Genomic DNA, 57671 nt, shown 5'->3' on the forward strand with positions numbered 1-57671 from the left:
TCAAAGCGGTAGAGGATTTTAATCCTCTCCGCACTATAGATGCAGAATGGGGTTGTTGTATGGCTGCGGGTTTCAACCTGCAGCCACAGCTAGCAGGCGGCGAAGCCGCCGCAAAGGAGCGAAGCGACTTGGCCTAGGGGCCTGCAAGGGGGCCGCGCAGCGGCAGACCTAGCCAGCTTGCTGGCGCAGGGCCGAGCAGACCTGCGAGCCCTGAAAGGGCCCGGCCGCCGCAGGCGGCAGGCCCCAAAAAAGGAACTAATCTCGCCAAAGAAAGGGAAAGAGGAGTAAGACAATACTGCCCAAAATGAGATCAATGGCCAAAAGGATGAAAATGTCTTTATAATACATCGTGTCGGTCATTAGGCCCAGGGCAATTTTGCTAAGGCGCAGTAGGGTCATTAGGATCGGGATGACGATTGGAAAGCTGAGAATGGCCATCAGGGTGGCGGCCTGCTGGGCCTTGGCGGCAATAGCGGCCACAAAACTAAAGGCAATAGAAAAGCCGAGACTGCCTAAAAACATCAGGAGAAAAAAGAGGCCTTGAAAGCGGATGGGATTGTCCATAATGAGCGAAAAACTGCCATAGGACAAAAGGCAAACTACAAAAAGCAGGAGCGTATTGTAGAAAATTTTGGAGAGAATGAGGGCCGTGGGCTGTAACAAAGAATAATAATAAAGCTGTCGTTCTTGGTTTTCTTGCACGAAGCTTTTGGCCACCGCATTGACCGAGGCAAAAAGCACGATAATCCAATAGAGGGCTGCCCAAACCACCCCAGAGGTTTTTTCGCCCACAATGCTATAGACCACAAAAGTAGTGGATAAAACATAGAGCAGAATGCCACCAATAGCTTGTCGCTTTCTCCATTCGATGCGGGCATCTTTCTTAATCAGGGCCCAAGTTTGTTGCAAGATATTCATGGGGGCGAAATTAGTAAAAAGGGAGCGCAAGCCGCCAAAAAATTAGCAAAATTCTTCTTCATTTAGGCCTTTGACAAAAGCATAGCGGCAGTGGTCCTCCCATTTTCCATTGATGCAAATAAACTGTTTGGCGGTTCCTTCTAGCGCAAAGCCCAGTTTTTCGATTAGGCGTCTGGAGCCCTTGTTTTGGGGCATAATATGGGCCTCTATGCGTTGCAAATCAAAGCGCTGCAAAATATGGGGATTGCTTAGTTTTAGGGCCTCTGTGGCCACGCCCAAATTATTAAACTGCTGGTCTACCTTATAGCCCAAAAAGCAAGAGCGCATGGCCCCATAAATAAAGTGGCTATAAGAAATATCGCCAATGATGCGATTTTTTTGGCTGTCGCTCCGATGAAAGATATAATAGCGAATAAAGCGCCGCTGTTGATACAGCCATTTTTCTTCATTCAGGCGCTTCTGAATCTCTTCTATTTGACAAAAAGCTTGGGGCCAGCGCGGCATATAGCGCTGAAAAAAGTAACGATTTCGAACCAAGTACTCCTGTACCTGCTCGGCATATTCACTGCTCAGTTGGGTGAGGCCCAAACGCTGGCTTTCAAGCTCAAAAAGCATAAAATGACTTATTTAAATTTCATAGTATATTCGGCTACCGCCTTGATGGCCGCCTCAGAAAGTACACCCTCATAGGCTTGCATGGCGCCTTTCCCTTTTTTGATCTGCATAATGCGCTCCTCTAGTGTTAGGGTTGATTCGGGAAGAATTTTGGCGCCATTCAAGGCCATGCGACCATTGGCCCCATGACAAACTACACAGTTTTTCTTGTATACCATCGCTCCATTAACGGCTTTGGGTTTGGCGGGCGTTTTTGTGCTGCTGCTACTACTGCTACTGCTGCTACTGCCGTTGTTGCTGTTGTTGTTGGGGCCCCCACAGGCCATAAACATGCTGGCGAGGAACAAACTGCTGATAATTAGTCTTTTGCTCATAATTTACATTTTTGATAGCTGGAAAATATGTTTTTTAGCTCTAAAGCTGAACCCTTAATAAGACTTTTTACCTTATATTGTATGTGCAAGATAGCACAAAAGCAAGCCCCGATTTCTTTTTTAGAACCAATACAAACTAGAAGTATGGAATTTATCCCCTTAATCGCCTTAGGCCTTATTTTATATGTTCTCTTCTCTTCATTTAAAATGGTCCGAGAACGCTCTGCCCATATTGTAGAGCGTTTGGGAAGCTATAATCGAATTTTGCACCCCGGGCTCAACTTTGTGATCCCTTTCTTAGATAAGGTCAGTAAACAAATTAACCTCAAGATCCAGCAAATGGAGGTGCAAATTGAGACCAAAACCAAGGATAATGTATTTGTCAAGCTACAGGCTTCGGTGCACGTCCAAGTGATGGATACCAAAGTAAAGGAGGCCTATTATGAACTAGATAATCCCTATAACCAAATTTCTTCCTATATCTTTGATGTGGTCCGTGCCGAGGTGCCCAAAATGGACCTAGATGATGTTTTTGCTCGCAAAGATGATATCGCTACGGCAGTCCGTATGGAACTAGCCGAACATATGGAAAAATATGGCTACCGCATCGTCAAAACCCTAATCACAGATATTGACCCCGACCAATTGGTCAAAGATTCCATGAACCGCATCAATGCCGCCCGCCGAAATAAAGAAGCCATTGCAGAAGATGCCGAAGGCCGCAAAATCTCTAAGATTAAAGATGCCGAAGCCGAAAAAGAATCTAAACGCCTGCAAGGGGAAGGGGTAGCCGAACAACGTCTGGCCATCATTAAAGGTTTTGCCGATTCAGTAGAAGACTTTAGCAATACCCTTAGCGATGTCTCTCCCTCCGAAATTATGCAGTTTGTACTGCTCACCCAACATTATGATACCGTTAAGGAAATTGGAGAGAAAAATGCCTCTATTTTGGTGCCTTATAGCCCAGGTACGCTCTCTGGCCTCCAACAACAAATTATGGAAGGTACCCAATTGAGCGATAACCTCAATAAGCTGAAAATCTCTTCTCTAGAAGAAGAGGCCATCAAAAAAGCAGAGAAAAAACACTAGCCTAATACTAGGAAATACAAAAGCGGATCAAGGAGCTAACTCCCTGATCCGCTTTTCTTGTTTAGCCCTTCCAGAATGGAGGCCGCTGCAGCTTGGCCGCAAAACGCTTGCCTCTAATCTCTACCAAAACTTCAGTATCTTTTTTGGCCCAATGGGCTTGAATATAAGCCAAGGCAATAGATTTTCCTAAACTAGGAGAGGGGCCACCAGAAGTAATCCGCCCAATCTCTTCTCCCTCTACAGAATAAACCAAATAGCCTTGCCTGGCCGGACGTTTCCCCTCCATAACCAATCCATAAAGCTTTTCTGTAGGCTTGTTTTCCTTAACCGCCGCAATCTTTTCCTTGCCCACAAAATCGCCTTTTTGCAATTTGGTGATCCAACCCAAACCCGCCGCAATAGGAGAGGTGCTGTCGTCAATGTCATTGCCGTAAAGACAATAGCCCATCTCCAAACGGAGGCTGTCGCGAGCACCCAAACCCACGGGCTGAATATCATAAGCAGCTCCAGCCTCAAAAATAGCGGCCCAAAGGGCTTCCGCATCTTCATTGCGAATGTAAATCTCAAATCCACCAGCTCCCGTATAACCCGTTGCCGAAACCAATACGTTTTCTAAGCCAGCAAATTTTCCTTTCTGAAAACTATAGTATTTCATCTCACCCAAGGCAATTTCAGTCAATGACTGCAAGGCCTCCACCGCTTTGGGACCCTGCACGGCCAATAAAGTCGTTCTATCCGAAATATCAATGAGCTCACAGTCAAAGCGATTTTGAGATTGCAACCAATCCCAATCCTTTTTCATATTCGAGGCATTGACCACCAACATAAAGGCTTGCTCGCCAGCAGCGCATTGGTCCTCCCCCAAACGATAAACCAAAAAGTCGTCAATAATTCCCCCTTCTTCATTGGGCAGACAACTATATTGCACATCGCCCAGCTCCAAACGACTGGCATCATTAGAGCTCACCCATTGGACCAAATCTAGCGCCTCTTTTCCGCGCAGAATAAATTCGCCCATATGCGAAACGTCAAAAACACCAACAGAGGAACGTACGGCCAAATGCTCGGCTTTTATTCCCGCATAAGAAACGGGCATGTCATAACCTGCAAAAGGAACCATCTTGGCCCCAAGTTCTTCATGGATGTGGTGTAAGGCTGTTTTTTTCATGATCTATAGTTTTGTTGCGCAGCCCTAAAGCTGCCTGCTGTATAGGTTGTTTGTTTTTGCAGCACGAAACTACAAGTTTTTATGTTTTTGCCGAGCTTCTCTTCCCCTTTAATTTTTTCTTTTCTGCTGTTTTGGGGCCCGCGGCCAGCTAGCCGAAGGCTAGCTTGGCCGCCGCTATGCTGCGGGGCTCACAAGTCTGTTCGGCCCTTCAGGCTACACTTCGTTTCGCCTTCGGTCTGGCCTGACGGCCACCCCTCCGCAGCGCTGGGCCAAAGGCGTCCTTTTCGAAATTCTATCAATTATATATAATAACTATCATTTTTTGATGAGTTGTTTTTACTTTTCGTACTGATATTCAGTACTTTATGTTTTTGCATGCTTTTCGAAAGCCTTCAACTCATGCAATTATATTTAGACTCATACGGGGCCTTTTTAGGCGTAGAAAATGGCATGTTTTGGTTCAAACCCAAGCACTCAGAAGGCCGTGCAATCGCTTGTCAGCGAATCAATTGTATCTTTCTAACCAAAGGGGTGCGCATTAGTAGTGATGCCATTCTTCTGGCCCTCTCTCATAATATTCCTATGGTCTTTACCGATCAGATGGGCCGCTCGCAGGGCTATCTCTGGTCGGGCCAATATGGATCTATCTCTACAGTCAGAAAAAAGCAAGCCCGCTTTGCCGACCATCCGCTGGGTATGGATTGGGTGCGAGACCAATTGCGGCAAAGAGCCCAAAATCAACTCACTATCCTAGAGCTTTTGCAAGAGCAACCCTACGCCCGCAAAGACAAACAAGGCCAAAGCAATTTTGTCAAGGACCAAAAATCCCTAAGCAAACTGATCCAAAGATGGGAGAAACTCCCCATTTCTCCCCGAGCCAATTTGAAAGAATTAGCAGCCTCTTTTAGAGGCTGGGAGGGCGGCGCTAGCCGAACTTATTTTCAGGCCTTTGCCAGAGTCTTGCCCGAAAAATGGGGCTTTGCTGGCCGTATGCGCCGCCCCGCCTACGATCCCTTTAATGCCCTGCTCAATTATTTGTATGGAATGCTCTATCCCTTGGTCGAACTCAGCCTCATCAAAGCAGGCCTAGATCCCTATATGGGCGTCTTGCATACCGACCGTTATAATCGGCCTACCCTGGTCTTTGATTGTATCGAAATTTATCGGCACTGGGCCGAATGGACCGCCCTGCAATTGGTCTTCGAAAAAGGCTTAGATCCCCAACAGCATTTTGAAGAACGCTCTATCCGAGAGGGCATTCGCCTAGCCCCCTCTGGCAAGAAAAAGGTGATTGCCGCCATGTTGGGCCATCTTGAAGAACGCTCTGTTTATCAGGACCAAAAAAGAAAAAGAAAAACCCAGATAGACTTAGGCCTCCAAAGCTTAGCTAGCTATCTGAAAACCCTCGATTTTTAACCAAACTACATACAAATGTCAACATTTAAACTAGACTGGTGGAAGCTGCTGAGCTATTTTTTGGGCCTAAGTACCTTGGGCGGAACGCCTCTGCTCCTCTGGGAGGTCGGCGAATGGATGGAGGAACCCCAGACTTCTACTGCTCCATTGGCCCTAAATAAAGGCCCCGAAAAAGAGGCCTACCCCCGAATCGATTCTATAGAGGCCGATGCCTGGGAAGAAGAGCTGCGCTCTTCCGACTTGGAAAAAGAACGACCAGCCGCCCCAGCTGCCGATCAACCCAAAACAGCTCCAGCTACACCCAAATATGTGCAGTCCAATCGCCCCGAACCCGATAGAACAAAACGCCTAGGCTGTATTTGTATGGATGAAGAACAACAGGACCTCAAAGGAAGGGGCGCCTGTAGCGGACATGGCGGGGTGCGCTATTGGGTCTATGCTCAAGCCAATTCCGATGTCCTTTTGCGCTATCCTACTGAAAGGCACGAACTGCACCCTGAGGCCCTCTCCACCGATGAGCTAAGCCAGTTGGCCGCCCATCAGGAAGATTTGAGGCAGCCTAAGGCTTCTCCCGAAAAAATTAGTCCTAAAGATGCACAGGATTATTGGCAAAAAAAGAGAAAGCAAAAGGAAGAACAGGCTGCCGCAGCAGCTCCAAGATTAGAAAGGGTGCAGATAGAACCGCAACAACAACAACAACAACGCATGGACCAAGAACGCTGGAATTTTTATCAATTGGTCATTGTCTTTATGGTTTGCGTGACTATTGCTTTTGTTACCTACACCATGTTTAGAGCCCGATGAAGAAAAGTCACTACATTATGTCCTACGATATTTCTTCTAATCGGCTGCGGCTGGCCGTTTGCAAATTATTGCAGCGCCAAGGGGCCGAACGCCTACAAAAGTCGGTCTTTTTTGCCCCCAATATGCTGCTAGAGGAAATCCGCCAACTCAGGGCCGACCTCCAACAACTGATGTTGCATCACCCCGAGGCCCTGCCTCAAGATAGCCTCATTTGTTTTCCTATCCGCAAGCAAAGCATAGAGGAAATGGTCTGGGCCGGAGAATCGGAAGACCTCCGCCGTTTATTAGATGAACTGCTATTTATTTTATTGTAATTTATGGTTTTGGGGCCCGCGGCCGGCTAGCCTTCGGCTAGCTCGGCCGCCGCTATGCTGCGGGGCTCACAAGTCTGTTCGGCCCTTCAGGCTACACTTCGTTTCGCCTTCGGTCTGGCCTGACGGCCACCCCTCCGCAGCGCTGGGCCGCTCCACCTTCATTTCTTCTTGGGGCGCTCTTCTTTGGCCGCTAGTTGCTCCCTTAAAATGGCATTCGTCGCTTCGCTCCTCATCCGTGATGACGACCCCGCCCACCCGCCCCTCCTCGGGATTCCCTAAGGAATCCCTTCGGGGGACGTTTGGGGGGGCGTTTTATGGACCAAAAGCTAAAGGTCAAAACTTCAGTAGAATACAGAACCATTTCTTTTCACTAGAGCCAAGGCGGTACCGCCTTGGCTCTTTTTTACTTAGTTGATAGGAGTAAATTAGCTTAGAAAATGCCTAATTGAATCTGGGGCAGAGCAGGGGCATCCCCTTTAAAGGAAACTAAAAACTATTGTGGGTCCAATAAAAAAGCTGTACCTTAAAATGATCAATCATTTTTTCAGTTACTTAAATAAATTTATGCAGAGTATTAGATTATTCATGACTGTTTTTGCCCTTTTATGCTTTGGGCAAACTGCCGTAAAAGCGCAAATTGTAAAGGGGACCTATAAGCTGCGTATTGCCGCTATGAGTCAGGCGATAGACAGCAGTGTATTTGCGCCCTTAGCCAAATATGGGGTGCTTAGTTTTGAGCCAACGGATAAGGGCCTAACTCGGGTATACCTAGGCAAGTACATGGGCAAGGCCACAGCGGCCAAAGTACTGGCTTTGGTCAAAAAATCTGGTTTTAAGCAGGCCTATATTGTGCAAGAAGACGTCTTATTTGAGTCGGTAAATGGAGATGCGCTCACACATAGCCTACAGTTTTCGGCAGATCGCTTTTTGGATATCTCTAAGTTGCAGGCCAAGGCAGCTTGGCGTGAAGACATGGCCAAGCAGTTGCACATCAGTTATGCCAATGGGCATTATCGTTTATCCTTTGGCCTATTGAACCCTAGTTTTCAGGCCGTAGAGGTAGAGAAATTTCGGAACGCCTTATTGAGTTTGGGCTATAAAGAGAGTTTTCTGCGTCGGTTTTCTAATAAAAAGACCGCCAACAAATAATTAGATGACTAGTCTTTTAGATTATTGGGAAGAAGAGGAAGAGCGCAGCAACTTGATGACTGTCTTGTTGTTGGACCTGCTCTTTTTCTTTTTGATGGAAGCTAGTCGCCAGCTACATAGTTCTTGGGGGGTAGCTCATCCGGAGCTAGTATATTTATATTTGCTGGCCTTTTTGCTTTGGACCAGTTGGCGGGGCTTATCGGTTTTTATTAAGCGGCCTAGTTTTGACCGTTATTGGATTTGGACGGGGCCGCAACTGCTGGGGCATTTTATTTTGTTGCTAGCGGCCTTATTTTGGTATTGGGCTTGGCCGGCATTGGACCGGGCCATTTTGTGGGCCACGGCTAGTTTGTTGTTTTCGGCTTTATTTCTGCCTCTGAGCAATTTGGTTCGGCAACCGAGGCCGGCCCTCTTGATGTCTCCTTTATGGCTCTATTTTTTGGCCCATTGCTTTGGGCTAATTGGTTTGAGTTATACGCTTTTGGGTTGGGCAAAAGGAGGGGTATTTGTTGATTTGGGGTTTATCTTATCGGCTGCGGCGGGGGTATTGTTTTTTGGATTATATTATTTTAATAAAAAAGATTTTGGGTATCTGCTCTATTATTTGGGGCCTTTATGGGCATTGACGTATTATTGTTATTTGAGTGAAGAAAAAGCGATTGTCAATTATTTGGATTTGATTCCCTTGAGGGAGCTGATTCACTAAACATAAACCTATAATTTTGGGCAGGGAAGGGGGCCACTGGCCTAGCGATGTGCAGCAGTGGCCCGCAGGGCCAGACCAAGGCAGCGAAGCTGCCGAAGGGCCGAGCAGACCTGCGAGCTGCGAAACGTAGCGCCGCAAGGCGAAGCCGCAGCGGAGGCCCCAAAAAAAATAAAAAATAAAAAAGAGATGAAGCAATTAACGGTATTGATGGGGCTGCTATTTTTAGTGGGTAGTCTTTGGGCGCAGGGGGTAAACACCGACCCTTTTGAGTCGGCAGATCGGGATAAATTATATAAGGAAATTGAGGATGTATTGACTCAATTTAAGCGGGACGACTGTGAGCAGACGCTCAAGCGTTTTAAGAAAGCGATTAAAGAGCGGCGGGTAACGGAGCAGCATTATGAGGGATTTTTGAAGCTAACCAACCAGATGGTGGGCTTAAAAATGAAGCGATACAACTACATTCGGCCCTTATTAGAGACCATTGTATCTTTTGCGGAAGATGATGGTTTGACCCAAAAATACTTTGATCGTTGGATTGAGATTTCCTTGAAAGTATTGGAGGGCAAAGAGATTCGGGACAACTATCTATTTGAGAACTACCTCAAGTGGTCTTTAGGGTTTTGGATTGAAAACAACCTCTACAAAGTGAGTCGAGGTAGCCATACTTGGAAGGCTGAAAGCCGGAACTTTGTGATTAAATTTGAGGATAACGAGCTGGGGATACAGTATAAAAATACCACCTTATATTGTTTTAACAAGAATGATTCTTTGACCATAGAGGAGGCTTCTGGAGTTTATTATCCTTTGCGAAAAGATGCGGTATGGGAAGGCGAGTCAGGAGTTGTTCATTGGCGGCAGGAGGGGGCAGAAGATGCCCGTTGTGAGATTTCGGATTATGATATTTTGGCCAAGCAAACCTCTTATAAAGTAGATAGTTCTACCTTAATTTATCCTTCGGTATTTAAGGAGCCGATGGTGGGGATTTTCGAGGATCGGATTTCGAGACGCTCAGAAGTATATACCTATAAAGATGAGGAAACGGGCAAGAAAAAGGAGGGGACTCGGCAGCCGGCCAATCTATCTTACCCTCGTTTTTACTCTAGTTCTAAGCGGGTAGCCATTGATGACATTGGAGAGGGAGTTGATTATCGGGGAGGATTTAAGCTAGAGGGAAACTACGTGCGGGGGTATGGAGATAAGAACAACCGTTCGGTTATTGAGATTACGAATAGCAAAGGCGACTTAGTGGTACGGGCTTTTGCCGAGACTTTTGATATTGCCAAGGGGCAGAAAGTAGAGTCTTATTCTGCGGAGGTGAGTATTTATTTTGAGACAGAGAACGGGATAGACTCTATTTACCACCCAAATATTTCTATGCGTTATGACATCCAGAAGAAGTACCTCAGTTTGGATCGAGGAAGAGACAAGACCTCTAAGGTACCTTTTTACAACTCCTTGCAAGATGGAGAGATGCGGACCAACTCTATTCGTTGGCAGCTAGATAGTGATGAAATGGAATTGGGCGACAACAAAGAGAACATGGAAGTTACCTCTGATGAGTACTTTGATGATGATGTGATGCACAAATACCAATTGATTGGGACCATCAACCCGATTATTAAATTTGCCTTGATTTCGGAGGCCCTGGGCAGTAGTTTGGAGCAACGCGCCAACGGCGAATGTCCAGATGATGAATTGGCCAATTGGGATATGGAATTGACCCTACAGGTAGATGACAGCAAGCGATTGCCCCCAGAGTTTTTGTTGGGGATGTTGGATAAGCGGATGGAAAAACTGCACATTATGGATTGCAAAACTATCCAGAAAGCAAAGAAGAACCCTAAATTTAAGGTCATTAGAAGCTATAACGACTGGAAGCAGTTTGAGAAGGGGTATCCCTCTGTATTTTCTCAGGGAATGATAGATGCTTATTACTATTGGGACTTTATCAATGATGTTCGTTCGCCTTCACACAATCGAGACAATGGCTCTACCTTGATTCAGGAAATGATTGCCGATGGTTTTATTACCTATGACCCAGAGGATGATTTGATCGTTTTGCGTAAAAAGCTATTTCATTATAAGGAATCGGCCCGCAGAAGTGACTTTAATGTACACAACTACGACCAAATTAAGATTAAATCGGTCCCTTCAAAGGCCAAGAAACGCTCTTCTAATGCTACCTTTAACCTCAAAGATCAGAGCATGGAAACCATGGGGGTTATTTCTTTTACCCTTTCTGATAGTCAGCAGGTTTATGTATCTCCTTTAGAGCAAAAGGTAGAAATGTTGGCCAATAAAGATATGCTCTTTAATGGCGTCATGGAAGCGGGCTTGCTCAAGTTTACGGGGCAAAACTTCCGTTTCTTCTATGAAAGTTATGAGGTGGCTATGGATAGTATTGACTTCATTGACTTTTATGTATATGAGCGAGAAAAATACTCCTCGGGCTCTTATGCTGGCTTTAATAGTAATGCTAGAGCAACTACCGATGAGGGAGAACCCTCTAAGAAAACCCTACTCATCAATAATCAGTTGAGAAACACCAAGGGCGTATTATCTATTGATGCCCCTAGTAATAAGTCGGGTAAGCAAGAGAGCCCGCCCGATATGCCCTCTGTCTTTGTCAGCGATACGGCCTATGTCTATTTTGAGCGGCAAAGCCGCCTGAATGAAATTTATGGCGAGCAGGTTTATCCTCAAGAAGATTTCTATTATCAGGTTTATCCAAACTTTGAGATACACACCCTAAAGGATTATGACTCGGATAACTTGCGCTTGCGAGGTTGTTTGACTCCTGCCGATATCTTTCCGAAGATTTATGAACCGCTAAAGATTATGTATCTAGACCTTTCCTTGGGCTTTGAGTCAGAAACCCCCGGAGAGGAAGGTTACCCCATTTACCTAAGAGAAGATCCAGGAAAAGGAAAAGGCCAGTTTAAAGGCGCCTTCGGAATTAGTAACCAAGGCTTTTTGGCCAATGGTACCCTTGACTACTTGGGGGCCACCATCTCCTCTGAGTATATCGAGCTCTTGCCCGAGCGCTTTGTGGCCGATAGCGTAAAAGACTTTGCCCTAGAAGAAGAAGTGATTGATGGCGTAGAATTTCCCAAAGTAGATGGACAATCCGTATTTATTGATTGGGCCCCTTATAGCGACTCTATGTATATTGAGTCGGATATGGAAGAAGGCGTGCCTTTTCAGTTCTTTGAAAATGGAGAATATGTCCTAGATGGCTCGCTAAACTTAACCCCCAACGGCTTGTTGGGTAGAGGAATCTTTGAATGGGATGAAGCTACCCTAAAGTCCAACCCCGGCGGAGACTTTAAGTTTGGACGAAATAGCGTGACTTCGCCCTCCACAGCCGTTTCGATCAAGCAGCAAGGAGAGGTGGCCTTTGCCTTTGATAACAATAATGTAGAGGCAGTGGTCGATTTTGATAAACGAACAGGCGACTTTATTGCGCGAGAAAAAGACCTCAGTACCGACCTACCCTATAACTCCTACAAAACCTCCTTGGACCGTTTCCACTGGGATATGGATAAACGCAATATTCATATTGATGCCACCGAAGGTAAAGCAGGCTTTTTCTTGGCCACCGAGGAAAGCCAAGATTCTCTCTACTTTATGGGGAAATCAGCAGATTATGACCTCAATACCGGCCTGCTGCAGGTAGATGGCGTAGAGTATATCCGAGTAGCCGATGCCTTTGTTTATCCTATCAATGAACATATCGAAATTGAAGGACATGCCCATATGCGTACCCTAGATAGCTCTAGAATTGTAGCCGATACCTTTAACCAAAATCACCAAATTCTAGATGCTACCATTAACATTATTAGTAAGCGAGAGTATACCGCCGATGGCTTCTTAGAATTTAATGTAGACAATTTTAAGGACCAAAAAATTAAGTTTGATAACATCCGTGTAAAACAAAATGAGGCCCAGTTTATTACCTTTGGTAGCGGTGTCTTAGAGGAACAAGATAGCTTTTACCTCGACCGCCGTACCCGATTTAAAGGAGATGTGGAGATGAGCGCAGAATCTAAAAACCTCACCTTTAGAGGCTTTGCCAAACTGACCTCTTCGGTCATTCCCCGCCCGCAGTGGTTTGGTATTGATGCCCGAATTGATAAGAAGAATGTAGCCATTGACTATGATCTACCCATCAACCCAGAAGGAGAGGCCCTTTATGTTGGCCTTTACTTAGGTATGGACTCGCTCTATCTCTACCCCTCTATTTTAGCCCCCAAAAGAACCGTCAAAGACCGAGGAATCTTTGAAGCCCGAGGCCTAATTAAGTTCCATCAGTTCAAACAAATGTATATGTTTGGCGATTCACTCAAGGTAATGAACCCCGATACGCTCGGTAACCTCATGACGGTTTCAGAGAAAAACGCAAAAGTAGAAGCAGTCGGTAGCTTTAACCTAGATGGTGGCTTTAAAAATCCCGAAATGCCCCCCATTAGCATTCAGTCTTATGGCGACTTTAGCTTTTTCCTCAATAAAGAGTCGGAGTTCCGCTTCGATATGGCTTCCTTGATGGATTTCTACCTCCCCGATCAATTGGCCAACCTCATCATTGAAGATTTACAGTCTAATGAGGAAACTATCGAGGAAATCCTGTATACTAGTGTACGTAACCGTTCTTTTAAATCTAGACTCAAGGAGTTTGTCCCAGAAAACCAAGCCTTTGATAAGCTATGGAAAAAAGTGGCCAATGATAACCGCCTCGTCTTGCCCAAAGATTTAAAACATACGCTTTTCTTCTCTCAGATGATTATGAAGTGGAGCCCCAAAACACAGTCTTTTGTCTCTAATGGCCGATTGCAGCTGGCTTCTATGATGGGTACCCATATTGGCCAAATCGTCAAAGGAGCAATAGAAGTGCAAATGGACCCCGCTAGAGGCGATGTGCTCAATATTTACTTTGTTTCTCCCAACGGAGAATGGTACTATTTCCAATATACCAATGGCGTACTCACTACGGCTTCTTCTAAACCCGAGTATAACAATGCCGTGGCTGGCCTGAAACGAAAGTTTGCTAAGGTGAAAATCAATGGCAAAACTTATTCCGTTGAGGCCGGAAACTCTGGAATGTATTCTCAGTTCCGCCTACGTGCCAATTCGGCATTCTAATGTATAGGGGGGCTTTGGCCCCCTTTTTTTTGGCCCAAACACAGCCTAAAATGCTCCAACTTATATTTGCCTATTTTATTAGCCTTTTGGCCATTTCTGTCTTTAGCAATTTATTAGCACTACTGATTAAGGTTGTCTTTAGCTTTATGCTTTTGCTCTTGGCACTTCCTTTTGTTAAAACCGGAGACCGTAAGTTGTTTAGCGAAAATACTTTGCTGATCCAAGGCATAGAGTTTTTGGCGGCCTTGATTCAGGGCTCTATTATGCTGCCGATTACGGTCCAGATTTTTAATTATTGGGAGGTCGATTTAACGCAAAGCTTCCCCTTTGTCTTAGCCATTTATTTGGCTTGGTATAGCTGGCAGCAGTACGCACAAGCCCGCAAAAAAATTAGGGCCTTAATGGCCGCCAAACAGCCAACCAAAAATGGCCAAAGCTATGAAGAATTGCTCCAAGGAAAACTCAATAGTAGCCTCACAAGCCTTTTTGGCCAGCTAACGGGCCTTTTCCTGTATTATATTAACTATTATTAGGGGCTGCCCCGGCTTTCAGCCGGGTCGGGCTATGCGGCAGCTCGCTGCTCGCTCGGCCCTGCGTCGCTATGCTCCTTGGTCTGGCCCTGCGGGCCACTGCCTACTATCCCTCAGCCAGATTTTATCGCACTGCTTTGGCCGTAGTTTGCTATGAATTTTTGGCTAGGCCAGCTATTTTTTAAGGGCATAGCCTTCGCTATGGTCGAGAAAAATAGGGCCGACTAGCGGGAAATTGCTGCAAACTATAAAAGTGAGTGCGTTTAAATCTGGCTATTGCCTGCGGCCCTTCGGGCCTGTAGTACGAATAAGAGCGTATTCCTCCCTGAGCGCCTCATCCCCGCCCAGAAGATGCCCTGAGGAATCTCGCAGGCTGGCGGGCCGCATCTTTCTTCTGCGCAAAGCGAAACCTGCCCCCAAGGCAAGTTTCGCTTTTTTCTTGGCCCAGCGCTGCGCAGCGGTGGCCGAAGGCCAGACCAAGCAAAACGAGCGCTAGCGAAGTTTTGTGCAGGGCCGAGCAGCCCTGCGAGCCGCGAAGCATAGCGGCGGCCAGCAAAGCTGGCCGCGGGCCCCAAAACAAACAATTATGACAATCAGCAGATCAATAACTAGCAAAAAAAAAGCTACTGAGCAGTACTCAATAGCTTTTTTAGAAAAATCTTAATTCTTTAAGACATCCGGATATTTTTTAGCCTCTGCCGTTGGGCTCAACCAAGGCGGAATCGTATGCCCCTTGTCGCCCTTATAAGAGACCTCGCCGCCTTCATTTATGGAAAACTCCCAGCGATGAACCTTTTGACATTGGTTGACACAGTTGCCAAACTTTACACTATAAACCAAGTCCCAGCCCTCTTTAGTTCGCTCAATGCTAATGTCATTGCCATCTCCATAAGGTAGCGTCTCTTCAATAGAACCAATCCCTTCTTCCGTATAGAACTTCATGGCCAAAGCCGCCATATTGATAAACTCGCGAGACTGCAAAACAAGACCTGCGCGCTCCTCATCCAGATAAACCATATTGGTCATGACTAGATTGTACTTACGGATAATATTATTGATACTAGGGCTAGCCGTAGTATCTGCACGGCGCTTGAGCGGCTCCAACCACTCAGCATCATGCTCGGCAAGCAAAATGATATTCTCCACATTGGGCTGTGGGAAGCTGCGCACATAGTACTTCGCCGTAATATCTTCAATAGCCCCATAATCACTTAGGCGAACCGCCACCAGTGCATTATAAATAGCTTGGACCAATTCTTCAGGAACAATAATCGTTTGCTTAGACATCCGCTGCTCACGGTCAATCAAACGAAGGGCTAGGCGAGTCGCATCGCGGCGATATACCATTTTGAGGTAATCAGGTAGGCGGTTGTCGTTTACGAAAAACTCAGGGAGATTTTCCATGATTTCCAAACGGCCACTATTTTTGCCTTTTTTGCGTCTTCTTTGGGCATCTGCGCTATCGACAATCATGACGAGCAACAGAGCAATCAGCGCAAAAAGCTTTAACTCTTTAGGGAGGCGAAGATTTCTCATAGAATAGATTGGTGTTTTACTTTGCAATTGAATTTTTTTGGCGACCCGCAAACTGCATAAGCTTTGTCCGAAATAGTCGCTAGCACTCAATTAATGAGTTAAGGCCAAAAGCATTGTTTAACAGTAAAGATAAAAAAAAATCTACAGATCAACAATTTTAGTTAAGGACCTAAGCGACTTATTGGGCTTTTATCCGAGCCTTTAACGCTTTCGCCTGATCAATATAGTAACCTTCTTTTGCAGTACGTAGCAAATGCTCCAATTCTTTTTCGGCTGCGGTCCACTCTTCTGTTTTTACCAAAGTCAGTGCCAAGTACCAACTTGCAATCTGCTGTTTTTCTAAAGAAATAGATTGTTCTCGACTAAGTTCCCGAAAAATGGCTTTTGCCTCATTTTCTTTTTGGGTTTCTAGTAGAGCAACGCCTAGCATAATTTGGCAGTCTACCTTTAGACATTGGGCCAAAAGAGGTATCGCCTGAGCATATTTCTTTCCTTTATATAGCTTTTGGGCCTCCCAGATGAGCTGGCTGTCTAGGTCCGCTTTTCCCCCTCTATTATCAATGTTTAGAGGCTTGTAGGCCTCATAAAAGTGAGCATAGTTGGCAGGGCTGCTATTTTGTTGCTGAAAGAGGTAGGCTCCCACCGCTATAAAAAGCGAAACGCTGGCAGCTAACAGCAAATGCTTTAGCTGGAAAAATTTGGGCGCCGCCTGCTCTTGGTCCCAACGCTGCATATCGCGGCTTAGCTTGTCAATCTGAAAGCCTTGGTAAAGACGAAGGTAGGCCTTGGCCTCTTTTTTATAGACTGGGTCTTTCTTCATCTGCTGTTCAACGGCTTTGCGCTCGCTAGAGGAAAGGCGGTTGTACTGATAGTCTTCTAGTTGTTGGATGTCGTTTTCTGAAAGCATCTTAGGTTAAGCTTTTAAATGAACTTGTTTGTAAATGAAAGCACCTTGATTTTGGCAATAAGGGCTTTTTATATTTTGACAATTGGGCTGGCCGACAACAAGTTCATCAAGCTATTTTAAAGGCAGTCTGGGTTGATTCCCAGCACATACTTTTTAACAACTTCAATCTCTGCTGCCGCCTCGGCCCCTAAGAATCCATGGATGTCTTGATCCTTAATGTACTTTTTGTACTGATTTGTGAACTCTTTAGCCAAAGGAATATAAGACCAATGCCATTTTTCTTCCTGATAACCATACGGACGACCCGCAGAATAGACCTGACAAAAGCCAAATTCAGCAGCATGAGCCAGCAACCAAGCATACTCTTTTTCCCCCTGCCCCTTGAGCCAATAGGCTGGGTTAATGTTGTTTATGTCAATATCCGTCCCCCAATGATGCCTCGAAGTACTCGGCATAGAGTTCCACTCCAAAATTTGTTCGGCCTTGGCTTTTTTTGGCGCATCCTGAGGAACAAATTTTCCATTTACTCTTTGCTCCCCCCGCCATTTTCGCTCCCAAATGGCTTTTTGTACATTAAATGGACGGGTAGCCGACATGATTTTTAACACAATCCCATCTTCCTTGGCCCGAGCTCGCATCTCCTTAAATTTGGCCATGGCCTCCTTCCGAATAAAGATTTTTCGATCTGGATAGACCAAATACTGACGCTCTATCCGCTCAAAACGTTGGTCGGTGGCCGGATTAAATTGGCCCATCAGGTATTCCTTGCTAATGATTTCCATAATTTTGGCGCGTTCTTCCGCATTAGCCTTGGGCGATATCCGCAACCCACTGCTGTCCAATTGCTCCAAAAGGCTAAGGCTGTCTTGTTCTTCTTTTTCTGCACTGCTGTCTATGACAGACTGAATTAATTCTTGAGGCTGCTTGTCCTCTTCCGGACCAACCGGAGGACTACAGGCTACCAATAACCCAAACCCCCACAGTCCGCTAACTATTCTCTTTTTCAATCTCTCTTATTTAACGATGTTTGACCAGTTTTGGCTCACTGCCGACCAGTTAATGATATTGAAAAAAGAGTTAATATACGCTTTTCGTTGGTTCTGATAGTTGAGGTAGTAAGCATGCTCCCAAACATCTAAACCCAATATAGGCTGACCAGCCTGCTCTACAATTTTTCCCATCAAGGGGTTGTCTTGATTGGGCGTACTACAAATATATAGTTCTTTTTTGGCATTTACCGCCAACCAAGCCCAGCCCGATCCAAATCGACTAGCCGCCGCCGCCTTAAATTCTTTGGCAAAGTTCTCAAAAGAACCAAAGGCCTGAGCCAACGCTTGCCCAAATTCGCCCTCTGCAGTTCCTCCGCCTTCTGGGCTCATATTGGTCCAAAATAAACTGTGGTTGTAGTGCCCACCACCATTATTACGCAAAGCCGTATGCTCCTCCTTATCTTCCAAACGACCCAAAAGGTCCTCCAAATTATTGGCCTCTTTCTGCAAGGGATGCTCCGCCAATGCCGCATTCAATTTCTTTACATAACCCGCATGATGCTTGCCATGATGAATGTTCATGGTCTCCGTATCAATATGAGGCAAAAGGGCATCAGCCGCATAGGGCAAAGCCGGCAATACAAATTCAGCTAAACCCACAGCCGCCTCTTCTTTTTTGGGCTCGCCCTCTTTTTTTGGCCCCTCTTCCTGACAAGATTGCAAAAATAAGGGACTCAAACTAGCGCCCAAGGCCAAAGTGGCCGAACGCTTCAAAAATGTTCTTTTATTCATCATTAGATAGAGTTGTTTTGGTTATATACATAATGTCTTTGGTCTAGCTATGTTTATTTCTAGGCCTTAAGTTTCCGCTCTCATTATACAGGATATATCCGAAAAATTAAAGCCTTTAAGTTTTCTTTTTTTTGGGGCTGCCCCTCGCTTCGCTCGGGTCGGGCTGTGTCAGGGCTCGCAGGTCTGCTCGGCCCTTCGCAAAATTTCGCTACGCTCATTTTGCTCGGTCTGCGGCTTCGCCGCCCCCTTGTCCATCCCTCAGCCTGCGGCGGCTCCGCCGCCTGCTAGACCTAAAAAGCAACTAAAAAGCTAGCTCATGGCTATTAAATAATAAGCCCCGTTAGGGCTCTTAATTAACAATTGGGCCTAAAAAAAGGACCAAAACCAAAGTTTTGATCCTTTTGGACCAATGGCCTTAACCATCGGCCTATAGCTAATTGCCTTTAGCAGGAGCGAAGCGACTGGCCACAGCAAGGACTTTAGTCCGCAGCTCGACGACCAAAGGGAGTAACCGATGCGGCAGCAGAGGAGCGAAGCGACTGGCCTAGCGATGCGGCGGGGTGGCCGTCAGGCCAGACCAAGCAGGCGAAGCCTGCGCAGGGCCGAGCAGACCTGCGAGCCCCAAAGCGTAGCGCCCGCAGCTTGCTGCGGGAGGCCCCAAAACCCCTTTAAAAACAACTACTTATTGGCCAATTGGCCGCAGGCGGCATCAATATCTTTTCCTCTAGAACGGCGGACAGTGCAAGGCACCCCTCTGCGGTTGAGGTATTCTGAAAAACGATCAATTTTTTCGGCAGCGGCCTTGCTTAAAGTGACGCCCTCCACGGGATTATACTCAATAATATTGACCTTCACCTTGGGCAATTGTTGGCAGAGCGCCAGTAATTTTTGGGCATCCTCTATGCTATCATTAAAATCCTTGAAGGCAATATACTCAAAGGTCAGTTTGCTGTCTTTGGTCTGCTCATAAAAATATTGTAGGGCCTCGATGAGCGTCTCTAGGTTGTTTTGCTCATTAATGGGCATAATCTCATTTCGCTTACTATCGTCGGCAGCATGTAGCGAGAGGGCCAGATTGGAGCGGATGCCATCATCGGCTAGGCGCTTAATCATTTTGGAGATGCCCGCCGTGCTAATGGTCAGGCGGCGAGGGGCCATATCTAGGGCCCAGGGCGCCGTGAGCAGCTCTATACTTTTAAGCACGGGCCGGTAGGCGAGTAGGGGTTCGCCCATGCCCATATAGACCACATTGGTGATGGGGTGGCCGTAGGTTTGCTCGCACTGGCGGTTGACCAAAAGGACCTGATCGTAAATTTCGGGAGCATCTAGATTGCGCAGGCGTTTCATTTTGCCCGTGGCGCAGAAACTACAGCTCAGGCTACAACCCACCTGAGAAGAAATACAGACCGTAAAACGGTTTTGGCTAGGGACAGGAATCAAGACCGATTCGATGAGGTGGCCATCATGTAGACGAAAGCGATTTTTGATGGTGCCATCATTGGAGCGCTGCTCCATATCAAGGCTAATGGGGCGGATACAGAAATCTTCCTCTAGTTGTTCGCGCAATTTTTTAGAGAGGTTCGTCATTTCGGCAAAGCTGTGAGCGCCTTTTTTCCACAGCCATTCAAAAACTTGTTTAGCTCTAAATTTGGGAGCGCCTTTCGCTTTAAAGTAAGCGAGCAGGTCCTCCATTTCTAATAATCGAATATCTTGTTGTATGCCCATTATATTAAATTTGAGGGCCAAAGGTACGGATTATTCTTGGGGCAGACTAGCTTTTTAGTGATTAACTCTAGAGGAGAGATAAGAAGGCCGAAGCTTTTATTTGGCCTATTTGAAAAAAAAATGTTTTTCACAAATAGTTGATAAATAGATTTTTGTAATTTAGGACCTAGCTTGGCAGGAAAAACTTTCCCTAAGCTTGGAACTGAATCCCATCCGCCGCAGTTTGGCAATCGTAATTTATCGGGACCACCCCCAAAAAATTAATTATGCTTTATTTCTCCAACCTAATTCAGGATTGCGCCACAGCCTTAGCCGGACAAAGCCCACGCTTTGCCCACTATCCCGCTATGCGCCATCTTCACCTAAGTTGGAAAAAACAGCAACCGCTCTAAGAGTAAGCCCCGGCGCTTGCTTAGGCAATCGCCAAAATATACAATCTTCTATATATTTAGCTTTTGTCTACGCAAGCGCCAAATTGACAGCCAAACGAACTGGTTAAATGTCAATTTGGCGCTTTCTTTTTTTGAGTTTTCTTTAACTTTTTTCTAAACGCCTAATAATAAGGAGCTTGAGGTCCAGCTAAAAAAAAATGAAACAACTGGCCTAGCTTTTGACTTTAGCGAGTTAACAAAAGTTCTTTTAAGCCCTTATACTTCCATAGCATTTTATGTAAAAGAAGTTTTAGACAAAATATTATTTCACCCAAAAGCTGAAAATTATGAACAAGCAGCGTATTCTTCAAGCAGGAATCATTACCAAAACGAACAGCCTAGCACAGGCTGCTCCTGCTCTACAGCCTCATGCCGTAAGCCTTACCTTGGTCCTCGATCAGGGCAAGCAGCGGCAGCAGCCTTTTGGGCAAATGAATGCTCATTGGGCAAGCCAAGCCGTCAAAGGCCGTCAACGTTAAATTTATTCTGTTTCTTAAGTAAGTATATTTGCTCTTGGCTTTGCCAAGGGCTTTTTTTTGGCCCCAAACCAGTCTGAGCATCCGCCTTTTTCAAGGAGTTTATTATATTTAGTAGGTGTTTTGGGGCCCGCGGCCAGCCTTGCTGGCCGCCGCTATGCTGCGGGGCTCACAGGTTTGTTCGGCCCTGCGCGGGCTTTGCCCGCTGGGTCTGGCGCTATGCGCCACCCCTCCGCAGCGCTGGGCCAATGCCCCCTTTTCCACCCTTGTTCTTCTTAAAATGGCTTTGCATGAAACAGTTCTACCTATTTATATTTTTTTGGGGGCTTGGGCCTTGGCTCTATGGCCAAGATGTACATTTTAGTCAATTTGATCGAAGCTTTTGGACCGCCTCTCCAGCAGAAACGGGCGCCTTTGATGGCCGCTACCGAGCCAATTTACAGCTCCGAGAACAATGGTCGGCAGTGCCGGTGGCCTACCAAAGTTTGGGCCTGGGTTGGGAGCAAAAAGAGGCTTTTGCGGGCTTTCATTGGGGCCTCTATCTCCAAGCCGATCAGGCTGGAGATTTGGGTATGGGCCAATCGTTCTTGCGTCTGAGCTTGGCCCGAACAGAAACCCTAAGTCCCAATTGGTCCATACATATAGGAGGTTATTTGGGCGGCGGCCAGCGCTTTCTCAATTATAAGGGCGCTAGCTTTGATGAGCAGTTTCAGGGCGATCAGTTTGATCCCAGCTGGCCGCTGCAAGAACCTGCTTTAGCTACTGCCCAAAGCTTTTTATTTAGCGATCTAGGCGCTGGTTTGGCCCTAAATTATCGGGGCAAAAATTGGCAGCTGAAATGGGGGCTAGGATTGTTTCATCTCAATCAGCCTAAACAGAGCTTTTTGGGCGAAGACGACCGCTATTTGCCTATCCGACAATTGCATTATATCCAATTAGCCTATGGCTGGGGCCAAAAATGGAAGGCCCAGACGGCCCTTCAGTTCCAAGAACAAGGGCCTTATCGGGAGTGGAGCAGTAGCCAGCTCTTTTTTTATGCCCTAGACCAACGCCCAGGCCGAGAACTCAGTCTGTATACTGGCCTCTCTTGGCGCTACCAAGATAGCTGGCAGCCCCGCCTAGGTATTCAATATCAAAATAATTGGGAGCTGGGTCTGAGCTATGATGTCAATTATTCCGCTTTTCAGCCAGCGACTTTGGGCCAAGGGGGCTTTGAGCTCTTATTTGTCTATATTTGGCGGCCCCTGCCCAAATTTCCTAGCAAAAAGAATTGTCCTATCTTGTAGACGGCCAAGCGCCATTTTGGCCCAGCGCTGCGCAGCCGTGGCCCAAAGGGCCAGACCAAGGAGCAAAGCGACGCAGGGCCGAGCAGACCTGCGAGCGGCGAAGCATAGCGGCGGCCAGCAAAGCTGGCCGCGGGCCCCAAAAAAACAGCTGAATTATTACCTATAAAAAAGAATCAATTATGAAAACATTTTGGAGCCTGCTACTCCTACTTAGCCTAACGGTTGGGCAAACTATGGCCCAAGAAAAAGAAGCCTACCAACTTTATGATAGCAAAGGCAAAAAACTGAAGTACAAAAAAATGCTTAAGAAATTGAGCAATTTGGATATGGTATTTTTTGGCGAACTGCATAATAATACGATTAGCCATTGGTTGCAACTCGAGCTCAGCCGCGACCTTTACGCCCAAAGAGGAGAAGAGCTGGTGATGGGGGCCGAAATGTTTGAGGCCGATAATCAGGTGATTATAAATGAGTACTTTTTTGGCTACATTAGTAGCTCTAATTTTGAGAAAGAAATGCGCCTTTGGCCCAATTACCGCACCGATTATAAACCATTAGTTGAGTTTGCCCGAGAAAATGGCCTGCGCTTCGCTTGCACCAATGTCCCCCGCCGATATGCCTCTATGGTGAGCCGACAAGGCCTAGACCAACTGGATAATCTGCCCGAATATTCTAAGGTCTTTTTTGCGCCCCTGCCCATTGAAACCAATATAGAGCTGGGCTGCTACCAAAAAATGCTCGATATGGCTGGTGGAGACGAAAGTTTTCCGCATGCCCAAATGCTAAAAGATGCTACTATGGCCCATTTTACGCTCTCTAACTGGAACGAAGGCGAGCTGTTTTTACACTTCAACGGAAGCTTCCACTCCGATTTCCATGAGGGAATCGTCTACTATATTAAAGAGGAAAAACCCGAAATTAAACTGGCCGTAATTACTACCGTAGAACAAGAAGATATCTCGAAACTAGACCGAGAACACTACAAAAAAGCAGATTATATCCTTGTCGTGCCTAGCCGAATGACCAAAACTTATTAGAAAAGCAGGGAAATAGCTGTTATCAGAGATATAAAGTAGGTGAAAAACTAAAAAAAATTAGTAAATGCTTGTTTAGGCAATAAAGATGCCTTATCTTTAAGTCAAGATAATTACAGAACAGCAAAGTTTTGTATTTAGCCTGAGTGCCTAACTCAGACAACTTATTCTTTTACTTAAATTCTCTTTGTCTAATGGATGCAAGTCAAAAAGTGACCACACTTCCTGGTGAAGTTTGGCAAAAAGTAGATTTTGGTCGCGCAACTCTACACTTCGAATACTATATCTCTAATATGGGCCGCATTAAGAGCTATCATAAACGCACCACTGGTGAGCGTTTATTGAAAGGCTCTGTAGACCATCGTGGTTTCCGTCGTTTGCATATTCGCTTGGCGGATAAAACCTATGGTGAGTTAGCGCTACATATTTTTATTGCTACTCATTTCTGCGAAAAGCCCTCTGATGAGTTTAATCATGCGGTGCATGTAGATTATGACCGTTCAAATAATAAATGGACCAATATTAAGTGGCTCAACCATGACGAATGGAGAGAGTACATGCAAAATAGTCCTAATTATAAGGATACTCGTAGCCGCAAGGAGCGCCACTACCGCATGAGCCCTGCCAAGGTGCGTTTGCTCAAAAGTGCTTCTAAGCGCAGCAAACTCAAAAAGAGAGAGTTGGCCGAGGCTTTTGCTATTACGCCTATGCAAATCTATCGTATTGAGCGTGGCCTAAACTGGTCTCATGTTCATCCGACAGAAGAAGATTTGGCTGCGGCTAAGGATATTAGCCTAGAAGATTTGAAAGAGCGCGTGCTTCAGCTAGATACTGAAAAACAGCGCCGTCTAGCCGAGGAAGATTAGGTTTTAGCCTACTTTTTAGCAAAAGAGCCCCTGAGTTTTCAGGGGCTCTTTTTTTATGGTAGCCAAGCCAAGGCGGCTAAGCCTAAGGCCATATAAATTTTGAGTAATAGACTGAGTTGGCGCCAATCTTCCTTAGTTTTTGCATTGATTAAGACAAAAATAAGCAAAAATAAAAGGGCTGTTAGCAATAAAAAATGGCCCCAAAAATAGCCTGAAAATAGCCCGAAATAAGGCCAAACTAAAGCTACTCCTGTACCCAAACTGCCCAAAAGAAGAAAAAAGAGCAAACTTTTTAGGGCCCAAGCAGGCAAATAATAGGCTAAGGTAAAGGTCCCTTGGGCTTGGTCGCCTGCTAGATCTTCTCGGTCTTTGGCTATTTCTCGAACCAAATTGCTGCCAAAGGCAAAAACCAAATAGGCCTCAAAAAAGGTTTTGGCCCAGCGGTTTTCTCGCAAATAGGGCAGGGCTTCTATATAATAGAGGCCCAAACTTGCCAAGACTAAAGCCGCCACCAATAAATTACCGAGCAAAGGCCAAGCCTTAAGATGAGCAGAATAGGCCCAAAGCAAAAAACTAATGCCCAGCAAAATGGGCAAAAGAAAGCTTGGAGAATAAATAGCGGCCAAACTTAAGGGCAATAGTTGTAGCCAAGCATAATGAACAAAGCCCCAAAAAATAGAAATTTCTTTTCCCAATGGCCCTTTTCGCTCATTCAAGCGGTCTATCTCCAAATCATAATAATCGTTGATGAGGTAACCCGCAGCGGCCAAGCTAACCGTTGCCAAAGTATAAAGCAGATAAATGGACCAATTTTCTTCGCCTAAGGGGCGCAAAAGTAGGAGGTAAAACAAAGCTTGCCCAATCCACAACAAAAGTAGATTGGGCCAGCGAATAAGGCAAAAAAAAGCGCCAATTAGAGCTCCGTAATTTTTTCCTGCGGCCATTGGTCCTGCACTTTTAATACCCGCTCAATGACATCACGCACAGCACCTAGGCCCCCTTTTTTAGGCGAAACATATTGGCTAACGGCCTGAATTTCAGGCACGGCATCGGCTGGGCAGCAAGCCAAAGCCACCAAACGCATAGGCGCATAATCTGGCAAATCATCGCCCATATATAAACAATGGTCCAAATTGATGCGCTCGGTTTCAATCAGCTCCCGCATACAAGAAAGTTTGTCGTGCTGCCCCGCAAAATAATTGCCAGCAGGCAGGCCCAAACCCTCAAAACGGCGCCAAACGCCCTCAGAACGCCCCCCCGTAATGATAAAAATCTCATAGCCTTTTTCTAGGGCCAGCTTAAAGGCAAAACCATCTTTAACGTTCATGCTACGCAGCAAACGGCCATCTTCCTGCACCAGCAGTTCGCCATTCGTAAAAACGCCATCCACATCAAAAATGAAGGTCTTAATTTCAGATAAGTAGTTTAGAAAACTCATAAGTAGTAGTTTATTGATTTTTTGGGGCTGCCCCGGCCTTTGGCCGGGTCGGGCTCTGCGGGGCTCGCTGTTACTTGCTTCGCTGCGTCGGCTCCCGTTGGTCGGGTCGCTCGGCCCTGCGCAAAATTTCGCTTTGCTCATTTTGCTTGGTCTGCGGCTTCGCCGCCCCCCTACCATCCCTCAGCCGATAGCTGCCGGGCGGAAAAGGGGAAGGCTGGGCTGGCATTAACATGCAGCTATTTTTTGTCAAAGGCGGCCCAATCGGAGGGCGAGATATGGGGGTAGTTTTTGCCTGCTTCCAAATTTAGAATGACTGGCCGATGTGAGTTGCAATTTGGTCCTTCTCCGCAAAGCATATATTCTGAGTAATAGGCCTTTTGGCCGGGGCGGCTTTGGGTGAGCGTAAAAATTTCATATTGGCCGGGGGGCAATTTTAGCTCATACTCTAGGGTAGAGCGGTTAAATTCTCTGCTGGTCATCATGGCGCCGGTTCCAATATTGCGGGCCACAATGGTGAGGTCCTTGGGCAAATGCCCGGGGTAAGCCAATTTTCCAGAAACAGTAGCTTTTGGGGCTGCTGCTTGATTGTTAGTTTGTTCTTGCTTTTCTGTTTGGACCGATTGCTCTGCCGTTTCTGTTTGGCAGGTCCAAAAACTCATAGAAAGGAGAAGAAAGAAGATTGTTTTTTTCATCATGCTGATTTTGGTCGTGCAGGCGGCGAAGCCGCCGCAGGCTTAGGGATGGAAAGCAGTGGCCGTCAGGCCAGACCCAGCCGCCGAAGGCGGCGCAGGGCCGAGCGAACAGCGAGCTGCGACACAGCCCGGCCCGGCAGTAGGGCGGGCAAGCCCCAAAAAAAATAAATAAAATTAGGGATCCCCTTAAAAAAGGGCTTTTTTTGCAAAAAAAAGAAATGCAGTTACCAGAGGACTTTTGTCAGTTGATGTAGGAGCAATTGCCTGCGGCGGATTGGGCCAATTTGCAGGCGGGGCTAGAAGCCGAGGAAAAGCCACTTTCTCTGCGGCAAAATCCGTATAAAAGGACCAATTTGCCTTGGGCCGAGCAGTTGCAGCCCCTGCCTTGGTCTGCCGAGGCCTATTATTTGTTGGAGCGGCCAAATTTTGCCTTAGATCCGCTTTGGCATGCTGGCGCCTATTATGTGCAAGAGGCCTCTTCCATGTTGTTGGCGCAGATGATTCGGCAGCATTTGCCGCAAAAAGAAAATCTGGCGGCCCTAGATTTATCGGCAGCGCCGGGTGGAAAAACGACTTTATTGGCTGCTCAACTGCCGCCGGATGCTATCTTATTGGCCAATATGCGGCATTCTGCGAGTCGACAAAATGAGATTTTGGACCAAATTATTGGCTGTTTGGCGCCGGAAGGGGTTTTGGTGTATAGCATTTGTACTTTTAACCGCTATGAAAACGAGGCGCAAATCGAGCGGCTTTTGGCTGAGCGGGAAGATTTGGAGCTTTTGCGTTTGGCGTTAGATGAAAGTTGGGGTTTTATTGAAAGCAATTTGGGTTATCGGGCCTATCCGGGTCGGGTTTCTGGAGAAGGTTTCTTTTTGTCGGTAATTCGGAGAAAAGCGGGACGGGCCAAAAAGCTCAAAGCGCCTAAAAAGCCTAGTTTTAAGGCGGTAAAGGAGTTGGATAATTGGGCCAAAAAACTGGATACTGTTTGGGGCCTAGATTTTTGGTTGAGAGGAGAGGAAATTGTGGCTTTTCCCAAAGTGCATAAAAAGCTAGGTGAGCAATTGGCTCGATCATTATATCTTTTGCAGGCGGGGGCTAACTTACTGGAGCAAAAAGGTGCAAAATATCGGCCTATGGCGAGTAGTGGACAGAGTTTGGCTTGGGCCAAGTCTGCTTTTCCGAGCATTGAATTAGAAAAAGAGGCGGCCTTAAATTATTTGAGAGGAGAAGTTTTATCCTTAGAAAATATGCCCAAGGGGTGGTTTCAACTCCATTATCAGGGCTTGCCTTTAGGCTGGGCCAAAGGCTTGCTTGGGGGGAGAATGAATAATTATTACCCCAAACATTGGCGGCTCAGACAGCGTTAATCTCAATGTTTACGATTTCTTAATAGAAAATGTCTATAGACAAGCCCGAATAGTCGCCCTGCTTTTCTCTAAAAAAGCTTAACTTTGCGCAAAACAAAGCAGCCTGTTATGAAAGACCAAAAGGACTACAAAATTCTAATTGCAGATGATGAGCCCGATATTTTGGAGTTCGTTACCTACAACCTCATCAAAGAAGGCTATCAGGTGAGTACGGCCAGAAACGGCATGGAAGCCGTAGAGAAGGCCAAGGAAGTACAACCTCACCTTATTTTGCTCGATATTATGATGCCTGAGCTAGACGGGGTAGAGGTTTGCCGAGAATTGCGTAGCCAGCCCGAATTTGAACACACCATTATTGCTTTTCTCACGGCCCGAAGCGAGGATTACTCGCAGATTGTGGGTTTTGAAGTGGGAGGCGATGACTACATCACCAAACCGATTCGCCCTAGAGTGCTCATCAGCCGAATTGCGGCCCTTTTGCGACGCTATAATAATAGCCCGCAAGAAGAAGGGGACCAAATTCGGGTGGCGGACCTTGTTATTGACAAGGAACGAGTTTTGGTGATTCGAGGAGAAGAAGAAATTGCCTTGGCCAAAAAAGAGTTTGAACTGCTCTGTTTGTTGGCCTCTAAACCCGGAAAAGTCTTTGCTCGCGAAGAGATTTTTAAGAATGTTTGGGGCAATGATGTCATTGTTGGTAATCGAACCATTGATGTGCACATTCGCAAAATTCGAGAGAAGATTGGCGAGTATTATATCAAGACCATTAAGGGGATTGGTTATAAGTTTGAGTTTTAATTTTTGAAGAAATAATAAAGAGGAGAGTACTTGACTGACTCTCCTTTTTTTTTGCCTTTTGTTAAATTTTGACCCTATGTTATTTTTGGCGCCCAAAAATCCTACGCCTCAATTATTGGCTTTTCTTACGGCCCTACAGGCCAGTTTACCGGCCCTAATTGGCTTAATTGCTCTCAAGCTGTTGCTGCCTAGCTTGCTCAGTTGGTGGGCGCTTTTGCCCATTTTTCTGATCTTTTTGGGCACGGGATATTATGCTAGCCATCGGGCTTTGCGCAAGTTTATCTACAACAAAGTGAAGTTGATTTATAAGTCGATTCACAGCCTAAAGGCCCCTAAATCAAGCAAGCCGCTCAATATTGATATGCGCAATCATATTATTGATCGAGTAGAAAAAGAGGTGACCGAATGGGCCAAAGACTGGACCCAAGAGATTCGCTATCTCAAAAAAATGGAGCAGTACCGCCGAGAGTTTATTGACAACGTTTCGCATGAACTCAAAACGCCCATATTCAATATGCAGGGCTATTTGTATACCTTGGCCGATGGCGGTTTGGAGGATGAAATGATCCGAGATAAGTATCTGCAGCGGGCCATTGATAATGTAGAGCGCATTGCGGAGATTGTTCAAGAGCTCAATCATATTTCTAAATTTGAGTCTAGTGCGGTAGAGCTAGAAATGCAGCCTTTTGATATTCAGGAGTTGGCTCAAGAGGTGGTGGAAAGCATGGAGATCAGTGCCGAGAAAAAACAGATTGATTTGCGTTTTAAGGACACGGCCAAAAAACCTTATATTGTACAAGCCGACCGCGAGATGATTCGGCAGGTTTTGGTCAATTTGGTCTCCAATTCTATTAAATATGGCCGCCCAAAAGGCCATACCCTCATTGGTTTTTACGATTTGGACCAAAATGTCTTGATCGAGATTTCCGATACGGGCAAGGGCATTGCTCAGGAGCATCTGCCCCGTCTTTTTGAGCGCTTTTATCGGGTAGACAAGGGCCGCTCTCGACATGAGGGGGGCACTGGTCTGGGCCTTTCTATCGTTAAGCATATTGTGGAGGCGCATCAACAGACGATAAATGTGCGCAGCCGCCTAGGCGTGGGCTCTACTTTTGGCTTTACCTTGGCCAAATATAAGGGCTAGGATAATGAGGATTTGGGGCCCGCGGCCGGCTAGGCTTCGCCTAGGTCGGCCGCCGCTATGCTGCGCGGCTCACAGGTCTGTTCGGCCCTTCGCAAAAAAGCTCCGCTTTTTTTGCTCGGTCTGGCGCTTTGCGCCACCGCTGCGCAGCGCTGGGCCATTTGGATCATGCTTTAAACTAAATTACTAATGAACAAATTTCTCTTGTTATTTGCTGCTTTGCCCTTGCTTTGGGCCTGTAAAAAAGAAACGCCCGACCCTCAAACGGAAGAAGCCAAAGTCATTTTTCGCATTTCGGTAGATCCTAGCCAAGAGCGGCTAGATAATTTGGGGCAGCCAGCGGCCATGCCCGCAGGGCATGCGGGCCAAGATCCCGATTTTTACGAAATTACTGCTCATTATTTAGAGTTGGCCCCCTCGGCTTATACCCAATTGGGGGATGGGGCAGTTTTGTATCATGCTCCAGAAGTGACTACTGGCGGCGACCAAGCCATTGATTTCTCGCAGCGGAAAGCTACTGCTTCTGGTGATATTTTTTTGGAGGTCCCCATTTCTCAATTTCCTCTGGGAGATTATGAGTGGCTGCGCCTTTCTTTGGCCTACCAAAACTATGGGGTAGAATTCTATTATAACAACCAGGCGTTTACGGGCCGTTTGGCTAGTTTTGTGGGCTATAATAGCTATATAGATACGGTGATTGTGGACCAACAATCTTTGGCCGTTAATGCCAATAAGTTGCAGGGCTTTTGGGCCTTTGAAACGCCCTTTAATTTAGCGTCTGGTCAGGCTGCAGGGACCACCGTGCCCAATCCTTTGGCGGCCAGCTCGCCTATTCCGGCTGGTAGCTGCATCGTCACGGGCCAATTGGAGCAAATCCTGAGCATTACAGGCAATGAAACCGAAGATATTGAAATCAACATGAGCCTGTCGACCAACAAAAGCTTTGAGTGGGAAGACCTGAATGGCAATGGAAAATGGGACGTAGGGCCCAATAATCCAGAATCTGTAGTGGATATGGGTTTGCGGGGACTAAAAGCTTTTGTTGATTAAGCTTTCCTTGATGCCATGCAAAAAGCGCCTTCTGATCAGAAGGCGCTTTTTTGTTTGTAGGTCCAAGATTTCATTCCTAGAGTTATTCCATAAGAGTTTCAAGCATATATCCATCCTACAGGCCCGAAGGGCCGCAGGCCTAGCGATGTGCAGCAGTGCGGCGAAGCCGCAGACCAAGGCCGTTAGGCCGCAGGGCCGAGCGAACAGCGAGCTGCGAAACGTAGCGCCTGCCGAAGGCAGGAGGCCCCAAATACCTAAAAAACGAATGGCAAAAAGCTATAATTTTTGTGAAAAAATCACAAAACAGAAGTATATTGCTAAATTGAATAAAGCGAAATCCTTTAGGAGCTATGTTGATACAATTTGCAGTAGAGAACTTTTTCTCTTTTAAAGAAGAAGCTATTCTGAGTTTTTTGGGAAATAAGACGACCAAAGAGCATGAGGAAGAGAATATATTTTACTTGGAGGGGCAGAAAATATTGAAGTCTTTGGCTATTTATGGGGCCAATGCTAGCGGGAAAACCAACCTTTTTTTGGCCTTAAGGTTTATGCTAGACTGTATGAAACATGGTTTGGACACTATTTTTAAGGAAGATGCGGGGAAAAGTACGGCCTTTTTGTTTTCTCCCACCACAGCTAAAGAAAGCTCTTTTTTTGAGCTCGTTTTTGCTGTAGAGGGGCAGTTCTATCATTATGGTTTTGAGATTTTTGAGGGCAAACTGCAGGCGGAATGGCTGTATCGAGGTTGGAACAAAGAAGAGGAGCTTTTTCAGCGGGAGAAGCAGCAAATTGATTATGATAAGGACTTGTTTTCAGAAGGCGATCGCTTGGCCGAAAAGACGAGGCCCGATGTATTGTTTTTGCTTGTTTGTGCGCAGTTTAATGGAACAATTGCTAAGTCTATTTTGGATTATGTTGCTAAGGTGAATGTATTAACGGGCCTAAAGGGAGAGTCAATCTTAGGATTTGGGCTAAAAAAGTTTGAGGAAGATGAGCGATTTAGACTTTGGTTACAGCAGTTTATGCAGCCTTTGGGCATTGAGCGAATTTCTTTAAGTGGGGAGTCTGGAAAAAGAGAATATCGCTTTTGGCATCAGGTATTTGATGAAAGCGGGCAGGGGATAGAGAGTCAAGGTTTGCCTTTAGCGCGGATGTCTACAGGAACTCGAAAATTGCTTTGCTTTTTGGCCCCTATTTATGAAGCGCTAGAAGAGCAAGAGGTTTTGTTTATAGATGAGCTAGATGCGAGCTTTCATCCTTTGCTCTTAGAGCTTTTGTTGAAGCTATTTCATCGGCACAATAAAAAAGGGGCGCAGTTTGCCTTTAGTTTACACAATCCTCGTTTGCTAGAGCAAAAGCTTTTGCGTAGGGATCAAATTTACTTTGTCGAGAAAACGCCCAGAGGGGCTTCTCAACTTTATTCGCTACTAGATTATAAGGTCCGAAATGATGAGAAACTAGATAAGAACTATTTGAAGGGGAAATATGGGGCTTTGCCAGAGCTTCAGCTGTTAGAAGAAAAATTATTGGAGTATGGGCAAGAAGAATAGACGAGAAAGAAAAGGCCCTAAGCGAGAGTCTAAACATCTTGATGCAAGGGAAACAGGCGATGGGCAGCTGCTCCAATTTGCTTTTGCTTATTTTTCCAGAACGCAATTATATCCCTTTAAATATTGGGAAGAAAATGACCTATTAGCAGATGCTTTGGATAGCTTGGTTAACTTAGCCAACTCTAGTGTACATGAGTTGAAAAGGGATCAGCGACTCAAAATTTATGGTCCAAATATTCCCAATGGCTCTGCTTTTAAGCAGCCCCGCAATATTCCTGGAACTGCTTGTTGGGCCTCTTTACGCCTGACTGGAAAGCGTCGGCTAATCGGATTCATGGAACAACAATGCTTTCAATTAGTCTTTTTGGACCCTGAGCATAAATTCTATCCAAGTCCAAAGAAGCATACCTAAGCCCCAAAAACTAACAAAGCCCACTACTTAATTGTAGCGGGCTTTGTCTATTCTGCGCAAAAGCTTAAGCATTCATCAAGCTTTCGATTTCTTCCACCTCAATCGGAATTTGCCCCATGAGGTTGTCTACACCATTTGCCGTGATGAGCAAATCATCCTCAATGCGTACGCCCAAGCCCTCTTCAGGGATATAAATACCAGGCTCGCAAGTAAAGACCATCCCCTCCTTAAATTCGACATAGCGGTTGGCCAAATCATGCACATCCAACCCAATATGATGCGAGGTGCCATGCATGAAATATTTCTTATAGGCAGGCATAGCGGGGTTTTGCTGGGCCACTTCCTCCTTGCTAAGCAAACCCAAACCAATGAGCTCTAGCTCCATAATATGCCCCACTTCTTGGTGGTAATCGGTCAAGTTGTTGCCCGGACGAAGCAATTGCTGGGCCTCATTTTTTACCCGAAAAACCGCCTCGTAAACCGCCTTTTGGCGCTCCGTAAAACGACCATTTACCGGAATCGTACGCGATAAATCTGCCGCATAATTGCCATATTCGGCCCCAAAATCCATCAACATCAAATCGCCATCCTGCAAAATGGCATTGTTGTCATTATAATGCAAAATACAAGCCGCTGGCCCAGAAGCAATAATTGGCGAGTAAGCATGCCCAGAAGCCCCAGACCGAATAAATTCATGCATGATTTCCGCCTCTACTTCATACTCTTTTAGGCCCGGACGAGTCGTTTGCAATACTCTGCGAAAGGCCCGATTCGTAATTTCACAAGCCGCCCGCATCAATTTAACCTCTTCCTCCGTTTTCTGCATACGCAGTTCCTTCAAAATAGGCTGAGCACGCATAAACTCATGCCCCACATACTGATGCTTCAATTCCAAGGCCTTGCGCTGGTTGCGGTTAGGCACCTCAGAAGCCGCCCGATCATTCTCATTGCCATTAACATAAATCGTATCGGCCAACAAAATCATCTCATTGAGCAGGGCCGGCATACTCTCTGTCCAAGCCACCGTAGATACCCCAGCCGTCTGGGCCACATCCTCTTTGGTGTACTTATAACCCTCCCAAATTTTAATATATTCACTGGTCTTTTTCGTAAAAATTACCTCCTCAAAGGCCTTCCCTTTAGGGCAATTGGGGTAAAGTACCAAGACAACCTCCTCCTGGTCCAAACCAGAAAGATAAAAAAGGTCGCTATCTTGCCGAAAAGGAAAAAAACAATCCCCATTTCGAGGCAATAGATCTGCCGCATGAAAAATGGCTATACTGTTGGGCTTCATTTTTTGCATAAATCGCTGTCGATTCAATTGAAAAAGCGCAGCAGGAATATCTTGGTATCGTTTCATCATGATGTGTTTTAAAAATCCAATTCCGAAAGCTAATTTTTTTCTCTTAAAGGACCAAATCAAGCCGCCTTTTAGGTTTTTTTTAGATTTTTTTGGGGCTGCCCCAGCCTGCGGCTGGGTCGGGCTGTGTCAGGGCTCGCAGGTCTGCTCGGCCCTGCAGGCTTTTTCGCTTCGCTTCAAAAGCCTTTGGTCTGCGGCTTCGCCGCCCCCTTATCCATCCCTCAGCCTGCGGGCCTGACGGCCCTCTAGGACCAAATTATATTAAAAAAAGCTTAACAAATTCCTCTCCCGCCTTTAGGTTTCCTTAAAAACTATTGGTCTTCTTCTTGCCTTTTCCTAAAAAAAGGCTTTCTTTTAAGTGCTCCATGTACCTATCTTCCCCTTTTTAGTACCTACACCTTTAGGAAGTCACTTCCATTAAAAAATGCTAATCAGGATTTTATGAATCAAATTATTGGTCTTTGTTTTGGCCTGCTATTTTTGGCCCTTCCCAGCTTTGCACAACAGTATTTATTATCCGATAAAGAGCTAGAGCAAACACAAATTTATCGCAATCTAGATGAGGCCCTGGCCAATCCCGAGTTTGTCTATATCTTAGATCTTCGCTCTCAGGGAATTACCAAATTGCCAAAAGAAATTAGTAAACTCTATAAACTCCAACGCTTATATCTGCAAAATAATAACCTATATAAGTTGCCCGCCTCGGTGGCCAAACTCGAAAATTTGCAGCTCTTGCAGTTAGAGAAAAACCAACTGACCGATATTCCCAAAATTGTAGGCAAACTCGCCAACCTAGAAGAGTTGCGCCTGCGCTATAATAGCATCAAAGATATTTCTAAGTATTTGGGCAAATTGACTAAACTTAGAGTGTTGGACCTTAGAGATAATCAAATTAAGCGCTTGCCCGAAACCCTGGGCCAACTAGAAAAATTAGAAGAGCTGCAGCTGGGCTATAATAGCATCCAACGCCTGCCCAAAAGTATGGGCGAACTACAGTCACTCTATTTTCTAGATTTGTCTGGCAATCCGCTTTACCAAATCCCAATGGACCTCTACCGAAATGAAAAGATTACGCATCTGAATTTGGGCTATTGCCAAGCTTTACACCCCGTTTTTGTGGCCGAATGGGCCTGCTATCTGCCCGCTCTAGAAGAATTACACTGGGAGGGCTGCAATTTTGAAAAACTCTCAGAAAAAGAACGCTTCGAGGTGCCTAAACTCAAACGCTTGTATCTCAGCCAGTCTAGAGGAGCCAAATTGCCTTCTTTCTTTTTGCGCCTGGGCCAATTAGAAGAACTAGAGCTAGATGAGGGCCAATTTAAAACCCTCGATTTTTCTCAGGCCAAACTCCCCAGCCTTCAAAGGCTCTCTCTCAAAAAGGGCCTGCTCGAAGAGCTGCCCCAAAATATTGAAGTGCTGAAAAGCTTGAAAAATCTTAATCTAGAGGAAAATGCCATTCTGGCCTTTTCTGCAGATTTTGCCCAATTAAGCGCCCTGCAAACGCTCTCTCTGCAAAAGAATAAAATTGAAAGGATTCCCAATAATCTCGACCAATTGGTCAATTTGCGCCTACTCGAGTTACAGGGCAACCCCATTAAAGAGTTGCCGAGCTGCCTAGGCAATATGCCGCAGCTCTCTGGCCTCTACCTCAATAATACCGAAATTCCCCTAGAGGATATTCAAGCCCTAAAAGAGCTCTTGCCTTATACGGTTATTCAGTATTAGAAAAAAAGCGCCCGTTCTTTAATGAACGGGCGCTTTTGCGTTCTGCAAGGCGGCAAAGCCGCCGCAAAGGCGCGCAGCGCCTCGGCTGAGGGATGGATAAGGGTGGCCGAAGGCCAGACCGAGCAAAAATGCGCAGCATTTTTTGCGAAGGGCCGAGCAGACCTGCGAGCCCTGACACAGCCCGACCCGCCCGCAGGGCGGGGCAGCCCCAAAAAAAGATCCTAATATTCAGGCGTATCTAGACTTTTGGGATCGGGCAAGAGTTGCCATTCCTGGGTACTAATGGCTCGGCCAACGCCAATTTCAGTTTCTGTGCGCAAATCTAGCTCAAAAACGGGATAGGCCCGCAGATAGGCCGGATGCCCCTCGGGAATTTCGGGCAGTGGCAAGGGCATAAATTCTTGTTCATTAAATAGGCGGATGCGGTCTAGCCAAAGGCGATTATTGGGCCCTAAATTGGGCCCCGACCAAGTCTGAAGCTCCGGGTAGTAGTCGATCTTTGTAACGATATATTCTCGGCCAGCCCAGTTCTTAGGGTTGAGCTGATTTTTTTTGTATGCTTCTTCTTCATTATAGCCCCGCAAACAGTAGTTATCCTTGGCCAAATGCAGGCGCAACTCGATATGGATGCACTTGCGTTTTGGACCAATGTTTTGCTCAATAAAACGATCTAGACTATCCGATAAAAAGCCCTCTAAAAAAGGGAGCGCCCGCCGATATTCTGAAGGCACCAACTGCGAAAAACGTTGTAGCAAGGCATCTCGAACCCCATTGAGCAAGGGCGGATCAAATTGTTCTAAAGAGAAGGCCGCTGGCCGCTGCATCAAATTGGCTGGGGCGCTGCTATAGCCCAGTTCTCTCAAAATTCTAAAGCTGCAGTAGGCCGCATAACGGGCCTCATAGCGACTAGCCGCCTCGGAGGCAAAGCCCGCAAAACCCGAAAGGCCCAAACCGGGCAGCTGAAGCAGGCCGTAGGGCTCTGTTTCTGAGCGGTAAAAGTCAAAGGGGGCAATGCCGACAATTTTGGCCTTTTGTTCTTTGGCCAGCAAGCCCAGCCCTAAATCTAGGGCCAAAAAGCTCAGCGCAAGGTCCCAAGCGGCCTGTTCTTCGGCCTTGATTTCTTGCTCCTCTACATAGGCATAAAGGCTGTCCCAAAGGGCCTGCGCATCCTCCCAAGGCAATTTATCGGCAAAAAAGGCTTGCTCCTCACTTAGGATTCGGCTGAGCTCTTGGCTCAGCTGCAAATAGGCCGGTGGCAGGTAGAGCCCCTGCCGCAATTGGGCCAATTCTTCTTCGATAAACTGCCGCAGGGCCTGCCGTTCTTGAGGCGGAAGCTGTTTGCCCGAATACTGCAGTTTTTGATACTGTCGGAGCTTTTTGCGCTCCTCAAAACGATCCACCACCGCCTTGATTTTGCGCCATTCTCCCTGCTGAGATTCATGCAAAAGGGCCGAGACCAACTTCGGCAATTTATCGCCAATTCGAGCCAAAGGCGAACGGGCTCCCCATTTTGCTCGACCAGTCAACCAAGAACGCTGAAGCCCCAGCAGCTGAGCAGAGCCCTCTTGAAAATCCTCCTTAATTTCGCCTACAATAGGATCGACAAAAAGCATCAAGCGGTCGTAATCTGGCCCGCCCTTATGCAGCTGGTCCAAATAACTGCCCAAGCGCATGGCCTCCCGAATGGGCTCATTATTAAACATTCCGCCATCTACATAGGTAAAAATATGGCTGTCTTCTGCCGCCAAGGCTTCTGGCCAACGGTCCTGCAATTCATGCCGATACCGACGAAGGCGAACGGGCTCAAAAGCTAGGGGAAAAGCCGCGGAGGCAATACAGCTAGCCGAGAGCTCTTGCCAATAGGCCATATTGAGCAAACTGCCCATTTCTTTTTGTTGTCCCTTATTGTCATAACAATAGGCTGGCCCCAAATGAAATTGCCGCCATGGAATAGGGTAGTGCTGGAAAAACTCCTCTCTAACCTCCCCAAAGTTGAGGTCAAAACAACGCAGTTCCGCATGAGATTTATAGACTTCGGCATCATTGAGGGCCGAGCCAAAGGGCGATCCTTTTGGGCTGCCTTGCAAGTTGAGGGCCTGCAAATTACTTAGGGTACAGGCAAAAAGGACCCTTGGGGCCAAGAGCCGCCGCTGGCTGACTACAGGCTGCTGCTGCGGAAAACCAAAGTAGCGATGCCCCATCTCATCAATATAACTACGGTCCAATAAACCCGCCTGCGCCTTTACTTTTTCTTTGTTTTGAGCCAGCAGTTCGTCTAAATTGACCTCCTTGGCCCAGATGTGCTCTTGTAGCTTCTGAACGCCCTGAATAGCCAGTAAATCCTCAAATTTTTCAGGCTGTTCGCCCATCATTTTATAGGCGGCTTCCCCAAATTGACCCAGCAGTTCTTGCTGCAATTCTTGCCGAAAATGAGAGTAGGAGTTATAGCCCAAAAGCTGATATTGATCTCTAGGACTGGCCAGCCCCCTAAGCATAATGCCCAAACTAATAGCCCCAGCACTAGAGCCCGTGAGTACATCAATTTCAATACGTGCATAAGGCCGCTTTTGCCCAGCTGTATCCTCATATTCCGCATAAACTAATAGCTGCTTAATCGATTCGCAGAGCGCAGCCGAAGAAAAACTGCCCAGAGAGACGCCACCTCCCATAATAAAACCTAGGCGCAGAGTTTTAGACATCATCAAGATTGTTTTAAGGGGATCATTTGTTTGCTATTCAATGTAGGCATTTCAGGCAGAAAAAAGGAATTTTATTTTTTTCTAAACTATGCTAGTTGCTTTTTTGGGGCTGCCCCGCCCTGTGGTCGGGTCGGGCTGTGCGGGGGCTCGCTGCTCGCTCGGCCGTTATTCCCTTCGGTCATCGAACTGCGGCTTTCAGCCTTGTTGTCAGCGCTTGCAGCGCCTCGGTCTGGCCTTCGGCCACCCCCTACCATCCCTCAGCCAGATTTAATCGCGCTGCTTTGGTCGTAGTTTGCTATGAATTTTTGGCTAGGCCAGCTATTTTTTAAGGGCATAGCCTTCGCTATGGCCGAGAAAAATAGGGCCGACTAGCGGGAAATTGCTGCAAACTATAAAAGTGAGTGCGTTTAAATTTGGCTATTGCCTGCGGGCCTTCGGCCCTGTAGAACGCAAATGAAAAGCGGGCTGGCTTCAATACTGAAGCCAGCCCGCTAATTACTTAAAGCGCTCTATAATAATAGCATTCACTCAAAACTTCTCGCTCAAAGTTGGTCCCCTTATACTGTTTAAGCGCCTTGAGGTAGTCTTTGTGTTTGCTTTTCTTGACATTATCTTCCCAGTCCCAATAATGCCCCAAAATATGCGGACGACTAAGCTCTATCTGCGCTCCCAAATAATTCAATTGGGCCGCAAGTTCGTCATTGATGTCTGCCGCCTTTAATCCAATTTCTACATACTTAATGGCTAGGTCGGGATTATAATAACGCTGCCGTTCCCAATTTGCTCCCGCAAAGCTTTTGGCCAACTTCTCCTCTTTGCCGAAGTCGTACCAGGCCGAATGTCCCCCATTGTCACTGCTGTAATAAATGGCCGGACGATGCCAGCCCGCTGGACCAATATTGTAAAGGGCTTGGGCCAAGATATAGGCATACTCTCCCTGCTGAGGAATATTGCTCTCGGCTTTTTCCTTCAGCTTTTTGAGCGTCTTTGCAAAGCTGAGCAAATTGTAGTCCTGCGCCAAAAAAGCATGATCCTCATACATCCGATAGATATTCTGCTGCTCAATATCAAAGTAGTAGGCGGCAGGATTTACCTTGCTGCTAAAAATAGATTTGTCTAAGTAGCTAGAGTTAAAGCTAGGGCTGTTGGCCTGAAAGGCTTTACTGCAACTACTCAGGGCCGAAATGGCCTTGTCCAACTCAAAGCGCTGCAAATGATAAACGCCACGCATTTCCTTAATCTGGTCTACATGATTTTCTCCAATGCGCTTTTCTAGCAAGTAGTTGTCAAAGTAGTTGGACCAGCGGGCCTTGTTCACAAACTGCTCAAAGCTGCTGAGCAAAGGCTCACTGAGCTGGTCCTTGGCCGCTCGCAAAGGGTTTTGCACCAAAAAGGCCCGAGCATAATCGCCTTGTTTGTAAAATTTTCCAGCAAAGACCTCTTGGGTAAATTGCTTCAACTGATATTGGTCCTTAAAGAAGGGGGTGCGCTCTAGTTCTTTCCAGAGCTGCGCAGCAGCCCCCATGTCTAAGGTTTTCAAACTAGCCAATTGGGCCACAAAATGAATGCGAGCGGCTTCGGCTTGCATTTGGTCGCTATAGTTTTCTTTGCCGCTCATGTGCATGGCTTCATCAAAGTTGCCCCCAAAGAGCTGTATATAGGCCATGGCCAATTGCCAAAGCTGTGGACGGGCTAAGTTGGGTTGGGCCAATTGCTGCTCTAACTGCTTTTCTAGGCTAGCCAGCTCTTGGCGGTGCTGGGCCTGCATTTCAGGGTAGTTCTTATACTCATTGTAGCCATATTTAAAGGCTGTGCCCTCCAGGTGCTCAAATAGACGGGCCAAAAGCAGCTCGGCTAAGGGGCTGTTGGGGTTGATCTTGAGTACCCGCTCTAGCTCTTTATGGATATTGCCTCCATGAACCAAAGCCCGCATGCTATAAAAGGCCGCTTTTTCTTCTTCAGTTTCGCAAAGGGCCAAGCCCTCTTCCCAATTGGCCGCAAGCTTTTGCGCAAAGCTGTTGAGACTAGAGGCCCTGCGGTCGGCACAATGCGTAAAAACAGCCGCAAAGCCATGGCTGGCCTTGGCCCCCTCTTCGCCCCCGGCCTTATACTCTAGGGCGCGGTAGTAAATATAGTTTTTGGGCCCTTGGGCAAAATAACGATCAAAGTATTCGGCGCAGCTTTTTGGCCCTAAGGTATAAAAGGCCAAACGAACAAGCTGAAAGCCATAGCGCTGTCGAATAAAGTCTAAACGAGCATCATCTGCCGCCTCTTCGCCAGTAGTTAATAGGCGAGTTTGCTTTTTGCGCTCTTTCTCATTAAGGTCCCAGCTATAGGTTTTTTGTCCTGTATGCAGGGCGGCCTCTTTTGCAAAACAAAGGTAGTCGGCCATCTCTTTTTTGAGCTGTCGGTCCTTTTGCCAAGCTTGCAAAACAGAGTTGCCCGGAGCGGCTAGCTCCAAACTCTTGCGGTCTCGGCCATACTTATAAATGCGCTCTACTGGGGTTTGATAGATCAGCTGCTCTAAATCGGTAATTGTAACTTCTTGGCCAATTTGCTGCTGCCAATCGCTTAGGTTATGATTGAAGTTTTCATTGCGGCCCTGCCAAAGCCTGGGCTCATAGTCTAGTAAATAACGAACGCCCAAATCGGTAGAGACTCGGGGCTCAAAGAAGCTAAAATGATAGTCTCCATCATCAAAATAACAGAGCTGGGGCCGTTGATAGAGGCAAAATAAACACAATAGGGTTAGAAAATAACGCATGGGATAGTTTTATGTATATAATGAGTAGTAATTGCCTTGGCGGCGGGCTTGGCCCAGCGCTGCGGAGTGGGTGGCCGAAGGCCAGACCAAAGGCAGGCGAAGCCTGCCTGCAGGGCCGAACAGGCCTGTGAGCCCCGCAGCATAGCGGCGGCCAAGCTAGGCAAAGCCTAGCTGGCCGCGGGCCCCAAAATATTATTCAAAACAACGAAGATATAAGGGTTCTGACTCGATCTCATTGCTCCAATTACCCGCTCGGTCTCGGATCATAATGGTGTAGCTTAGAGAGTCGTAGACATTGGGGATGCTGCTGCAAAGAACCGGAAAGCCGGGGACCATACAGCAAACTGTGCTGATATCCACCTCTACCTCTCCAGAAATGCCATTGGCTGCCCCTTGCTGTGGAACATAGGGCATAACGTAGTAGATGCTGTCTTGGGTCCGATTATCAATGATAATCATGTTGTAAGTGGTGTCATTGCCCGATTTTCCAATGTCGCCATCGCCATCGGTAAAGTTGACGATGAGTTTCATCTGCCCAGTAAATTGCTGTAGGGTGTCTACTGTAAAACGGTTCCAGCTAATCTGAGGTTCTTCTGGAAAAATGGGGGCGGGCTCACAGGCCCAAAATAGACTGAGCAAAAGCCCAAGGCTAAAGAGGCCAAAATTAAATTTATTCATAATGCTAGTTTATTGGCAAAGCAAACGAATGGGGGGACAAAGCAGGCGATTACTCGCTTGGCCCGCCTGATCGATCAATTGCAGTTCATAAGAAAAGTCTTCATTAAAGACGCTAGGATGTGGCCCGCAGTTGGGGACCGTATCTTGGTAGATACAACAAGCCGAGTAGACAATCAGTTGCAGCTCGCCCTCCTGCGTTTGGGGCGAGTTGGGGTCTAGCGGAAACTGATAGCTGGCCAGCCGTTGGCCCGTTCTGGGGTCGTAGATAAAAATATTATCGCCTGTTTCATAGCCCAAATCTCCTTCCAAATCTTGGTAGGCAAAACGAACTAGCATAGAATCTTGACCATTTTGAACTAAACTCTCTTTAGAAAAGCCTAGAAATTCTATTTTTGGCACCGAAGGCAGGTTGTCGTTCTTTTGGCAGGCCGTAAAGAGGGTCAGTAAGGCGATAAGCAATAGAAATCCTTTCATAAAAAATAGGAAATAGTTATGAGTTCAGCCGATGCTTGGCGAGAGGAGTTATGGACCGCAATTGGGCAGATGCAGGCCTCTGATTTGCCAGAAATAGCCCTGGCGGTTTTTCGCTATCAATATACACATAATTTGATCTATCAACAATGGGTAGATCTTTTGGGCCGAAAGCCCGAAAACGTAAATCAGCTAGAAGATATCCCCTTTTTGCCCATCTCTTTGTTTAAAACGCAGCAAATTGTGGCGGGGGATTGGGCCGAAGAAGAAGTATTTAGTAGCAGCGGGACCACAGGGCAGCAGCGCAGCCAGCATTTTGTTCGAGAGCTAAGCCGTTACGAACAGCAGTCGGTCCGCTGCTTTGAAGAACAATATGGCCCCCTCTCGGATTACCGCATTTTGGCCCTTTTGCCCTCTTACCTAGAGCGGCAGGGCTCTTCCCTGATCTATATGATCGAACATTTTCTCAAGCAGGCCAAGAGGGGCAGCGGCTTTTACCTCTATAATATAGAGGAGCTGCGCAGCCAAATGCAAGCGGCCAAGGCTGCTGGCGAAAAGGTTTTGCTCTGGGGCGTGAGCTTTGCCTTGCTCGATTTTGCCGAGGCTGGGGGCTTTCCTTTAGGCCCTCAGGATATTGTGCTAGAAACTGGGGGCATGAAGGGCCGCCGCAAGGAAATTTTGCGAGAGGAGCTGCACCATATTTTGGGCCAAGCCTTTAGCGTCGAGAAGATTCACTCGGAATATGGCATGACCGAACTTTTATCGCAGGCCTATTCTCTGGGGCAGGGCATTTTTAGTCCCCCCGCCCAAATGGGCATTTATATCCGTGAGCATAGCGACCCCCTACATATATATAGGGAGCCGCAGCGCAATGGGGCCATCAATATTGTGGACCTAGCCAATTTGGATAGCTGTGCCTTCATTGCTACCGACGACCTAGGCCGAAAATATGCCGATGGGCGCTTTGAGGTCTTGGGCCGCCTCGATCAGTCGGACCTTAGAGGCTGTAATCTGTTGGTAGAATTGTAGGAGGATGTTTTGGGGCCTCCGCTGCGGCTTCGCCTTGCGGCGCTACGTTCCGCAGCTCGCTGTTCGCTCGGCCCTGCGTCGCCTTCGGCTCCTGGGTCTGGCGCTGTGCGCCACTGCTGCACATCGCTAGGCCGTTTGGCCTTCGGCCATAGCTGCGGCTTAAAAGCCGCAGCCAGATTAGGATCCCAGCTCGCTCTTTATCGCCCCTTGGCCTGCAGCTTAAAAGCCGCAGGTCCTGAAGAACCAAAGCCCTGCCTTCTATCTTGGAAGCAGGGTCTTTTAAGCTCCTGCGGCGAGCAAGATGATGGCCCCAAAAGCGAACAAGGGCTTTCTCCGTCAGTTCGATCAGTCAATAACCCTGGGCTTCAGCCCAGGGCGGGTAAGGATAGCAATTATTTTTACCCCTGATTTTTTTGTGTGGAGTTGTTCTGCGGCCATGGGCTGAAGCCCATGGTTGCGGGTCTATGCAAACTGGCGGGCTAAAGCCCTTGTTTGCTATAAATGATATGGGCCGATGGTTTTAACCATCGGCTCATTTTTATTGTGCTTAGTATGGCCGCTTTTGTTGCTGTAGGTTTCAACCTACAGGTATATATATCGATCCTACAGGCCCCCTTATACCTTACAACATGTTCCATTTGGGCTAAGCTATTCGGGATTTGTGAAACGGCATTTGTAAAGCAGGGTATGCTATTCGGGATTTGTGAAACGGCATTTGTAAAGCGAGGTATGCTATTCGGGATTTGTGAAACGGCATTTGTAAAGCAGGGTATGCTATTCGGGATTTGTGAAACGGCATTTGTAAAGCAGGGGAAGCTATTCGGGATTTGTGAAACGGCATTTGTAAAGCAGGGGAAGCTATTTGCAATTTGTGAAACGGCGAGTGTAAAGTAGGGGATGCTATTCGCAATTTGTGAAACGGCATTTGTAAAGCGGGGGATGCTATTCGCAATTTGTGAAACGGCATTTGTAAAGCAGGGGATGCTATTCGCAATTTGTGAAACGGCATTTGTAAAGTAGGGGATGCTATTCGCAATTTGTGAAACGGCATTTGTAAAGCAGGATATGCTATTTGCAATTTGTGAAACGGCATTTGTAAAGCAGGGGATGCTATTTGCAATTTGTGAAGTGGCATTTGTAAAGTAGGGGATGCTATTCGCAATTTGTGAAACGGCATTTGTAAAGTAGGCTATGCTATTCGGGATTTGGCCAATAGTCGCCTAGGGACAAGCCCCTAGGCTAATCCAATGGAGTCAGCCCTAAAGGGCCTCAAAGGTTGATATATGGGGCCTTGCTAAGTAGTTGTTGCAGAGAAGGTCCTTATCCAAAGGCCCTCTTTAGAGGGCTGTCTAAAAAAGCTAGCCTAGGGGCTTGTCCCTAGGCGCAGGAATAAAATTTTAAACAGCGCCCAATAGTTGCTATTGGGGCATTATTTAGATATATTTAGGATATAATATTTTTGTACCCCATAATTATACTCCTATGTATCAAAACCCAAACTGGATAGCGCTTAGAAATTTCTTTTATACGGATACAAGAGGGTCCTTCAAAAAAATGTATCAGTTGTCTACAGATCATTTGAGCAAGCTTCGAATCAAAGCGGCTACAGATCCTGCTATTCAAGATATCTTGATCTTCTTTGAGCCTTTCTATCTTACTTTTTTGGAGCAGTACGAGCGTTCTATTGATGGGCGTACGGCTTATCATGCAAAAACAGCTGAATTTATGGCCTTGCTAGGAGAAGTGACGGGGCCTATGCTTCGTCGTTGGGCTGCTGAGATTCAGATGACCTATGATAGCAAGAGTCGTCAGTACAAAAGTTTTTTTCCGCAAGGGCGCACTATTTTTAGCAGAGCTAAGCTTGACGATCGGATTCAGTTGGTTAAAACCTTGGGGCGTAGCTTAGTCCGTGATTCTCAATTGGTCCATCTTGGCAGGACCGTACTGCTTTATGGCCAGCAACTAGAAGATCTCCGGGATGAGCAGCAGGGGCTAGAATACAGCTATAGCAACAACTCTACTTTACTAGAGCAGCATCGGGAAGAGCTGTCTTTGGGGCTTTTTGCAAGTTTTGCTCGTTTAGAGTTTCATTACTATCGAGACATTAAGCAAGTGGCTGACTTTTATGAGCTCAAGTATTTTCGTACTGCTTCTGTGGTAAAATCATCGGTTGAGTAAATGCAGTCTAAGAGTTGTGGGTTCTGAAAACCTAAGCCCCTGTTTTCTATTCTGGAAGCGGGGGCTTTTCAGCTATATTCATTCTACAGGCCCGAAGGGCCGCAGGCCTAGCGATGCGGCGGGGTGGCCGTAGGCCAGACCCAGGCGGCGCAGCCGCCGCAGGGCCGAGCGAACAGCGAGCCCCAAAGCGTAGCGCCGCTGAGCGAAGCGAGGCGGAGGCCCCAAAAAAAGAACAGTAAGTTCTTATTGCAGAGGGGGTTAATTAGTTTTAAAGAGAGCTTGGTGGATATAATTTTGTTCTTTGGGGGAGAGGTTTTGGAGGCAGGGCCAATCTTTTTTGGCTAATTGTATAGCTTGGTAGGGCAGGAGTTGGTGTTGGCTGAGGCTATCTTTGAGGGCGAGGAGGAGGGGATCTTGTTGGCGCCATTTATAGAGTTGTTTAGGGCCATATTGGGAGACTATAAAAGCGAGGGTATGGGGCCAGAGCGAGTCATTTAATTCGCTTTTTTGCCAAAGATGTTTAAATTGAAGGAGGCGTCGGTCTGCTTGATGATTGGGACCATTTTTTTCGGCTTCAAAAAGCTGAAGGAGGGCTTCATTCGTATTAGTCGTATTGGGGGCTTGGCAGGCCGAGAGCAGAGTGAAAAAGAAAAGGAAAAAAAGGGGAAGAGGCGGCAAACTCATAAGAAGATACGTTGAATAAGTATAAATGAAACAAGCGAAAGAGATTGGGCGGATTCTACAAATTTATTGTAAATTTGTCGGCAAAGTGGTAAGAAAAGAAGCCATTTCAAAAAAGCAACCTAAGTAATATATGAGTAACAGACCTTTACAACAGTTAATAATTCTTGCGGTCTTTTGTCTGTCTGCTGTAAGCATACCGCTTACGGTTTGGGGGCAAACGGTACAGCGATGTGTAACAGGAAATACGGTAACAGCTTCTGGAACGGCTAGTTCTGGGGCGGTTATTTTTAGTTCGCCGGGAGATTTTGCGCCGGGTCAGCAGATAGCTGATGTGGAAGTGGAGTTGACCTGGTCTGTAGTGCCCAATGCCTGCGGAAGTGGGGTAGGGGGTACAGTTGATTTGTCGGATATAGGTTTTGAGTTAGTTTCTCCTACGGGGACCGTGGTACGTTTGGTACAGACGGCGGCGCAGGGGGGAGCTACTTATAGTGGAGCTACGGCGGTAAATAGCTTAGTGACTACCTTTGCCTTTGGCGGGGCGGTACAGGGGGCTAGTCCTGCTGCGGGAACCTATGCAGCGGCTCAGTCTTTATCGGCTTATTGGGGGGAGAATCCTGCGGGGAGTTGGACCTTGAACGTCATTCATGATGGTGGGGGGAGTTCTCCGGTTTGTGTAGAGAACCTTTGTATTCAGCTTTCGGCTTGTACGCCGGGTAGTTTGGCTGCTCTTTGTCAGGCTACGGCTTCGGTTGCTTTGGATGCTAGTGGAAACCACAGCTATGAATTTATAGATGTAGATAATGGATCGGATACGACTTGTTATTTGCAGTCGGCGGTATTTTCTCCGGCTACGGCTAGTTGTACTGATGTAGGGGCTGGGCTGGTAACGGTACAGATGACTTTAACGGATCGATTGGGTAATAGTGATTTTTGTTTTACGGATGTAACGGTACAGGATGTAACGGCACCGGAGATTGATGCCTGTACGGCTTACCCTTCCGTGTGGGACACTATTTATTTGGACAATACGGGAGTGGGGGCCTATGATGCGGCTGCGGCCATTGTGGCTACGGATGCTTGTGGAGTGAGCAATGAATTGGTTTCTCAGCAGGTGAACTTTCCTTTTACCTTTGGGCCGGTTCGCAACTTTGATTGTTCGAACAAAGGGACCAACAACATTTTCTTTCAGGCGGCAGATCCTTCTGGAAACGTACAGACCTTTGGGCCGATTAATGGTTGCCGGGCCAGAGTTGTTGTTTTTGATACGATTGCGCCTACGGCTCTTTGTCAAGATACTACTGTATACTTAGACAATACGGGTAATGCAACCATTGATGGTAGTTTTATTGATGATGGCAGTAATGATATTTGCACCCCTTCTAATCTGTTGCAATATCAGGTGAATGGGGCAACAACCGTAACCTATAATGCGAGTAATATTGTAGCTTCGCCTAATAATGTGACCTTAACGGTTGTAGAGGCGCAATCTGCTGCGCAGGGGGGGAGTAATACTGCTACTTGCTCGGCTTTGGTGACTGTTTTGGATACTACAGTACCTACGGCTATTTGTAGAAACCTTACTATAGATTTGGATCCTGCGGGTAATGCGACCTTATTGGCCGATAGCGTAGGAATTTTGAGTACGGATAACAGTGGTTCTCCTTTGAGCTTTAGTTATTCTGGGGGGGCGACGACAGTAAGTTATGATTGTAGTAATTTGGGGATAAATACGGTAACTATTATTGTGGCGGACCCTTCTGGCAACCTAGACTCTTGTACGGCTACGATTACGGTAAGAGATACTACGGCTCCTACAGTGATTTGTCAGCCGGCTACCATTTACTTAGATAACAACGGACAGGCTAGTTTGGCTGCGACAGATGTAGACAATGGCAGTTCGGATGTTTGTGATCCTTCGCCTACTCTTTTGATTGATGGGCAGGCGACTTTAAATTATGGTTGTGGGCAATTGGGTGCTGGGAATACAGTAACTTTAACGGTAGAAGATGCTTCGGCTAATATTGACTCTTGTCAATCTGTGGTGACTGTTTTGGATACGGTAGCTCCTGTAGCCAACTGTCAGAACATCACGGTATATCTAGATGCTTCGGGGCAGGTCCTTGTCAATGCGGCAGATGTAAACAATACGGGAACGCCTTCATCGGATAACTGCGGTATTGTCAATGAATATATAAACAACCAGGCCAGCCTTAGTTTTGATTGTTCGGCGGTAGGGGCGGTACAAACAGTATCTTATTTGGTAGAGGATGCCTCGGGGAACTTAGATTCTTGTCAGGCAGACATTACCGTTTTGGATACGCTAGCGCCTGCGGCAATTTGTCAGAACATTAGTGTAAGTTTGGACCCAGTAAGTGGCCAAGTTGTAGTGAATGCAGCAGATATAGACAATGGAAGCAGTGACAACTGTCCTGCCTTTGTTTTGCGTATTAATGGGCAGACTGCGGTAACTTATGACTGTAGTCAATTGGGGAACAATACAGCCACTTTAGTGATAGAGGATGCATCGGGCAACCTAGACTCTTGTCAGGCCATTGTAGAAGTATTGGACCAAACGGCTCCGGATATGCAATGTCAGGCGAGCATTAGTTTACCTTTGGATGCTAGTGGTCAGGCCACGGTAGTGCCAGCAGACATTGATAATGGTAGCACTGACAACTGTACGGTATTAAACTTAACCGTCAATGGTCAGCCTTCTTTGAGCTTTGATTGTACACAATTGAACAACAATACGGTTTGGTTGATTGGAACAGACGGTTCTTCTAATGTAGACTCTTGTTCTACGATTGTGAATGTACAGGATACGACTTCTCCTGTTGCGCAATGTTTGAACATTGATGCCTATCTGGATGCTGTGGGTTTGGCTACAGTTGTACCTGCTGATGTAGATGACAACAGTACGGACAACTGTGCAATCATTAACTATACAGTAAATAATGGCGGGCAGGTGAACTTTAGCTGTACGGATATTGGTGCGCAGACCGTCACTTTAGAGGTAACGGATGCCAATGCCAATGCGAATAGCTGTGCGGCTACGGTGACCGTAAGAGATACTTTTGCTCCTGATGCGCTTTGTCGGACTCGTCCATTGAACGTTAGTCTCAATCCATCTGGTCAGGTTGCTGTATTGGCGACCAGCATAGATAGTGCAAGTACCGACAACTGTGGAACCACCAACTTACAGCTCAATGGAGCAGGGCAAGTTAATTTTGATTGTGATGATTTAGGATCAAATACGGTTAATCTAGTGGTATCGGATAATGCTGGCAATGCAGACTCTTGTACGGCAACGGTAGTCGTTAATGATAATCAGTTTCCCCTAGCGCTTTGTCAGGCCGACACCGCTATTTTGGATCAGAATGGGGAGGCCACCTTATACCCTATAGACATTATTGACCCTGCTAGTGGAGACAACTGTGCAATTGTAGATAGTACGATTAACAATGCGGCTAGTCAGTTGTATGACTGTAGCAGCCTGACTATTTTGACGGGAACGCCAGTTTTGGCTACTTTAGAAATTACGGATGCTGCGGGTAATCCTTCTAGCTGTCAGTCTCAGATTACGGTATTGGATACTATTGCGCCCAATGCGATATGTAGAAACATTACGGTGGTCTTGAACTCTACGGGGCAGGCGGTAGTGAGTGGGACTGATATTGATGGTGGTTCTACCGACAACTGTGCGATTACGACTTACTTTATTGATGGGGCCAACTCAGTAACTTATGGTTGTGCTGATATTGGGACCAACAGTGCTCAATTGATTGTAGAAGATGCCTCTGGAAATAGAGATACTTGTACGGCTACAGTAACGGTAACAGACAATCAGTTGCCTAGGGCGCTTTGTCAGAACATCACGGTATATTTGGATATCAATGGTCAGGCTGTAGTGAATGCCGTAGATATTGATGGGGGATCTTCTGACAACTGTAGTCCGATTACGCTACTTATCAATAACCAGCCAAGCTTTACTTATACATGTGCTCAGGCGGGTTTGACGGTTAATGCTCAATTATCGGTAGAAGATCCTTCAGGCAATGTAAGCTTTTGTACGGCCCAGGTGACGGTAAGAGATACTATAGCACCTCAGGCCAACTGTAACAGTCCGATTGATATTTTCTTGAACAGTAGTGGGACGGCTACGGTAACGGCGGCCCAGGTGAATGGTGGATCTACCGATAACTGTGGAGTAACGGCGGTGAGTTTATCGGGAAGCAACACGCAGACTTTTGACTGTAGTCAGATTGGGGTAAATACAGTGACCTTGATTGTTCGGGATGCGGCGGCTAATGTAGACAGCTGTGTAGCGACAATTAACGTTTCGGACCAATTGGCTCCTACTGCAGATTGTAGAAACATTTTGGCTTATTTGGATAACAATGGCCAGGTGGTGGTGAGCACTTCTGATGTAGACAATGGTAGTGATGACAACTGTGGTACGCCAGCTTTGAGCTTCTTGAATGGTTTGGATACTGTTATTTATAGTTGTGCCAACTTGGGTAGTCCTAATCTCTTGTCTTTGGTGGCCACGGATTCTACTGGAAATGCGGATACTTGTCAGTCTTTGGTGACGGTATTGGATACTCTAGCGCCTGTTGCTCGATGCCAGAACATTAGTGTTCAGCTAGATGCGGTAACTGGACAAGTTACTGTTCAGGCCATTGATGTGGATGCAGGATCTACGGACAATTGTGGAACATTGAGTTATTTAATCAATGGACAGAATAGCTTGAGCTATGACTGTAGTAGTTTGGGCCAAGATACGGTAACCCTTAGTGTAACAGATGGACAGGGCTTGATCAGCAGCTGTCAGGCTATTATTACGGTAGAGGATCTTACTCCTCCAACAATGCAGTGTCAAAATATCAATGCTTATTTGGATGCTAGTGGTAGTGTAACCATTTTGCCTTCAGATATTGATAATGGAACAAGCGACAACTGTGGACTGCTCAGTTTGACCATTAACCGTCAAGCTTCGGTTAGTGTGAGCTGTGCAGTAGCTGGCCCCAATGTATTTACGCTTTATGCTACAGATGTAAATGGCAATGAAGATTCTTGTCAGGCTATAGTAACCATTATTGATACGATTGCCCCAACTGCTATTTGCCAAAACATAGATGTTTATCTGGACATCAATGGTGATGCTCGGGTATTGCCTTCAGATATTGATAATGGATCTAATGACAACTGTACGATTGTTAACTATCTCATTAACGGCAGTTCCTTTGTGGACTACACTTGTTTAGAGATTGGTAGCAATACAGTGAGTTTAGTGGTAGAAGATGCTGCTGGTCTACAGGATAGTTGTCAGGCTACGGTAACTGTACATGATACTCTTCCGCCTACAATGGTGTGTCGTACGCCGCTCTTCCGCAACTTGGATAACAACGGACAGTTGGTTATTCAGTACTTTACATTAGATAATGGTTCTAATGATGCCTGTGGTATTCAGAACTATGCGCTTTCTCAGGATACTTTTGACTGTAGTCATATTGGGGCCAATACGGTTATGCTTTATGCTACAGACTTTAATGGAAATACAGATTCTTGTAGCAGTACCTTGAATATTCAGGATGCTACGGCTCCTATGGCTTCTTGTCAGAACGTACAGCTATTGTTGGATAGCAGTGGTACGGTGGTGCTTTATCCTCAGCAATTGGATGATGGTTCTACCGATAACTGTGCAGTAGCCTATTTTGAGGTGAACAACCAAGATAGTTTGATTTTAGACTGTACGAATATAGGGAGTCAGTTTCTTACTTTGACCGTTTATGACTCTTCTAATATTCAGGCAAGTTGTTTCTCCAATGTTACCGTTTTTGACTCAATGCCTCCGGTAGCTGTTTGTCAGTCTATTACCGTGCAGCTAGATGCAGCGGGTAATGTTACTGTAGGCGCTACCGATTTGGATGGCGGTTCTACAGATAACTGCGCTATCAACTCTATTCTTTTTGATGATGGTACGGCTAGCCGCAGCTTTGATTGTAGTCAGTTGGGGGCCAATACGGCTAATATTGTCGTGACGGATGCCAATGGTAATCGCGATACTTGTTCTGCCATTATTACGGTAGAGGATGTCACTGATCCTATTGCAAGCTGTCAGGCGGCTACAGTATATGTAGATGCCAATGGTTTGGCCCAGATTGATCCAGCTGTTATTGATAATAACAGTAGTGATGCCTGTGGTATTGATAGTATGGTAGTGTCTCCTGCTCAACTTAACTGTAGTAATATTGCTGCTCCAGTATCAGTTACATTGACTGTTTTTGATCCTAGTGGCAACAGCAATAGCTGTACGACCAACCTAGTGGTTCAGGATACTTTGCCGCCCACTATGATTTGCCAAAATGCTACTGTTTATGTAGACCAAAACGGCTTTGTCAATGTGCCCGCCTCTGTAATTGATGGGGGATCTATTGACGCCTGTGGCCCTGTTAGCTTGGCCATCAATGGCGCAAGTAACCAAATTTATACTTGTGATAGTTTGGGCCTACGCACGGCCATCCTAACCGCTACCGATATTTATGGTAATAGCGATACTTGCCAGGCGCAATTGACGGTTTTGGATACGGTGGCTCCCGACGCTATTTGTCGTGCTCCATTTGAGGCCTTCCTAGATGGAAACACTGGCTTGGCTACAGTCCAAGCTCCTCAGGCAGATAGCGCAAGTAGCGATAACTGTAGCTTAGATCCCTCTAGCTATTTGCTAAACGGTCAAACGGCGCTAACTTTTGATTGTACCGATGCCGGGACAAACCAAAACGTAGTCCTTACCGTAACTGATAGCTCTGGAACCTCTAGCACTTGTTCTACCGAAATTATTGTTCGAGATACAACGGCTCCTGTGGCCAACTGTAGAGCAACACTTTCAGTTAACTTAGACGCCATTAACGGTTTGGCTACGGTAAATGCGAGCACACTCAATAACAACAGTACAGATGTCTGTGCACCACCACTTAGCTACCTCATCAATGGGCAGCCTTCTTATCAGTATAGCTGTTCTGAAATTGGAAACAACACGGCTACCTTGACGGTCACTGATCCTACGGGTAACTTTAGTACTTGTACCACCCAAGTAACCGTAAATGATGTGACTAGCCCCAATGCACAATGTAACTTCAATGTGCAAGTACAGCTAGATACAAGCGGACAGCTAGTGGTTCAAGGAATTGACCTAGATAATGGCTCCTCCGACAACTGTGGAGTAACTACTTACCTCATCAACGGACAAGCTTCGCAAACTTTTGATTGCTCTAATATTGGAAATACCTTGGTGACCCTAACGGTACAGGATTCTAGTGGTAACCCCAGTAGCTGTTCTTCTGTGGTGAATGTTCAAGATACCATTGCTCCCGTAGCAGTTTGTCCTACTACTCCCGTAGATGTCTACCTAGATTCTTCTGGAATTGTACAGGTGGCCGCCGCAACAATTGATAGCGCTAGCTATGATAACTGTGGCATCCAAACCTATTTGATTAACAACACTAGCGCACAAAGCTATACTTGCCAAAATATTGGCCTAAATGGCGCTACCCTAATTGTTAGAGACCCCTCTAACCAACAGGCAAGCTGTGCTGTAGACGTTAATGTACTCGATACTATTGCTCCTCTGGCAATTTGCCAAGACGTAACGGTCACGCTAAATGCAACAACAGGCCAAGGCACTGTAGATGCTACTAGCCTCGATAATGGTTCTACCGATAACTGCGGAATCAATAGCTATCAAATCAATGGACAGGCACAAGCTAGCTTTGATTGTAGTAATGCAGGCGTAAATGTAGTGACGCTTACGGTAACAGATAATCAAGGGACCACTAGCCAATGTCTATCTAATGTGACGGTGGTGGATAATAGCCAACCCACCATTAGCTGTACAAACGGCAATGTTTATCTGGACCTCAACGGAGATGTTTCTGTTTTGCCTACCGATTTTGCTACTGGAAACGATGCTTGTGGTATCCTTTCTTGGACCATTGATAGCTTGCCACAACGACTATATGATTGTTCCGCTATTGGCCAAACTTTCCAAGATACTATTCGAGCTAGCGACCCTTCTGGAAATACCGCCAGCTGCTTGACCCAAATTACGGTGCTCGATACTATCGCTCCTCAAGCCAATTGCAGAAATATTACGGTCCAATTGGATAGCTTCGGTAATGTGAATATTGCTGCAGTACAGATGGACAATAACAGCAATGATAATTGCTCGATTACTACTTACTTGATCAATAACCAACCCTCTATTAGCTTCAACTGCGCCGATACTGGCCAAAATATAGCTACCCTGACGGTGGTAGACCCCGCCGGAAACCGCGACTCTTGCCAAGCTACTATTACCGTAGAAGACAATATCGCTCCTGTAGTTATCTGCCAAAATATTACGGTCCAATTAAATGCAAACGGTACGGTAACAGTTCCCGCTACTAGCGTGGATAACGGCTCTTCCGATGCTTGCGGCCCCTTGAGCTATACGATTAACGGCCAAACGGCTATTACTTACAACTGTACCAATATTGGAAGCAATCAGGTGCAGCTAGAAGTCATTGATGCAAACGGCAATGCCTCAACTTGTCAGGCTACTATTACGGTAGAAGATAATCTGGCCCCCGCTGTTAGCTGCCAAGCCTTTACGCTTTATCTAGATAATGGCGGAAACGGAACGGTTCGCCCTGTCGATGTAGTCGATATGAGCAATAGCAGCGATAACTGTAGCATTTTTGCTTATACAGTAAATGGTTCTACAACTGGTGTGAACTATAGCTGCGCAGATATCGGACAAGATACCGTCATGGTGATCGCTACCGACTTTAGCAATAATGCAGATACTTGTTATGCTGCTGTGACTATTGTCGATACGACTGCTCCTGTAGTAAACTGTAACAACATTCTAGTGAACCTCACGGCCTCGGGGGTAGATACGCTAAGCGCTCAGCAACTAGGCGTAAATACCAATGATGCCTGTGGTATTGATACCGTACTCATTAGCCCGCAAGTGATTACTTGTGCCGATATTGGCGTGGTGCCTGTTACCGTAACAGCCATTGATGTGAATGGGGTATCTAGTACTTGTATCTCTGATGTGACGGTGGTCCTCGATGGCCCACAACCCACAAGCAATGACCCACTTTGTGAGGGCCAAACGCTAACGCTTTTTGCCAACCCACCAGCTACTGGCTTTAACTACAATTACCAATGGACCGGCCCCAACGGCTTTAGCTCTACCCTAGCCAACCCGACTAGAAGTAATATGCAAGCCGCCGATGAAGGCTTCTATATCGTAACGATTAGCCCGCAAGGTGCTCCTGGTTGCTCTTCTACCGATAGTGTGTTTGTAGATATGAATGTAGTACCGCCTCCCGTTGTTGCCGTAAATGCTCCGCTTTGTGCCACCGGCCAAGCTGTATTTACCCTAGATAACCCCGGCGATTATAGCGGGACGAACTTTGACTATCAATGGTTCTTTAACGGAACTTCTATTGGTCCAAATAACGATACCCTGATCATCAATAATATCGATACCGCCAATTCTGGCGATTATACGATGATTATTACTGTAGATGGTTGCCGCGATACTTCTGCCGCCCCCTTGGCCGTAGTCGTTAATCCGCTTCCGCTAGCCTTTACGCCTTTGGCAAGCACGCCTTGCCAAGATAGTACCCTAGATCTAGATGCTAATCCAGATCCCGCTTCTACTTATACTTACCAATGGACCGGCCCCAACGGCTTTAGCTCTACTTTAGGTACGCCCAGTATTAGCCCCGCTGGCCTAACCGCCGCAGGTAGCTATACCGTTACGGTTACCGACCAAAATAGCTGTACCGCTACTGGCTCAGTTACCGCTAGCATTATTCCTACTCCACAAACGCCTAGCTTGTCTTTCAATGAGCCGCTTTGTTTGGATGATGTCCTAGAATTGACCGATAGCACCATCTATAACCCCTCTGCGGTTTATAATTGGTTCTTGGCCGATAGCAGTACGCAACAAAACTTTATGGGCCAGTTGGTGGTGGTCGATGCTCTTGAAGGATTCTATAGCTTGTCGGTAACGGAAAATGGTTGCCCCTCTCGCCTAGATAGTATTGAGGTGCTCTATGAACCCGCCCCCGATGCCCTAGATGATGCCTTTACACTCAATTTCCGCGACTCCATCACGGGAATGGATGTGACAATCAATGATGCCGTTCGACCAAATGCTAGCGTTCAATTGGTCAATCCACCACTACACGGAATTACTCAGCTCAACAGCAATAATACCTTTGATTATGTGCCCGATCGCCTCTATTTTGGTATCGACTCTTTCACTTATGAGGTTTGTGACGCTACTTGTCCCACCATCTGTGATACGGCCCTAGTGGTCCTCGATATCCAATATGAAGAGCGCTGCCTCATGCCGAATGGTCTTTCTCCAAACGGCGATGGAATCAATGACGAGATCTTTATTGTCTGCGATGAAGAGTATCCCAATATGCAAATCCGCATTTACTCTCGCTGGGGCAATATGGTCTATGAAGGCGAACCTACCGGCTTTAATGGCCAGTTCAAGGGCTCCGACCTACCCGATGGTACCTATTTCTATATCCTAGATTATGGAGACGGCACTGACCCCTCTACCGGATATATTATTATTCATCGATAGGCCTGCTGCCAATAGAAAAAAGACCACTACGCTTTAGTAGTGGTCTTTTTTTATGCCCAAAAACAGACAAATGATAGGGCTTTGGGGCCTCCCGCAGCAAGCTGCGGGCGCTACGTTCGGCAGCTCGCTATTCGCTCGGCCCTGCGGCGCTTGCAGCGCCTGGGTCTGCGGCTGCGCCGCACTGCCTACCATCGCTAGGCCGCCTAGGGGCGCCTAGGGCCAAGGCCCTAGGCTTCTCAGTTTTATGGACCTAAAACAGCTTTTTGCTCCTAAAGAAGAGGACCAAAATAATAGAAATAAGCACCGCAATGCCCATTAAGGCCCAAAAGGCATTGGGATGCTGCATCATGGGCAAACTGACGTTCATCCCATAAAAACTGGCCACCAAGGTAGGCACCATCAACACAATGGTAATGACGGTGAGCCGCTTCATGACTTCATTCAAATTATTAGAAATCATAGAGGCTAGGGCCTCCATGGTGCCCCCCAAAATATTGGAGTAAATATGGGCCATCTCCAAGGCTTGGCGGTTATCAATGAGGATGTCCTCAAAGAGGTCTTCTTTTTCCTCATCGCCCCGAATACCCAAAAAATTGGTCCGCTGGATCTTACTCATCAACTGATTGATGGTGGTGAGCTCGGTAACAAAATAAACCAACGACTTTTCTAAATTGAGCAACTTCTTGAGGTCCCGATTTTTAGAAGATTCATAAA

At 46.5% G+C, this 57671-nt stretch carries 42 protein-coding genes (1 of these 42 running past the window's edge); 23 read left to right on the forward strand and 19 right to left on the reverse strand.

Annotated features, from left to right (window positions below; translation table 11 throughout):
• Nucleotides 1-255 precede the first annotated feature (255 nt).
• The 3 genes from SAPGRDRAFT_RS16530 to SAPGRDRAFT_RS16540 are packed head-to-tail and all read right to left on the reverse strand — an operon-like array spanning nucleotide 256 to nucleotide 1907.
• Nucleotides 256-918: a heme exporter protein CcmB gene (locus tag SAPGRDRAFT_RS16530; protein WP_002660408.1), complete on the reverse strand. Its 663-nt coding sequence runs from the start codon at nucleotides 916-918 to the stop codon at nucleotides 256-258.
• 42 nt (nucleotides 919-960) lie between these two features.
• Nucleotides 961-1533, reverse strand: coding sequence for a GNAT family N-acetyltransferase (locus tag SAPGRDRAFT_RS16535; RefSeq protein ID WP_002660410.1), 573 nt, complete (start codon nucleotides 1531-1533; stop codon nucleotides 961-963).
• Between the two features lie 8 nt (nucleotides 1534-1541).
• Nucleotides 1542-1907 carry a c-type cytochrome gene (locus SAPGRDRAFT_RS16540; RefSeq protein ID WP_002660412.1) on the reverse strand — a complete coding sequence of 122 codons (366 nt, stop codon included), beginning with the start codon at nucleotides 1905-1907 and terminating at the stop codon, nucleotides 1542-1544.
• Between the two features lie 144 nt (nucleotides 1908-2051).
• On the opposite strand from SAPGRDRAFT_RS16540, the gene SAPGRDRAFT_RS16545 reads away from it, so the two are divergent.
• Nucleotides 2052-2996, forward strand: coding sequence for an SPFH domain-containing protein (locus tag SAPGRDRAFT_RS16545; protein ID WP_002660414.1), 945 nt, complete (start codon nucleotides 2052-2054; stop codon nucleotides 2994-2996).
• A gap of 61 nt (nucleotides 2997-3057) precedes the next feature.
• Here SAPGRDRAFT_RS16545 and gcvT read toward each other — a convergent pair whose 3' ends face one another.
• Nucleotides 3058-4164, reverse strand: coding sequence for a glycine cleavage system aminomethyltransferase GcvT (gene gcvT, locus SAPGRDRAFT_RS16550; protein ID WP_002660416.1), 1107 nt, complete (start codon nucleotides 4162-4164; stop codon nucleotides 3058-3060).
• Nucleotides 4165-4563: 399 nt separating this feature from the next.
• Here gcvT and cas1 point away from each other — a divergent pair, with 399 nt between their 5' ends.
• The 7 genes from cas1 to SAPGRDRAFT_RS16585 all read left to right on the forward strand — a co-directional run bounded on the left by cas1 (nucleotide 4564) and on the right by SAPGRDRAFT_RS16585 (nucleotide 14228).
• A complete protein-coding gene (cas1, locus tag SAPGRDRAFT_RS16555) occupies nucleotides 4564-5580 on the forward strand; it encodes a CRISPR-associated endonuclease Cas1 (protein ID WP_002660417.1) in 1017 nt (338 codons plus the stop codon).
• Between the two features lie 15 nt (nucleotides 5581-5595).
• Nucleotides 5596-6384: a hypothetical protein gene (locus SAPGRDRAFT_RS16560; RefSeq protein ID WP_002660419.1), complete on the forward strand. Its 789-nt coding sequence runs from the start codon at nucleotides 5596-5598 to the stop codon at nucleotides 6382-6384.
• 17 nt (nucleotides 6385-6401) lie between these two features.
• The gene (cas2, locus tag SAPGRDRAFT_RS16565) at nucleotides 6402-6698 is read left to right on the forward strand and encodes a CRISPR-associated endonuclease Cas2 (RefSeq protein ID WP_002660421.1); all 297 of its coding nucleotides are present in this window, start codon (nucleotides 6402-6404) and stop codon (nucleotides 6696-6698) included.
• Between the two features lie 528 nt (nucleotides 6699-7226).
• A complete protein-coding gene (locus SAPGRDRAFT_RS16570; RefSeq protein WP_037350424.1) occupies nucleotides 7227-7847 on the forward strand; it encodes a hypothetical protein in 621 nt (206 codons plus the stop codon).
• Between the two features lie 4 nt (nucleotides 7848-7851).
• A complete protein-coding gene (locus SAPGRDRAFT_RS16575; RefSeq protein WP_002660426.1) occupies nucleotides 7852-8553 on the forward strand; it encodes a hypothetical protein in 702 nt (233 codons plus the stop codon).
• A gap of 186 nt (nucleotides 8554-8739) precedes the next feature.
• Nucleotides 8740-13695 (forward strand): hypothetical protein, encoded by a 4956-nt coding sequence (locus SAPGRDRAFT_RS16580; protein ID WP_002660428.1) that lies wholly within the window; start codon nucleotides 8740-8742, stop codon nucleotides 13693-13695.
• 50 nt (nucleotides 13696-13745) lie between these two features.
• Nucleotides 13746-14228, forward strand: a complete 483-nt coding sequence (locus SAPGRDRAFT_RS16585) for a hypothetical protein (RefSeq protein WP_253271353.1) — start codon at nucleotides 13746-13748, stop codon at nucleotides 14226-14228.
• Nucleotides 14229-14885: 657 nt separating this feature from the next.
• Here SAPGRDRAFT_RS16585 and SAPGRDRAFT_RS16595 read toward each other — a convergent pair.
• From SAPGRDRAFT_RS16595 to rlmN, 5 genes are all read right to left on the reverse strand, one after another.
• On the reverse strand, nucleotides 14886-15761 hold the full coding sequence (locus tag SAPGRDRAFT_RS16595) for a hypothetical protein (protein WP_002660432.1): 876 nt from the start codon (nucleotides 15759-15761) through the stop codon (nucleotides 14886-14888).
• Between the two features lie 178 nt (nucleotides 15762-15939).
• Nucleotides 15940-16668, reverse strand: coding sequence for a hypothetical protein (locus tag SAPGRDRAFT_RS16600; protein ID WP_002660433.1), 729 nt, complete (start codon nucleotides 16666-16668; stop codon nucleotides 15940-15942).
• A gap of 116 nt (nucleotides 16669-16784) precedes the next feature.
• Nucleotides 16785-17675 carry a M15 family metallopeptidase gene (locus SAPGRDRAFT_RS16605; protein WP_002660435.1) on the reverse strand — a complete coding sequence of 297 codons (891 nt, stop codon included), beginning with the start codon at nucleotides 17673-17675 and terminating at the stop codon, nucleotides 16785-16787.
• 6 nt (nucleotides 17676-17681) lie between these two features.
• Nucleotides 17682-18452 (reverse strand): superoxide dismutase, encoded by a 771-nt coding sequence (locus tag SAPGRDRAFT_RS16610; protein ID WP_253271354.1) that lies wholly within the window; start codon nucleotides 18450-18452, stop codon nucleotides 17682-17684.
• 675 nt (nucleotides 18453-19127) lie between these two features.
• A complete protein-coding gene (rlmN, locus tag SAPGRDRAFT_RS16615; RefSeq protein ID WP_037350430.1) occupies nucleotides 19128-20174 on the reverse strand; it encodes a 23S rRNA (adenine(2503)-C(2))-methyltransferase RlmN in 1047 nt (348 codons plus the stop codon).
• Between the two features lie 266 nt (nucleotides 20175-20440).
• On the opposite strand from rlmN, the gene SAPGRDRAFT_RS23775 reads away from it, so the two are divergent.
• From SAPGRDRAFT_RS23775 to SAPGRDRAFT_RS16635, 5 genes are all read left to right on the forward strand, one after another.
• Complete coding sequence (locus SAPGRDRAFT_RS23775; RefSeq protein ID WP_002660440.1) at nucleotides 20441-20566, forward strand: hypothetical protein; 126 nt, start codon at nucleotides 20441-20443, stop codon at nucleotides 20564-20566.
• Between the two features lie 326 nt (nucleotides 20567-20892).
• On the forward strand, nucleotides 20893-21084 hold the full coding sequence (locus tag SAPGRDRAFT_RS16620) for a hypothetical protein (RefSeq protein WP_002660441.1): 192 nt from the start codon (nucleotides 20893-20895) through the stop codon (nucleotides 21082-21084).
• 287 nt (nucleotides 21085-21371) lie between these two features.
• Nucleotides 21372-22367, forward strand: coding sequence for a PorP/SprF family type IX secretion system membrane protein (locus SAPGRDRAFT_RS16625; RefSeq protein WP_002660443.1), 996 nt, complete (start codon nucleotides 21372-21374; stop codon nucleotides 22365-22367).
• 179 nt (nucleotides 22368-22546) lie between these two features.
• Nucleotides 22547-23404: a ChaN family lipoprotein gene (locus SAPGRDRAFT_RS16630; protein WP_002660445.1), complete on the forward strand. Its 858-nt coding sequence runs from the start codon at nucleotides 22547-22549 to the stop codon at nucleotides 23402-23404.
• Nucleotides 23405-23595: 191 nt separating this feature from the next.
• Nucleotides 23596-24267 carry an NUMOD4 domain-containing protein gene (locus SAPGRDRAFT_RS16635; protein WP_002660446.1) on the forward strand — a complete coding sequence of 224 codons (672 nt, stop codon included), beginning with the start codon at nucleotides 23596-23598 and terminating at the stop codon, nucleotides 24265-24267.
• Nucleotides 24268-24320: 53 nt separating this feature from the next.
• Here SAPGRDRAFT_RS16635 and SAPGRDRAFT_RS16640 read toward each other — a convergent pair whose 3' ends face one another.
• From SAPGRDRAFT_RS16640 to SAPGRDRAFT_RS16650, 3 genes are all read right to left on the reverse strand, one after another.
• The gene (locus SAPGRDRAFT_RS16640; RefSeq protein ID WP_002660447.1) at nucleotides 24321-25211 is read right to left on the reverse strand and encodes a UbiA family prenyltransferase; all 891 of its coding nucleotides are present in this window, start codon (nucleotides 25209-25211) and stop codon (nucleotides 24321-24323) included.
• Nucleotides 25181-25705 (reverse strand): KdsC family phosphatase, encoded by a 525-nt coding sequence (locus tag SAPGRDRAFT_RS16645; RefSeq protein WP_002660450.1) that lies wholly within the window; start codon nucleotides 25703-25705, stop codon nucleotides 25181-25183. The genes SAPGRDRAFT_RS16640 and SAPGRDRAFT_RS16645 overlap by 31 nt, the downstream gene beginning before the upstream one ends.
• A 236-nt stretch (nucleotides 25706-25941) precedes the next feature.
• On the reverse strand, nucleotides 25942-26400 hold the full coding sequence (locus SAPGRDRAFT_RS16650) for a hypothetical protein (RefSeq protein ID WP_253271355.1): 459 nt from the start codon (nucleotides 26398-26400) through the stop codon (nucleotides 25942-25944).
• Nucleotides 26401-26657: 257 nt separating this feature from the next.
• Here SAPGRDRAFT_RS16650 and SAPGRDRAFT_RS16655 point away from each other — a divergent pair, with 257 nt between their 5' ends.
• The 6 genes from SAPGRDRAFT_RS16655 (at nucleotide 26658) to SAPGRDRAFT_RS16685 (ending at nucleotide 32715) form a co-directional block, all read left to right on the forward strand.
• Nucleotides 26658-27764: a methyltransferase RsmF C-terminal domain-like protein gene (locus SAPGRDRAFT_RS16655; RefSeq protein WP_002660453.1), complete on the forward strand. Its 1107-nt coding sequence runs from the start codon at nucleotides 26658-26660 to the stop codon at nucleotides 27762-27764.
• A 108-nt stretch (nucleotides 27765-27872) separates the two neighbouring features.
• Nucleotides 27873-28562, forward strand: a complete 690-nt coding sequence (locus tag SAPGRDRAFT_RS16660; RefSeq protein ID WP_002660455.1) for a response regulator transcription factor — start codon at nucleotides 27873-27875, stop codon at nucleotides 28560-28562.
• A 76-nt stretch (nucleotides 28563-28638) separates the two neighbouring features.
• The gene (locus tag SAPGRDRAFT_RS16665) at nucleotides 28639-29706 is read left to right on the forward strand and encodes a sensor histidine kinase (RefSeq protein WP_002660457.1); all 1068 of its coding nucleotides are present in this window, start codon (nucleotides 28639-28641) and stop codon (nucleotides 29704-29706) included.
• A gap of 186 nt (nucleotides 29707-29892) precedes the next feature.
• Nucleotides 29893-30753, forward strand: a complete 861-nt coding sequence (locus SAPGRDRAFT_RS16670; RefSeq protein ID WP_002660458.1) for a hypothetical protein — start codon at nucleotides 29893-29895, stop codon at nucleotides 30751-30753.
• 350 nt (nucleotides 30754-31103) lie between these two features.
• Nucleotides 31104-32303 carry an AAA family ATPase gene (locus SAPGRDRAFT_RS16680; RefSeq protein WP_002660460.1) on the forward strand — a complete coding sequence of 400 codons (1200 nt, stop codon included), beginning with the start codon at nucleotides 31104-31106 and terminating at the stop codon, nucleotides 32301-32303.
• Nucleotides 32287-32715, forward strand: a complete 429-nt coding sequence (locus SAPGRDRAFT_RS16685; RefSeq protein ID WP_002660462.1) for a hypothetical protein — start codon at nucleotides 32287-32289, stop codon at nucleotides 32713-32715. The genes SAPGRDRAFT_RS16680 and SAPGRDRAFT_RS16685 overlap by 17 nt, the downstream gene beginning before the upstream one ends.
• A 64-nt stretch (nucleotides 32716-32779) precedes the next feature.
• On the opposite strand, the gene SAPGRDRAFT_RS16690 is transcribed toward SAPGRDRAFT_RS16685, so the two are convergent.
• Nucleotides 32780-34078, reverse strand: coding sequence for an aminopeptidase P N-terminal domain-containing protein (locus tag SAPGRDRAFT_RS16690; protein WP_002660463.1), 1299 nt, complete (start codon nucleotides 34076-34078; stop codon nucleotides 32780-32782).
• A 438-nt stretch (nucleotides 34079-34516) separates the two neighbouring features.
• Here SAPGRDRAFT_RS16690 and SAPGRDRAFT_RS16700 point away from each other — a divergent pair, with 438 nt between their 5' ends.
• Nucleotides 34517-35800 (forward strand): leucine-rich repeat domain-containing protein, encoded by a 1284-nt coding sequence (locus tag SAPGRDRAFT_RS16700; RefSeq protein ID WP_002660465.1) that lies wholly within the window; start codon nucleotides 34517-34519, stop codon nucleotides 35798-35800.
• Between the two features lie 221 nt (nucleotides 35801-36021).
• Here SAPGRDRAFT_RS16700 and SAPGRDRAFT_RS16710 read toward each other — a convergent pair whose 3' ends face one another.
• The 4 genes from SAPGRDRAFT_RS16710 to SAPGRDRAFT_RS16730 form a co-directional block, all read right to left on the reverse strand.
• Nucleotides 36022-38502 carry a patatin-like phospholipase family protein gene (locus SAPGRDRAFT_RS16710; protein WP_253271356.1) on the reverse strand — a complete coding sequence of 827 codons (2481 nt, stop codon included), beginning with the start codon at nucleotides 38500-38502 and terminating at the stop codon, nucleotides 36022-36024.
• Between the two features lie 496 nt (nucleotides 38503-38998).
• The gene (locus SAPGRDRAFT_RS16720) at nucleotides 38999-41263 is read right to left on the reverse strand and encodes a hypothetical protein (protein ID WP_002660468.1); all 2265 of its coding nucleotides are present in this window, start codon (nucleotides 41261-41263) and stop codon (nucleotides 38999-39001) included.
• Nucleotides 41264-41455: 192 nt separating this feature from the next.
• Nucleotides 41456-41941 carry a hypothetical protein gene (locus tag SAPGRDRAFT_RS16725; protein WP_002660470.1) on the reverse strand — a complete coding sequence of 162 codons (486 nt, stop codon included), beginning with the start codon at nucleotides 41939-41941 and terminating at the stop codon, nucleotides 41456-41458.
• Nucleotides 41942-41950: 9 nt separating this feature from the next.
• Nucleotides 41951-42415, reverse strand: a complete 465-nt coding sequence (locus tag SAPGRDRAFT_RS16730) for a hypothetical protein (RefSeq protein ID WP_002660472.1) — start codon at nucleotides 42413-42415, stop codon at nucleotides 41951-41953.
• A gap of 18 nt (nucleotides 42416-42433) precedes the next feature.
• On the opposite strand from SAPGRDRAFT_RS16730, the gene SAPGRDRAFT_RS16735 reads away from it, so the two are divergent.
• Nucleotides 42434-43441 (forward strand): hypothetical protein, encoded by a 1008-nt coding sequence (locus SAPGRDRAFT_RS16735; RefSeq protein WP_002660475.1) that lies wholly within the window; start codon nucleotides 42434-42436, stop codon nucleotides 43439-43441.
• A gap of 1482 nt (nucleotides 43442-44923) precedes the next feature.
• The gene (locus SAPGRDRAFT_RS16745; RefSeq protein ID WP_002660477.1) at nucleotides 44924-45619 is read left to right on the forward strand and encodes a hypothetical protein; all 696 of its coding nucleotides are present in this window, start codon (nucleotides 44924-44926) and stop codon (nucleotides 45617-45619) included.
• Between the two features lie 258 nt (nucleotides 45620-45877).
• Here the strand turns inward: SAPGRDRAFT_RS16745 and SAPGRDRAFT_RS16750 are convergent, their stop codons facing one another.
• Nucleotides 45878-46303, reverse strand: coding sequence for a hypothetical protein (locus tag SAPGRDRAFT_RS16750; protein WP_002660479.1), 426 nt, complete (start codon nucleotides 46301-46303; stop codon nucleotides 45878-45880).
• 130 nt (nucleotides 46304-46433) lie between these two features.
• Between SAPGRDRAFT_RS16750 and SAPGRDRAFT_RS16755 the strand changes: the two genes are divergently transcribed.
• The gene (locus tag SAPGRDRAFT_RS16755; protein ID WP_002660481.1) at nucleotides 46434-56957 is read left to right on the forward strand and encodes a gliding motility-associated C-terminal domain-containing protein; all 10524 of its coding nucleotides are present in this window, start codon (nucleotides 46434-46436) and stop codon (nucleotides 56955-56957) included.
• Nucleotides 56958-57207: 250 nt separating this feature from the next.
• On the opposite strand, the gene SAPGRDRAFT_RS16760 is transcribed toward SAPGRDRAFT_RS16755, so the two are convergent.
• Nucleotides 57208-57671: the end of a magnesium transporter CorA family protein gene (locus tag SAPGRDRAFT_RS16760; protein ID WP_002660482.1), read on the reverse strand. It continues 484 nt past the right edge of the window; 464 of the gene's 948 nt are visible here — the last part of the coding sequence; its start codon lies off the right edge, out of view — the gene reads right to left on this strand; the stop codon is at nucleotides 57208-57210.

Origin of the sequence: Saprospira grandis DSM 2844 (assembly GCF_000275825.1) — a bacterium.
Lineage (GTDB): Bacteria > Bacteroidota > Bacteroidia > Chitinophagales > Saprospiraceae > Saprospira > Saprospira grandis_A.

Bases quoted from the DNA above. Each gene is read 5' to 3' on its own strand.
- SAPGRDRAFT_RS16720 (WP_002660468.1), bottom strand. From the start codon at position 41,263: ATGCGTTATTTTCTAACCCTATTGTGTTTATTTTGCCTCTATCAACGG.
- SAPGRDRAFT_RS16610 (WP_253271354.1), bottom strand. From the start codon at position 18,452: ATGATGAATAAAAGAACATTTTTGAAGCGTTCGGCCACTTTGGCCTTG.
- SAPGRDRAFT_RS16620 (WP_002660441.1), top strand. From the start codon at position 20,893: ATGAACAAGCAGCGTATTCTTCAAGCAGGAATCATTACCAAAACGAAC.
- SAPGRDRAFT_RS16735 (WP_002660475.1), top strand. From the start codon at position 42,434: ATGAGTTCAGCCGATGCTTGGCGAGAGGAGTTATGGACCGCAATTGGG.
- SAPGRDRAFT_RS16625 (WP_002660443.1), top strand. From the start codon at position 21,372: ATGAAACAGTTCTACCTATTTATATTTTTTTGGGGGCTTGGGCCTTGG.
- SAPGRDRAFT_RS16750 (WP_002660479.1), bottom strand. From the start codon at position 46,303: ATGAGTTTGCCGCCTCTTCCCCTTTTTTTCCTTTTCTTTTTCACTCTG.
- SAPGRDRAFT_RS16575 (WP_002660426.1), top strand. From the start codon at position 7,852: ATGACTAGTCTTTTAGATTATTGGGAAGAAGAGGAAGAGCGCAGCAAC.
- SAPGRDRAFT_RS16540 (WP_002660412.1), bottom strand. From the start codon at position 1,907: ATGAGCAAAAGACTAATTATCAGCAGTTTGTTCCTCGCCAGCATGTTT.
- SAPGRDRAFT_RS16640 (WP_002660447.1), bottom strand. From the start codon at position 25,211: ATGGCCGCAGGAAAAAATTACGGAGCTCTAATTGGCGCTTTTTTTTGC.
- SAPGRDRAFT_RS16580 (WP_002660428.1), top strand. From the start codon at position 8,740: ATGAAGCAATTAACGGTATTGATGGGGCTGCTATTTTTAGTGGGTAGT.
- SAPGRDRAFT_RS16665 (WP_002660457.1), top strand. From the start codon at position 28,639: ATGTTATTTTTGGCGCCCAAAAATCCTACGCCTCAATTATTGGCTTTT.
- SAPGRDRAFT_RS16755 (WP_002660481.1), top strand. From the start codon at position 46,434: ATGAGTAACAGACCTTTACAACAGTTAATAATTCTTGCGGTCTTTTGT.
- SAPGRDRAFT_RS16635 (WP_002660446.1), top strand. From the start codon at position 23,596: ATGGATGCAAGTCAAAAAGTGACCACACTTCCTGGTGAAGTTTGGCAA.
- SAPGRDRAFT_RS16685 (WP_002660462.1), top strand. From the start codon at position 32,287: ATGGGCAAGAAGAATAGACGAGAAAGAAAAGGCCCTAAGCGAGAGTCT.
- SAPGRDRAFT_RS16545 (WP_002660414.1), top strand. From the start codon at position 2,052: ATGGAATTTATCCCCTTAATCGCCTTAGGCCTTATTTTATATGTTCTC.
- cas2 (WP_002660421.1), top strand. From the start codon at position 6,402: ATGTCCTACGATATTTCTTCTAATCGGCTGCGGCTGGCCGTTTGCAAA.
- SAPGRDRAFT_RS16710 (WP_253271356.1), bottom strand. From the start codon at position 38,502: ATGATGTCTAAAACTCTGCGCCTAGGTTTTATTATGGGAGGTGGCGTC.
- SAPGRDRAFT_RS16600 (WP_002660433.1), bottom strand. From the start codon at position 16,668: ATGCTTTCAGAAAACGACATCCAACAACTAGAAGACTATCAGTACAAC.
- gcvT (WP_002660416.1), bottom strand. From the start codon at position 4,164: ATGAAAAAAACAGCCTTACACCACATCCATGAAGAACTTGGGGCCAAG.
- SAPGRDRAFT_RS16595 (WP_002660432.1), bottom strand. From the start codon at position 15,761: ATGAGAAATCTTCGCCTCCCTAAAGAGTTAAAGCTTTTTGCGCTGATT.
- SAPGRDRAFT_RS16560 (WP_002660419.1), top strand. From the start codon at position 5,596: ATGTCAACATTTAAACTAGACTGGTGGAAGCTGCTGAGCTATTTTTTG.
- SAPGRDRAFT_RS16630 (WP_002660445.1), top strand. From the start codon at position 22,547: ATGAAAACATTTTGGAGCCTGCTACTCCTACTTAGCCTAACGGTTGGG.
- cas1 (WP_002660417.1), top strand. From the start codon at position 4,564: ATGCAATTATATTTAGACTCATACGGGGCCTTTTTAGGCGTAGAAAAT.
- SAPGRDRAFT_RS16680 (WP_002660460.1), top strand. From the start codon at position 31,104: ATGTTGATACAATTTGCAGTAGAGAACTTTTTCTCTTTTAAAGAAGAA.
- SAPGRDRAFT_RS16725 (WP_002660470.1), bottom strand. From the start codon at position 41,941: ATGAATAAATTTAATTTTGGCCTCTTTAGCCTTGGGCTTTTGCTCAGT.
- SAPGRDRAFT_RS16535 (WP_002660410.1), bottom strand. From the start codon at position 1,533: ATGCTTTTTGAGCTTGAAAGCCAGCGTTTGGGCCTCACCCAACTGAGC.
- SAPGRDRAFT_RS16570 (WP_037350424.1), top strand. From the start codon at position 7,227: ATGATCAATCATTTTTTCAGTTACTTAAATAAATTTATGCAGAGTATT.
- SAPGRDRAFT_RS16690 (WP_002660463.1), bottom strand. From the start codon at position 34,078: ATGATGAAACGATACCAAGATATTCCTGCTGCGCTTTTTCAATTGAAT.
- SAPGRDRAFT_RS16670 (WP_002660458.1), top strand. From the start codon at position 29,893: ATGAACAAATTTCTCTTGTTATTTGCTGCTTTGCCCTTGCTTTGGGCC.
- SAPGRDRAFT_RS16700 (WP_002660465.1), top strand. From the start codon at position 34,517: ATGAATCAAATTATTGGTCTTTGTTTTGGCCTGCTATTTTTGGCCCTT.
- SAPGRDRAFT_RS16730 (WP_002660472.1), bottom strand. From the start codon at position 42,415: ATGAAAGGATTTCTATTGCTTATCGCCTTACTGACCCTCTTTACGGCC.
- SAPGRDRAFT_RS16650 (WP_253271355.1), bottom strand. From the start codon at position 26,400: ATGATGAAAAAAACAATCTTCTTTCTTCTCCTTTCTATGAGTTTTTGG.
- SAPGRDRAFT_RS16530 (WP_002660408.1), bottom strand. From the start codon at position 918: ATGAATATCTTGCAACAAACTTGGGCCCTGATTAAGAAAGATGCCCGC.
- SAPGRDRAFT_RS16585 (WP_253271353.1), top strand. From the start codon at position 13,746: ATGCTCCAACTTATATTTGCCTATTTTATTAGCCTTTTGGCCATTTCT.
- SAPGRDRAFT_RS16645 (WP_002660450.1), bottom strand. From the start codon at position 25,705: ATGAGTTTTCTAAACTACTTATCTGAAATTAAGACCTTCATTTTTGAT.
- SAPGRDRAFT_RS23775 (WP_002660440.1), top strand. From the start codon at position 20,441: ATGCTTTATTTCTCCAACCTAATTCAGGATTGCGCCACAGCCTTAGCC.
- SAPGRDRAFT_RS16660 (WP_002660455.1), top strand. From the start codon at position 27,873: ATGAAAGACCAAAAGGACTACAAAATTCTAATTGCAGATGATGAGCCC.
- SAPGRDRAFT_RS16745 (WP_002660477.1), top strand. From the start codon at position 44,924: ATGTATCAAAACCCAAACTGGATAGCGCTTAGAAATTTCTTTTATACG.
- rlmN (WP_037350430.1), bottom strand. From the start codon at position 20,174: ATGGGCATACAACAAGATATTCGATTATTAGAAATGGAGGACCTGCTC.